Origin of the sequence: Streptomyces sp. NPDC059679 (genome assembly GCF_042734105.1) — a bacterium.
In the GTDB taxonomy this organism is placed as follows: Bacteria; Actinomycetota; Actinomycetes; order Streptomycetales; family Streptomycetaceae; genus Streptomyces.
Genome location: NZ_JBHWES010000002.1, coordinates 494,601 through 544,861 on the forward strand (window position 1 = coordinate 494,601; position 50,261 = coordinate 544,861).

The window sequence follows — 50,261 nt, forward strand, 5'->3', positions numbered from 1 at the left end:
GCGCCCTTGTTGGGGGGGGGCGTGTGTGCGCCGCAACTCCTGTAATTCAACACGGGTTGACTGTGGGGGGGGGGGGGGGGGGGGGGTTTTTTTGGGGGGGGGGGGGGGGGGGTCGGCTTGTCGCCGACCACCGCCCGCTGTCGTTACCTCAGTACCTCTGTACGTTTCGTCGTGCGGAATGTGTCGATGTCACTTTCACTCAGGGGTGTCGTTCAGTACGTGACCGGCACGCCCTGGGTGTCGCGCGCCGCCACGTGGCTGGGGCCGCTGTAGCCGGCCTCGGCGGGGCGGGACTTGCGGAGGAAGCCGGGTGCGGCCCAGTTCGCCCGGCCCAGCAGGGCCATCACGGAGGGCAGCAGGATCGCCCGGACGACCGTGGCGTCGAGCAGGACGGCCACCGCCAGGCCCACGCCCAGCTGCTTGAAGTCCTGCATGGCCAGGGTGCCGAAGACCGCGAACACGGCGACCATGATCAGGCCGGCGCTGGTGACCACCCCGGCGGTGGTGCGGATGCCGTGGGCGATGGCGTCCCGGGTGGTGGCGCCGCGGTCGTAGGCCTCGCGGATCCGGGAGACCACGAACACGTGGTAGTCCATCGAGAGTCCGAACAGCACCACGAACACGAACAGCGGCATCCAGGACTCCAGGGCGCCCGGCGCCTCGGTGCCGACCAGGGAGGCGCCCCAGCCGTGCTGGAAGACGGCGGTCATCACGCCGTACGCGGCGCCCACCGACAGCAGGTTGAGGACGATCGAGGTCAGCGCGATGACCGGGGACCGGAAGGACACCAGCATCAGCAGGAAGGTCACGCCCATCACGAAGGCGAAGACCGGGACGATGCTGCTCTTGAGCTGGTCGTTGTAGTCCTCGGAGAAGGCCAGGTCACCGCGGACGAGCGTGGTGGTGTCCGAGACCTTGCCGAGGGTGTCGGGGATCAGGGTGTCGCGCAGTTCCTTGAGGGCCTTCTTGGAGGTGGCGTCGGTGCCGTTGCCGATCAGCGGGACGCTGATCTCGGCGATGTTCTGCTTGGCGTGCACCGTGACGTCGATCTGCTTACCGGTCTGCCCGGAGGCGAGCGCCGCCTTCTTGAAGTCGGCGATGGCCTGGGTGACCTGCGGGGAGTCGATGTCGTTGGACTTGATCACCACTCCGGCCGGGGCCGGGGCGCCGGGGAACTCCTTTCCGATCTGTGTCGAGACGGACACCATCGGGTTGTCGGCGGGCAGCAGCTTGTCGGTGCCCAGCTTCTCGGTCTTCATGCCCAGGGCCGGCGCGGCCAGGGCGAGCAGCAGTGCGGCGCCCAGGACGGCGAAGACACCGGGCCGGGCGAGCACCCCGCGCAGCAGGGCGTTGGTGCGACGGCCGCCGACGGCCGCGGCGGCCGCGGCGCGGGCCTGGCGGCGGCGGGCGATGAAGGGGATACGGCCCTTCTCCACCCGGTCGCCGAGCATGGCCATCATGGCGGGCAGTACGGTCATGGAGCCGATGACCGCGATCAGGACGACCTCGATGGTGGCGAAGGCGAAGCCCTTGAACACGGTCAGCCCGGACAGGAACATGCCGGCCATGGCGACCACCACGGTGATGCCGGAGATCAGCACCGAGTGTCCGGAGGTGGCGGCGGCGATGTGCAGGGCGGATTCCTTGTCCCGCCCGGCGGCCCGCTCCTCCCGCTCCCGGCGCAGATAGAACAGGCAGTAATCAACCCCGACGGCCAGGCCCATGAGGAACATCACGGAGCTGGTCATGCCGTCGACCGGCACCACCTGGCTGGTCAGGGCCAGCAGGCCCATGGCGCCGACGCAGGCGGTGGCGGCGAGCAGCACCGGCAGTACGGCGGCCACGAAGGCGCCGAAGACGACCAGCAGGATGCCGAGGGCGACCGGGAGCGCGGTCATCTCGGCCCGTGCGAAGTCCTCGCCGAGGCTGTCGTTGATGCCCTTGAGGCCGGTGGCGGCGCCGTACTGGCCGAGCGTCACCGCTTCATGGGCCTTGTCGGTCTTCTCGACGGCGTCGATGACGGGCTGGATGCGGTCGGCCGCGGTGTCCGGGTCGCCCTTGACGTCGTACTGGATGAGGGCCGAGTGCTTGTCCTGCGAGACCACATGCGTGGTGTTCGGGTCGTGCAGGTTCTTGACCAGCCCGGTTTCCTTGAGCGCATTCACCGTGGCGGTGACGGCGCCCTGGAACTCGGCGTCGCCGGCGGTGAGTTTGTCGCTGTGGACCAGGACCAGCTCGGCGGCGGGCGGTGCCAGGTCGGCGTCCTGGAGGATACGCTCGGCCCGGCCGGAGTCCCCCGTCCCGTAGTCGGCGTTGGTCAAGGTCTTCTGTCCTGCGGCGCCGCCCACGACGGTGACCAGGACGACCAGGATCAGCCAGCCGAAGACGGCCGTCTTTCGATGGCGGGCGCTCCAGTCACCGAGCGCGGCGGCGAAATTTCGATGACGTGCCATTACCTCTCCTGCGGTCAGCGGCGTTTGCCCCGTAGCCGCGGAGGCCGTGGGGGATTAACCAAAACGCTAGGCGCTGCGCAGGGGCTATGGAGCCCGTGGAGCTTGCAGCAAGCTGCGCCTGCAGAGTACTGCCACCAGGATACGGACATATCGGGCACCAGGCACGCCATTCCGCTGCTACATTTCCCAGCAGCTTGATACCCGAACTCCCATGTTTCGAAGGGAATTCGGATTTCCATCGAAAGGGAAAGCTGGGAGAGGGGGATTCGTGGATATCGCCATCGCGGCAGAGAATCTTGGAAAGCGCTATGGAAATCACCAGGCGCTCGCCGGAGTTGATCTCGAAGTGCGGTCCGGAACCGTACTCGGACTGCTCGGGCACAACGGCGCGGGCAAGACCACCACCATCCGCATGCTGGCCACGCTGCTGGAACCGGACTCCGGCAGCGCCCGGGTCGCGGGCTTCGACGTCGTACGCGAACAGCGCGAGGTGCGCCGGAGGATCGGCCTGGCGGGCCAGTACGCCGCGGTCGACGAGCTGCTGACCGGCCGGGAGAACCTGGTCCTGCTGGGCACCCTGCTGCGTCTTGGCCGCAGACGGGCGCGGCAGCGGGCGGAGGAGTTGCTGACGGCGTTCGAGCTCACCGGGGCGGCCGACCGTCCGGTGCGCACCTACTCGGGCGGGATGCGGCGCCGGCTGGACCTGGCGGCCTGTCTGATCGCCTCGCCGACCGTGCTGTTCCTCGACGAGCCGACGACCGGGCTCGACCCGGCCAGCCGGATGGTGCTGTGGAAGATGGTGCGGGAGCAGGTCGCCCAGGGCGTGACCGTGCTGCTGACCACGCAGTATCTGGAGGAAGCGGACTTCCTGGCCGACCGGATCATGGTGTTCGCCGCCGGCCGCACCCTGGCCGAGGGCACTCCGGACGAGCTCAAGCAGAAGGTCGGCGAGGAGTGGCTGGAGGTGGCCGTGGCCACCGCCGAGGACCTGCCCGCGGCGCTGTCCGCGCTGGGTCCGGTGGCCGTCGCCAGCCCCACCGTGGACGAGACGAGCAACCGGATTTCCGTCCAACTGGCGGACAGGATGGGCTCCATCGCGGCCGCCGCGGCCGCGCTGGAGGGCTGCGGAGCCGAGGTCGTCGACTTCGCGCTGCGCCGTCCCTCGCTCGACGACGTGTTCTTCCATCTCACCGGGGAGAGCAAGCCGGGGCCGAACAAGTCTGGTGAGAACCCCACAACCACGGCGGAGGACGGGTCATGAGCAGCCTGACGGGACCGGCGGAGTTCGGTGCCGGGACGGCCAGGACGGCTGCGACGGGGAACAGATTCGCGGCTGTCGGAGATGTGCTGGCCCTGACCGGGCGCCATCTGCGGCATCTGCGCAGAACACCCGAGAAGCTGATCGCGGTGGCCCTGACGCCGGTGGCCATGGTGGTGATCCTGGGCTATCTGTTCGCCAGCGTCATCACGATCAAGGACAGCGGCGGGGTCGAGTACCACGACTACGTCATGGCCGGGGTCTTCGCCCAGATCGGGCTCACCTGCATCGGCATCACCGCGCTGGGGGTGGCCTCGGACATGGGCAAGGGGCTGATCGACCGGTTCCGTTCGCTGCCGATGGCCCGGTCATCGGTGCTGGTCAGCCACACCGCGGCGGATCTCGTCCCGGTGGCGATCAGCATGGTCGCGGTGGGCGGGATCGGTCTGCTGGTCGGCTGGCGCACCGATGCGGGACCGCTGCCCATCCTGGGCGGCTTCGCGCTGCTGCTCGCCTTCGCGTACGCGATGCTGTGGCTGGGCGCGCTGCTGGGGATGGTGCTGCGCAACATGGAGGCCATCAACGGCATCTCGGCCCTGGCCCTGGTCATCCTCTCGTTCATGTCCAACTCCTTCATGCCGCTGTCGGGCCTGCCCGGCTGGCTGCGCACGGTGGTGGAGTGGAACCCGGTCAGCACGGTGTCCGAGGCCTGCCGGGTGCTGTGGGGCAACGCCCCCGCCTCTTCGGGCGGGAGCCTGCCGATGGAGCATCCGGTGCTGGTCTCGGCCATCACGGTGGGTGCGCTGATCGCCGTACTGATCCCGGTGGCCCTGCGGACCTTCCGCACGGCCGCCGTGCGCTGACGATGGCTACGCGGCCTCGGGGAGGTGGGGTGCGTTCCCGCGTCGTCCGGTGCGGTGCATCGCAAGGCGGAGCGGCGCCCTCGTACTGGGCGTACTCGGGCGCTGCGACAACGCGGCGAGGTGCCGTGCTGGGCGGCGCGGGGGCGTGCCTCACTTCCCCGAGGCCGCGTGACGCCCGCCGGTCACTCCGGTTCCGAGGACCCGTCCGCGCTGCCCTGCAGCCAGCCCCGCTCGCCGGCGATCACCCCGGCCTGGAAGCGGCTGCGGGCGCCGAGCTGGGTCATCAGTTCCGCGGTGATCCGGCGGGCGGTCCGTACGGAGATGCCCATCTTGCGGGCCACCACCTCGTCGGTGTGGCCCTGGGCCAGCAGGCTCAGCACCGCACGGGCCTGGCTGGTGAGCCCGGTGTCCTCGTCGCGCCGGCGCGTGGCGCCGAACGGCGGGGCCTCCTCCCAGATGTGTTCGAACAGCGCACACAGGGCGGAGACCAGCCCGGTTCCGCGCAGCAGCAGCGCCCCGACGGCGGTGTCCTCGGGGTTGCTGGGCACGACGGCCGCCTGCCGGTCGAAGATGACCATACGGAGCGGCAGCGAGGGGACCACCCGGACCCGGCAGCCGAGGCCGGTCAGCCAGTCCAGATAGGACACGGTCTGGGGGTGGTTGATCACGCTCTCCAGGTAGACGCAGCGCATTCGCACGCCGCGCTCCAGGAGTGCCTGGTCGATCGGCCTGCTGGCCTGCCGGGACTCGGCCGACTGCCCCCCGCCGGTGGTGAATTCCATGATCTCGGAGGTGCAGTCATGGGCCAGCTCCTCGAGCCGGACCCGGACCATGTCGATGCCGCTCAGCTCCTCGACGTCCACCCGGCGCTTGTTCTGGACGGAGTCGACGTATTCGGCGACGATCTTGCTGATGGCGAGCTTGCCGGAGGTGATCTCCTGCTGCCGCTGGGTCAGTTCGACCTCCTGGCGCGCCAGCAGAGACACCAGGCTGATCTCGGGATTGATTAATAAGAGCCCGCCGGGCCGCTGGTCGGACTCGCGCACCAGGGAGAGCCCGGCCAGTTCGTCCAGGGCGCTCCTGACCTTCTCCTCACTCCAGCCGAGTTGTCCGGCCAGGCCTGATATGCCGAGTTCGGGCCGGCCCAACATCGCTCGGTAGACGCTCTCGGCCGCGGAACTGACACCGAGGATCTCCAGCACGTGTGTACTCCCTCGTCCCCCGCGCGCCCCCGCGCGTGATCGAAACCCACCCCTACGTCCCGATCACTGCATGTTACGGCACGAACGGGGTGCGACCGCACGGTAGTTGATTAATTCGCCTGTCCTTCGGCAGCCCGGCATCGAACCGTGAGAGGTGGCCATGTACATCGTCATGGGACGCATGCTGCGCGGCCGTACGATCGTGGACGCAGGGCAGCTACGAGCACTGGTGTACGCCGCCGCCGAACCGGAGGACGGTCTCGAGCACGTCTACGCCGAGACCGATCTGGAGGGCGCCGGTACCGTCCTCTTTCTGTGTGCCACTTCCGCAGAACGAGCTGAGGCCACCGCCGTCCGTATCGTGGACCGGCTGCTCGCCCAGGATGAACTCCGCGGCTGGGAATGGGAAGGCCGTCGAGGCGAAGTCTAGGGAGATCCCAAATAATCCCTGGCATTCTCCGGCCATCGCAGGACCCTGACAGCGTAAACACATGACACCGGGTCTACGGCGGTACAGACTCATAACACCGGACAGGAATTCAAAACATTCTGGAATTCCCGCTTCCGAAACTCAAGAGTAACCAATCCCCGGCGAAAAGGGAATACTCATGTCTGCCATCAATCACCCCTCCGCCCGTATGAATGCGTTCATCTCGCTCGCTTTCGGAGCCGTCATTCTCGCCACTTCCCCGGCCGGGACCGGCGTCGGCTGGGACAGAGCCGGCGCGTTCGGCCCGGAGGTCGGCTGGGACAAAGTCGCCGTCGGCTGGGACCTGGCCCCGGCCCATGACCCCGGCGTGGGCTGGGACAACGTGGCGGCCGGCGCCCCGGACGTCGGCTGGGACAGCGCGGGCGCCGACCGCACGGACGTCGGCTGGGACCTGGCCCCGGCCCACGGCCCCGGCGTCGGCTGGGACAGCAAGCCCCGCACCGACAACGTGGGCGACGTGGGCTGGGACTGAGCAGCGGTACGGATACGGCGATCAGGGGGAAGGTCTCGTGCCCATCATCACGACGCCGCAGGAGTTCAACGAAGAGGACCTCTTCGTGGACCTGCGGGAGATGTTCGGTTATCCGCTCTACCTGAAGTGCGAGGGGTTCAACTTCGCCGGCTCAATCAAGCTCAAGGCCGCCGCATCCATGATCGAAGCGGCGGAACGCGGCGGGCTTCTGGGCCCCGAATCGATCCTGGTCGAGTCCTCTTCGGGAAACCTCGGTATGGCGCTCAGCATGATCGCCGCCGCCAAGGGCTACCGGTTCATCTGCGTGGTGGACTCACGGACCAACCTGTCGACCCGACAGGTCATCGAATCCCTCGGCAGCGAGGTGCATGTCATCACCGAGCCGTCCGTCACCGGCGGTTTTCTCGGGGCGCGCCTCGATTTCGTACGCGGGCTTTGCACCACGGATCCGCGTTACGTCTGGCTGAACCAGCACGCCAACCAGAACAACTGGAAGGCGCACTACCGCACCACCGCGCCCGCCATTGAAAAGCAGTTCCCCAACCTGGAAGTGCTGTTCGTCGGGGCGGGCACCACGGGCACCCTGATGGGCTGCGCGCGCTACTTCAAGGAGCAGCCGAACTCCCCCGTCACGGTCGTCGGCATCGACAGCCTCGGCTCGGTCACCTTCGGCACACCGGCCGGCCCCCGCATGATCCCGGGCCTGGGCGCCGGAGTGCGGCCCGCCCTGTTCGACCAGCGGTACCTCGACGACATGGTGCTGGTCCCCGAGATCGAGACCATCCGCACCTGTCACACCCTGGCCCGCGGCGGCTTTCTGTTCGGCGGCTCCACCGGCACCGTCGTCAACGGCGCCGTGAAGTGGCTGGCCGAACACCGCCCCGGCCAGGACGTCACCGCCGTGGCCATCTCGCCCGATCTCGGCGACCGCTACCTGGACACCATCTACCGGCCCACCTGGGTTAGGGACGTCTACGGCCTGGACGCGCTGGAGCCGGCTCCCCGTCCGGGCGCCGTCACATCAGGAGTGCACTGACGATGAGAGAGACCGACCTTTTCGAGCTACCGCTCTCCGGTGCGCAACGGGAGATGTGGTACGCACAAGCGCTCGACCCCGGAAACCCCGTCTACACCATGGCCGACCATCTCGACCTGGACGGGCCGCTGGACCTGGCGCGGTTCGAGCGCGCCTGGTGGCAGCTGATTCACGAAACCGAGTGCGTACGGGCCCGGTTCGGCGAGCGCGACGGCGAGCCCGTACAGACGGTCCATCCGCTCGGGGAGCGGACGCTCGCGGTGCGGGACTACCGCGCCGCCACCGACCCCGACGCGGCCTCCCGCCACCGGATCGCTACGGATCTGCGGCTCCCCTCGTCCCTGGGCGCCGAGGCGTTCCACAGCGAGCTGCACCTGCTCGGGCCGCGGCGCACCCGGCTCTACGCACGGGCCAACCACATCCAGATGGACGGCTACAGCCGCTCGGTGTTCTACCAGCGGTTCGCCGCTCTGTACGAGGACGGCGAGGACGCACCCGGCGCGCTGCCGCCGCTGGCCGATCTGCTCGCCGACGAGGAGGCGTACCTCGCCTCGCCCGCCCACACCCGCGACGCCCGGTTCTGGTCCGGGCGGTTCGACACCGCCCCCGAGCCCACCCGGCTGTCCCGGCGGCGCGCGGGACACGCCCACCACACCCTGCGCCGCACCGCCCCGCTGCCCGAGGCCACCGTGGCGCGCTTGAGCGAACTGGCCTGGCAGGCGCGGGTGACGTGGCCCACCACGCTGATCGCGGCCACCGCCGCATGGGCCGCCCGGGCCAGTGGCGACGGGGAGGTGCTGCTGACCCTGCCGGTGCCCGCCAGGACGGGCGCGACCGCGCGTGCCGTGCCCGGGATGCGCGCCAACTTCCTGCCGCTCGCCCTGTCGGTGCGGCCCTCGATGACCCGCGCCGATCTGCTGCGGCACACCGCGGCCGAGCTGCGCGCCACCGTCCGCCACCAGCGGTACCGCGGCGACGAGCTGCGGCGCGAACTTGGCTTCACCGGCGACGCCGACACCACGTACGGGCCCACGGTCAATGTGCTGGAGTCCGGGGTGGACTTCACCTTCGGCGACGCCTGCACCGGCCGGCTGCACAACCTGTCCACCGGGCCGGTGCCCGATCTGCAGATCATCTATCTGGACGCGCCGGGCGACGGCTGGACGCTGCGCCTGGACGCCAACCCCAGCCTGTACACCGACGCCGAGCTGACCGCCCACCAGGACCGGCTGCTCACCGCCATCGAGGCTTTCGCGCACGGCGCCGACGACCTTCCGCTGGGCCGTGTCGATGTCACGCTGCCCGCCGAGCGGGAGCGGCTGCTCGTCGAGTGGAACGCCACCGAGCGCACCGACGGCTTCACGGACGTGGTGGAGCGGGTACGGGAGCTGGCCGGTCTCGCGCCGCACGCGGTGGCCGTCGACGACGGCACGACCCGGCTGAGCTACGCCGAGCTGGTCACCCGCGCCGACGCCCTCTCCCGCACCCTGACCACCTCCGGGCTCTCCACCGGCTCCCTGGTCGCGCTGGCCGCGGGGCCCAGCGCGGCCTTTGTGACCGCGGTCCTCGGCGTGCTGGGCGCGGGGGCCGCGTGGGTGCCGCTCGACGTACGCGCCCCCGTCGCCCGCGGGGCCGCGCTGCTGGCCGACAGCGGGGCGCAGGCGCTGCTGTTCGGCCGCGACCAGGAGGAGTTCGCCCATCAGGTGCTGGCCGCCTGCGGCAGCTGGCCCCAGGTGATCGAACTGGAAGGGTCCGGGGATGGCTCCGGGAATGCTGCGGCGGATCTTCTACCGGTTGCGGGCAAGGGCGACGACCTGGCTTACGTGATCTTCACCTCGGGCTCCACCGGCCGCCCCAAGGGCGCGATGGTCCACCGCCACGGCATGGTCAACCACCTCCTCGCCAAGGTCGAGGACCTGGATCTGACCGCCGCCGACTCGGTGGTCCACAACGCGCCCGTCACCTTCGACATCTCCATCTGGCAGATGCTGTCCGCGCTCGTCGTGGGCGGCCGCACCCGGGTGGTGTCCCGCGAGGTGGCCGGCGATCCGCAGACGCTGTTCGCGCTGGCCGACGCCGAGCGGATCACCGTGCTCGAAGTGGTGCCCTCGCTGCTGCGGGTGGCGCTGGACGAATGGGACGCCGGGGCGGCCCGGCCCGAACTGGCCGCGCTGCGGCACCTGGTGGTCACCGGGGAGACCCTGCCGGTCGACCTGTGCCGCCGCTGGCTCGCGCACTACCCCGGCGTACCGCTGGTCAACGCGTACGGGCCCACCGAGTGCTCGGACGACGTCACACACGCCTTCATCCGCTCCGAGGACGACCTGGGCCCGGTGCGGGCGCCGATCGGCTCCGCGGTGCGCAACACCAGCCTGTACGTCCTCGGCGACGGGCTGCGCCCAGTGCCCGCCGGGGTGCCCGGCGAGCTGTACGTCGGCGGGTTCGGGGTCGGCCGCGGCTATCTGGACGATTCGCGCCGCACCGCCTCCGTGTTCGTCGCCGACCCGTACTCGCCGGTGCTCGGCGCCCGGATGTACCGCACTGGCGACCGGGTGGTGCACCGCCCGGACGGGCAGCTGGAGTTCCTGGAGCGGGTCGACCACCAGGTCAAGATCCGCGGCCATCGCATCGAGCTCGGCGAGATCGAGGCCGTGCTGCGCGATGTGCCCGGCGTCATCGACGCCGTGGTGACCGTGGCCGTGGACCGCGAGGGCAACTCCCGGCTTGCGGCCTTCCTGTCCGGCACCGCCGACGTGGTCGCCGCGCGCGACCGGGTCGCGGGCGCGCTGCCCGACTACATGGTGCCCGTGGCCTTCGTCGTCCTGGACGCCCTGCCGCTGACGGTCAACGGCAAGGTGGACCGCAAGGCGCTGCCCGAGCCGGACTTCGCCGCCGCCGCGGCGGGTTCGGGCCGCGCCCCGCGGGGTCCGCGCGAGGAGGTGCTGTGCCAGCTGTTCGCGGATGTGCTGAACCTGGAGCGGGTGTCGATCGACGACGACTTCTTCGGGCTCGGCGGCCACTCGCTGCTCGCCACCAAGGTGATCAGCCGGCTGCGCGTACTGCTCGGCATCGAACTGCCCATCAAGGCCCTGTTCGACGCGCCCACCGTGGAACGGCTCGCCGCCGCGCTGGACGGCGCCGGCCAGGCGCGGCCCGCGCTCGTCGCGGCGGACCGCCCCGCCGAACTGCCGCTGTCCTTCGCACAGCAGCGGCTGTGGTTCCTCGGCCACCTGGACAACCGCAGCGCCACCTACCACCTCCCCCGGGCGCTGCGGCTGTCCGGCGAGCTCGACCCGGCGGCGCTGGCCGAGGCGCTGGCCGACGTGGTCGCCCGGCACGAGAGCCTGCGCACCGTCTTCCCCGAGGTGGACGGGCGCGCCACCCAGGTCGTGCTGGCCGCCGAGGTGGCCCGGCCTGGCCTGCCGGTGACCGAGGCCGCCGAGGACGAGCTGGAGTCGCTGCTCGCCGAGCGGGCGGCGCGCCCGTTCGACCTGGCGGCGGAACTGCCGCTGCGCGCCGAGCTGTTCAGGCTGGGTGAAGAGGAGCACGTACTGCTGGTCGTGCTGCACCACATCGCCGGAGACGGCTGGTCGGTGCTGCCGCTGGCCCACGACCTGCGCGAGGCGTACGCGGCGCGGCTGCGCGGCCGGGCGCCCGCGTTCCGGCCGCTGCCGGTCCAGTACGCCGACTACACGCTGTGGCAGCGCGAGCTGCTGGGCGACGAGAAGGACCCGGACAGCCTGGCCGCCAAGCAGCTGGAGTTCTGGCGCGAGGCGCTGGAGGGCCTGCCGGACGAACTGGAGCTGCCCACCGACTTCCCGCGCCCCGCGCTGCCCTCCTACCGGGGCGGCACGGTGGACTTCCGCCTGGAGCCCGAGCTGCACACGGCCGTGGTGGCGCTGGCGCGCTCCTCCGGGGCCAGCGTGTTCATGGTGCTGCAGGCCGCGCTCGCGGCGCTGCTGTCCAAGCTTGGCGCCGGGGAGGACATCCCGCTGGGCACGCCCGTCGCGGGCCGCGGCGAGGCCGCGCTCGAGGGGCTGGTCGGCTTCCTCGTCAACACGCTGGTGCTGCGCACCGATGTGTCCGGCGACCCGACCTTCCGCGAGCTGGTGGGGCGGGCGCGCTCCGCGGACCTGGCGGCCTTCGACCATCAGGACGTGCCGTTCGAGGCGCTGGTGGACGCGGTCAGCCCGGCCCGCTCGCTGTCACGGCAGCCGCTGTTCCAGGTGATGCTGGCCTTCCAGAACAACGCGCCCGCCGACTTCGGGCTGCCGGGCCTGATCACCACGATGGCCCCGGTGCCCACCGGCACCGCCCGCTTCGACCTGGCCTTCGAGCTCACCGAGGAACACGGTGTGTCCGGCGGCATCGGCGGTCAGCTGGAGTACAGCGCGGACCTGTTCACCGAGGCGAGCGCGGCGGTGATCGCCGAGCGGCTGGTGGAGCTGCTGCGCACGGCCACCGCCGAACCGGACCGGCCGCTGAGCCGGCTGGACGCCCTGTTGCCCGAGGAGGCCACGCACATCCTCGGCACATGGGCCGGCTACGGCGCCCAGGCCCCCGAAGCGGGCACGCTCCCCGAGCTGTTCGCCGCCCGGGTGGCGCTGGACCCGGACCGTACGGCGCTGCTGGCCACGGGCGTGGGCCCGGTCACGTACGGGGAGCTGGACGAGCGGGCCAACCGGCTCGCCCACCATCTGATCTCCCTCGGCGTCGGTCCGGAGGACACCGTCGCGCTCGTCCTGCCCCGCACCGTCGAGGCGGTGGCGGCGGTGCTCGCGGTGCTCAAGGCGGGTGCGGCGTATCTGCCCGTCGACCCCGCGTATCCGCAGGACCGCGTCGACTACGTTGTCGAAGACGCCCGGCCGGCCGCGGTGCTCACCACGGTGGAGCGGGCGGGGGCATTCCACGTGCCGTCAGGCACAGCTGCCCGCATCCTCGCGCTGGACTCGCCCGAGACCGCCGCCGCGCTTGCCGCGGCCCCCGCGCACGACCCGACGGACACCGACCGGCGGGCGCGGCTTACGCCCCAGCACCCCGCGTACGTCATCTACACCTCGGGCTCCACCGGCCGCCCCAAGGGCGTGGTCGTACCGCACGCCAATGTGGCGGTGCTGGCCGCGCAGGGCGAGCCGTTCGGGGTGCGGGAGGGCGTCCGGGTACTCCAGTTCGCCTCGTTCAGCTTCGACGCCGCGGCCTGGGAGGTCTGCACCTCGCTGCTGACCGGCGCGGTGCTGGTGCTGGCCGGCGAGGAGGACCGGGCGCCCGGCGAACCCCTCGCCGCGCTGATCGCCGAGGCCCGGATCGACGTGGTCTGCCTGCCGCCGACCGTGCTCTCGGCCTGGCCAGAGGATCTGCCCATGCCCGAGGGGATCACGGTCATCACGGCGGGCGAGGCCTGCCCGCCCGAGCTCGTGGAGCGGTGGTCGGCCGGGCGCCGGATGATCAACGCGTACGGGCCCACCGAGACCACCGTATGCGCCACCCTCAGTGAACCGCTCTCCGGCGCCGTCAAACCGCCCGTCGGCCGCCCGCTGCCCGGCACCCACGTACGGGTGCTGGACGCGGCGCTGCGGCCGGTGCCGGCCGGGGTCACCGGGGAGCTGTACGTGGCGGGCGCCGGGCTGGCCCGCGGCTATCTGGGGCGGGCGCGGCTGACCGCCGAGCGGTTCGTCGCCGACCCGTACGGGCAGCCGGGCTCGCGGATGTACCGCACCGGGGACCTGGTGCGCTGGCTGCCCGACGGGACGCTGGACTACGTCGGCCGCTCGGACGACCAGGTCAAGCTGCGGGGCTTCAGGATCGAGCCCGGGGAGATCGAGAGCGCCCTGCTCGCCGACCCCGCTATCGCCCAGGCCGCGGTGATCGTGCGCTCGGACCGCCCCGGGGAGAAGCGCCTGGTCGGTTACGTCGTACCGGCCGGGGACGAGGCACCCGACGCGGCCCGGCTGCGGGAGCGGCTGGCCGACCGGCTGCCCGACTACATGGTCCCCGCCGCCTTCGTCACCCTCGACGCCCTGCCGCTGACCGGCAACGGAAAGCTGGACCGCAAGGCGCTGCCCGCGCCCGACTTCACCGCCCGCGCCACCGGCCGGGCGCCGGTCACCGCGCAGGAGGAGACGCTGTGCCAGGTCTTCGCCGACGTACTGGGCCTGGAGCGGGTCGGCGCCGACGACAGCTTCTTCGACCTGGGCGGCGACTCGATCGTCTCGATCCAGCTGGTGGGCCGGGCCCGTAAGGCCGGGCTGCTGATCACCGCGCAGGACGTGTTCACCCACCGTACCCCGGCGGCGCTCGCCGCCGCGGCCAAGCCCGCCGCCGAACAGGTGGTCCTCGGCACGGACGACGGCGTCGGCGCCCTGGCGCCCACCCCGATCGTCCACTGGCTCCAGGAGCTGTCCCAGGCCGCGGAGTTCGCCGGATTCCACCAGGCGGTCGTGGTGCACACCCCGGCCGGCGCCACCCAGGCCACCCTGGCCGCGGCGCTGCAGGCCCTGCTCGACCACCACGACGCGCTGCGGATCCGCCTCGACTCCGCTGACGGGCGCTGGACGCTGCGGATCGCCGAACCCGGCGCGGTGCGCGCCAAGGAGCTGCTGAGCCGCGTCGGTGTCGCCTCGCTGCCCGAGGCGTCCTGGGCCGAGGCGGTGACCGGCTCGGCCACCGCGGCCCAGGCCCGGCTCGACCCGCGCGCGGGCGTCGTGGTCCAGGCGGTGTGGTTCGACGCGGGCCCCGGGCGCACCGGGCGGCTGCTGCTGACGATGCACCACCTGGTCGTCGACGGGGTGTCCTGGCGGATCCTGCTGCCCGACCTGGCCCAGGCGTACGAGGCGGTCACCCACCGCACCCCGGTGGCGCTCCAGCCCGTGGGCACCTCGCTGCGCCACTGGTCCGGGCTGCTGGCGGCCGAGGCGCGCACGGTGCGCCGCGGCGCCGAACTGCCGTACTGGCGGGAGGTGGTGGCCACCTGCGATCCGCTGCTCGGCACCCGGCCGCTCGACCGCGCCCGGGACACCACGGCCACGGCCCGCACTCTGCGGCTGTCCCTGGACACCGGCACCACGGCGGCGCTGCTGACCGAGGTCCCGGCCGCCTTCCACACCGAGGCCAACGACGTGCTGCTGGCCGGACTCGCGCTGGCCGTGGCCGACTGGCGGCGGCGCAGGGGCGAGGAGAGCTCGGCCGTACTGGTGGAGCTGGAGGGCCACGGTCGGGAGGAGTTCACGGAAGGGGTGGATCTGAGCCGGACCGTCGGCTGGTTCACCACCACCTCCCCCGTCCGGCTGGAGGTGGGCTCGCACCTCGTGCACAACTCCGACTGGGCCGAAGCCTGGTCGGGCGGGCCGGCGGCCGGTCTCGTCCTCAAGGCGGTCAAGGAGCAGCTGCGCGCCCTGCCCGACCACGGCCTGGGCCACGGTCTGCTGCGCCGGCTCGCCCCGGACACCGCGCCCGAGCTGGTCGCGGCCGACCCGCCGCAGCTGGGCTTCAACTACCTGGGGCGGCTGCCCGCCCCGGTGGCCGAGGACTGGTCCGTCGCCCCCGAGGCGGTGCTGGTCGCGGCCGGCGCGGACCCGGACCTGCCGCTGCCGCACGTACTCGGGCTCAACGCTCTCACTGAGGACGGCCCGGACGGGCCGCGGCTGGTGGCCGCCTGGACCTGGGCCGCCGGGCTCCTGGCGGAGGACGACGCGCGCGCCATCGCCGAGGGCTGGTTCCGCGCGCTGGAGGCCCTGGCCCTGCACGCCCAGAGCCCGGATTCGGGCGGGCACACCCCTTCCGATGTCGACCTGGTGGAGCTGAGCCAGGACGAGATCGACGAGTTCGAAGACGAGATGGATGAGTGGTCCCTGTGAGCGGAACCCTGAGTCAACCGGAAGGCGCGCTTCGAGCACCGGCGCGCACCGCCAAGCGGTCCAACTTCCAAGATGTCCTGCCGCTGACCCCGCTGCAGGAAGGGCTGCTCTTCCACGCGGTGTACGAGCAGCAGGCCGATCTTGACGTGTACGCCATCCAGCTGGCGCTGGACCTGGAGGGCCCGCTGGACGCGGGCCGCCTCAAGGCCGCGGCCGGCGCCCTGCTGCGGCGCCACCCCAACCTGCGGGCGGCCTTCCGCTACCGCAAGAACGGCGACCCGGTGCAGCTGATCCCGCGCACCGTCGAGGTGCCGTGGACTGTCGTCGACCTGAGCGGCCTCGCCCCCGGGGAGCGGGCCGCCGAGGCGCGGCGCCTCACCGACGAGGACCGGGTGCGCCGGTTCGACGTACACCGCCCGCCGCTGCTGCGGTTCATCCTGATGGATCTGGGCGGGGGCGCGCACCGCGTCGTGCTGACGGCCCACCAGATGGTGTTCGACGGCTGGTCCATGCCGCTGATCGTGCGCGAGCTGTTCACCCTGTACGGCGAGAACACGGCGGCTCTCGCGCCCGCCGCCCCGTACAAGTCGTATCTGGCGCATCTGGCCGGGCAGGACCGGGCCGGGGCCGAGGAAGCGTGGCGCGGGGCGCTGGCCGGGCTCGACGAGCCGACCCTGGTGGCCCCGGGTGCGGCAGGGCGCGCGGCGGCGCTGCCCGGACACCACGCGGTGGAGCTGCCCGCGGCGTTCACCGCCGAGCTCACCGCCTGGGCGCGCGGCCGGGGCCTGACCCTGAACACCGTGGTGCAGGGCGCCTGGGCGGCCACCCTCGGAGCCCTCACCGGGCTGCGCGACGTGGTGTTCGGCGGCACGGTCTCCGGCCGGCCGCCGGGGCTGCCCGGGGTCGAGACGATGGTCGGCCTGTTCATCAACACCCTGCCGGTCCGGGCCGACCTGGACCCGGCCCGCTCGTTCGCCGACATCCTCACCACGCTCCAGGACCGGCAGACCGCCCTGCTGCCGCACCAGCATCTGAGCCTCACCCGTATCCAGCAGACCGTCGGCGCCGGCGAACTCTTCGACACGGTATTGGTTTTCGAGAACTATCCGCTCGACCCCTCGCAGATGGCGGAACCCGCCCCCGGGCTGCGCATCACCGGGCTCGAGGCCAAGGACGCCACCCACTACCCGCTGAGCCTGATGGCGCTGCCCGGCGAGCGGCTGCGGCTGGACGTCGGCTACGCCCCCGACCTGTATACGGCCGAGGAGGCGGCCGCCGTGATGGACCGGCTCACGGGGCTGCTGCGCACCCTGCTCGACCACCCCGACCGGCCCTTCGGACAGCTCGACGCGCTGCTGCCCGGCGAGCGCGAGCGGGTGCTCGACCTGCCCGCCGACCCGGCGCCCGAGGACCCGTTCGCGGATGTGGTCGAACGGGTGCGGGCGCTGGCCCGCGAACAGGCCGAGGCGCCGGCGGTCACCGACGGACGGGAGACCCTGAACTACCGCGAGCTGGTGGGCCGGGGCAGCGCCCTGTCCCGGGAGCTGACCGGCCGGGGCATCGGCCCGGGCTCGCTCGTGGGCGTGCTCGCCGCGCCCGGGGCCCGCTTTGTCACGGCGGTGCTCGGCACGCTGGGCGCGGGCGCGGCATGGGTGCCGCTGGACGTCACGGCGCCGATGGCCCGTACGGCCGCGCTGGTCGCGGACGCGGGCGTGGCCCTGCTGCTGACGGATGCCCAACACACCGCGCTCGCCGCCGAGGTGGGCGGCGCGCTGCCCGTCCTGACGGTGAACGGCCACTGCGACGCCTTTGGCGACCTCGCACCCGTGGCCGGGGCGGGCGACGACCTGGCGTACGTCATCTTCACCTCGGGCTCCACCGGCCGCCCCAAGGGCGCGATGGTGCACCGCCGGGGCATGGTCAACCACCTCCTCGCCAAGGTCGAGGACCTGGATCTGACCGCCTGTGACACGGTCGTGCACAACGCGCCCGTCACCTTCGACATCTCGGTGTGGCAGATGCTGTCCCCGCTGGTCGTGGGCGGTCTGCTGCGCGTGGTGCCCAAGCGGACGGCGGCCGATCCGGCCGAGCTGTTCGGGATGGTCGGCCCGGAGCGGATCAGCGTCCTGGAGGTCGTGCCCTCGCTGCTGCGGGCCGCCCTGGACAGCTGGGACGCGGGCGCGGCGGTGCCCGATCTGACGCGGCTGCGCCGGCTGGTGGTCACCGGCGAGGCGCTGCCCGCCGAGCTGTGCCGCCGCTGGTTCGCATACTTCCCCGGCATTCCGCTGGTCAACGCGTACGGGCCGACCGAGTGCTCGGACGATGTCACCCACGCCGTGATCCATGACGCCGACGAGGTGCCCGGGGTACGGGCCCCGATCGGGTCGGCGGTCCGCAACACCGGGCTGTACGTCCTGGACGACGGGCTGCGCCCGGTGCCCGCCGGGGTGCCCGGCGAACTGTACGTCGGCGGGATCGGGGTCGGCCGCGGCTATCTGCACGACCCGCGCCGCACCGCCTCCGTGTTCATCGCCGACCCGTACTCGCCGCTGCCCGGCGCCCGGATGTACCGCACCGGGGACCGGGTCGTACGGCGGGCCGACGGGCGTCTTGAGTTCCTGGAGCGGCGCGACCACCAGGTCAAGATCCGCGGCCATCGCATCGAGCTCGGCGAGATCGAGGCCGTGCTGCGCACCGTGCCCCAGGTCACCGACGCGGTGGTGAACGTCGCGAAGGACACCCGGGGCGAGGGCCGGCTGGTCGGCTATCTGGCGGGCACGGCGGACCCGGCGGCGGCGCGGGCGTCGGTCGCCGAGCGGCTGCCGGAGTACATGGTGCCGTCCGCGTTCGTGCTGCTTGACGCCCTGCCGCTGACCGCCAACGGCAAGGTGGACCGCAAGGCGCTGCCCGCCCCCGAGATCACCACCTCGGCCGGGCGCGGCCCGCGCACCCCGCGCGAGGAGTTGCTGTGCCAGGCGTTCGCCGAGGTGCTGGGCCTGGACCGGGTCTCCATCGACGAGGACTTCTTCGAACTCGGCGGCCACTCGCTGCTCGCGACCCGGCTGATCAGCCGGGTGCGGTCGCTGCTGGACGTCGAGGTTCCGCTGCGTACGGTCTTCGAGGCGCCGACCCCCGCCGCGCTCGCCACCCGGCTGACCGGCGCCGACGCGGCCCGGCCGGCGCTGACCGCGGCAGCGCGCCCGAAGCGGCTGCCGCTGTCGTTCGCCCAGCGGCGCATGTGGTTCCTGGGACGTCTTGAGGGCCCGTCCGGCACCTACAACCTGCCGTGGACGCTGCGGCTGTCCGGGAAGGTGGACCGGCCCGCGCTGCGCGCCGCGCTCGGCGATGTGGTGATGCGCCACGAGGCGCTGCGCACGGTCTTCCCCGAGACGGCCGACGGCCCGTACCAGCGCATCCGCCGCCGGGCCCGGATCACCCTGCCGGTGCACCATGTCACCGAGCCCGAACTGGATGGATCCGTCGAAGAGTTCGCCTCGCGCGGCTTCGACCTGTCCCGCGAACTGCCCTTCCGGGCCGCGCTGTTCGCGCTCGGCAAGGACGATCACGTACTGGTGACGGTCATCCACCACATCGCGGGCGACGGCTGGTCCAACGCCCCGCTGGCCCGCGACCTGAGCCGCGCCTACGCGGCCCGGCTGCGCGGCGAGGAGCCGCGGTGGAGCCCGCTGCCGGTGCAGTACGCGGACTACGCGCTGTGGCAGCGCGAGCTGCTGGGCGACGAGACGGACCCGGACAGCCTGGCCGCCAAGCAGCTGGCGTACTGGCGCGAGACGCTGGACGGGCTGCCGGACGAGCTGGAGCTGCCCACCGACTTCCCGCGCCCCGCGCTGCCCTCCTACCGCGGCGGCACGGTGGAGTTCACCATCCCGGCCACCACCCACGCCCGCGCCGCCGCGCTGGCCAGGGAGTGCGGGGCGAGCCTGTTCATGGTGGTGCAGGCCGCGCTGGCCACCATGCTGTCCAAGCTGGGCGCCGGGGAGGACATCCCGGTCGGCACCCCGGTGGCCGGGCGCACCGACGACGCGCTGGACGACCTGGTCGGCTTCTTCGTCAACACCCTGGTACTGCGCGGCGACCTTTCGGGCGATCCGACCTTCCGTGAGCTGGTGGGCCGGGTGCGCTCGGCGTCGCTGGCCGCCTTCGCCCACCAGGACCTGCCGTTCGAGCGGCTGGTGGACGCCCTGTCCCCGGCCCGGTCGATGGCCCGGCACGCGCTGTTCCAGACGATGCTGGCGTTCCAGAACAACGCGGCGGCGAAGCTGGAACTGCCGGGTCTGGAAGGGAAGGTGGGGGTGGCGCGCACCGGCAACGCCCGGTTCGACCTGGCCTTCGACCTGGCCGAGGAGCACACCGAGACCGGGGCGCCGGGCGGGATCGCCGGGCGTCTGGAGTACAGCGCCGATCTGTTCACCGAGGAGACCGCCCGCACGCTGGCCGCCCGCCTGACCCATCTGCTGGACCGGCTCACCGCCACCCCCGACGGCCGCCTCGCCGAAACGGACGCGCTGCTGCCGGGCGAGCGGGAGCGGCTGCTGGTGGACTGGAACGGCGCGCCCGCGCACCCCGCCGAACCGCCGCTGTACGAGCGGTTCCAGGCCCGGGTGGCCGCCGCGCCCGACCATCCCGCGCTGCTCTTCGAGGGGCAGGCCACGAGCTATCGCGAGCTGAACGAGCGGGCCAACCGGCTGGCGCGGGCCCTGGTCGCACGCGGCGCGGGCCCCGACCGGCTGGTCGCCATCGCCCTGCCGCGCTCCCCCGAGATGGTCGTGGCGGCGCTCGCCGTGCTCAAGTCGGGCGCCGCGTACCTGCCCATCGACCCGGCGTACCCGGCTGACCGGATCGGCTACATGGTTGAGGACGCCCGGCCGGTGCTCGCCCTGACCGACCGTGAGGGGGCGCGGGCGGTGCCCGGACTGGCCGCCGCGCCGCATCTGCTGCTCGACGACCCGGAGGCGGTGGCGGAGATCGCCGCCCTCCCGGGGAACGATCTGCGGCCGCATGAGCGCCGCGCCGCGCCGAGCGCCGGCCACACCGCGTACATCATCTACACCTCGGGCTCCACCGGCCGCCCCAAGGGCGTCGTCGTGCCGCTCGGCGCCTTCGCCAACTTCCTGGCCGAGACCTCGCGTCTGCTGCACCTGGGCGCGGACGACCGGCTGGTGTCGGTGACCACCTTCGGCTTCGACATCGCCAACCTGGAGCTGTTCGTCCCGCTGCTGTCCGGCGCCGCCCTGGTGCTGGCGCCGCCCGCGGCCGTACGCGACCCGCAGGCGCTGGCCGCGCTGCTGGTCGAGACCCGCGCGACCGTGCTGCAGGCCACCCCGACGCTGTGGCACGCCCTGGTCAGCGGGCATCCGGGGGCGCTGCGCGAGGTGCACGCGCTGACCGGCGGCGAGGCGATCGGCCAGGACCTGGCCACCGCGCTGCGCGGCGCGGCGCGCAAGGTGACCAATCTGTACGGGCCGACGGAGACCACCATCTGGTCCACCGCCGCCGAGCTGGACGGCGCCGGCACCCCGCCCATCGGCCGCCCGCTGGCCGGCAACCGGGCGTACGTCCTGGACACGGCGCTGCGGCCGGTGCCGGCCGGGGTGACCGGCGAGCTGTACCTCGGCGGGGCGTCCCCGGCCCGCGGCTACCACGACCGGCCGGGGCTGACCGCGCAGCGGTTCGTCGCCGACCCGTACTCGCCGGTGCCCGGCGCCCGGATGTACCGCACCGGCGACCTGGTGCGGCGGCGGCCGGACGGCACGCTCGACTATCTGGGCCGGGCGGACCACCAGGTCAAGGTGCGCGGCTTCCGGATCGAACTGGGCGAGATCGAGACCACGCTGCTGAGCCATCCCCGGGTGGCACAGGCCGCGGTGGTGGTACGCGAGGACACACCCGGCGAGCCGAGGCTTGCGGCGTACGTCGTGCCGCGCGGCGAGCCCGGCCTGGACCTGGCGGAGCTGCGGGCCCATCTGGCGGGCGCGGTGCCCGACTACATGGTCCCGGCGTTCCTCACCGAGCTGGAGCGGATGCCGCTGACGCCCAACGCGAAGGTGGACCGCAAGGCCCTGCCGGCCCCGGGGCTGCCCCGCGCGGCCACCGGCCGCGGGCCGCGCACCCCGCTGGAACAGACGCTGTGCCAGGCCTTCGCCGACGTACTGGGCCTGGATCGGGTCGGCGCCGAGGACAGCTTCTTCGAGCTGGGCGGCGACTCCATCCGCTCCATCCGCCTGGTCGGCCGCGCCCGTGAGCTGGGCGTCGGGCTCACCCCCGCCGATGTGTTCCTGCACCGGACGGTGGCGGGCCTGGCCACGGCGGCCACCGCGGCGGGCTCGGCGCCCGATGTGCCCGACGCCTTCGCCCGGGTGCTGCCGATCCGCTCCCAGGGGACGCGTCCGCCGCTGTTCTGTGTGCACGGCGGGGTCGGGCTCTCCTGGCCGTTCCTGGAGCTGGCCGGTGCGCTCACCGAATTTCCCGTGTACGGATTCCAGGCGAGCGGAATTCTGTCGCCGGCTCAACAGCCCGCCTCCGTACGGGAAATGGCTGCAGAATACACCCGGAGTCTAGTGGAAATCCAACCCAATGGCCCTTACCATATTGTTGGATGGTCTTTCGGAGCGCTGGTCGCCCATGAAATGGCCGTCCAATTGCAGAAGCAGGGGCGCGAAGTGGCGCTGCTGGCCAATCTGGACGGCTTCCCGGCGACGGAGTCCGACCCGGAGCAGGACCTGAGCGATCAGGCCCTGCTCGCCCAGATCCTGCTGCGCTGCGGCCTCGATCCGCAGGACGGCGCCGAGGGCGGGGACGAGCTGGACGCCGCCGGGGTGCTGGCGCTGCTCGCCCGGGACGGCAATCCCCTCGCCGAGCTCGACGAGGCGCAGCTCGGCCATCTCATCGGGGTGATCCGCCACTTCAGCGCCCTGGGCTCGGCCCACCGGCCGGGCCGCTACCGCGGAGAGCTGCTGTTCTTCGCGGCCACCCGGGGGCTCGCCCCGTCCGCGCCGGCCGAAGACCTCTGGTCGGCGCATATCGAGGGCGCCGTCGTCCGCCACGAGGTCGACGCCGACCACGACGGAATGCTGGCCCCACAGCCCGCCTCCCATATCGCCAAAGTCATCTCCGAAGCGCTCGGCGGCTAGCCGAGAAGACTTCCCGAAGAGAATGGTGAATTTCTTCCGAGGGATGCCCATGCCAGAAATCGAGTAGCGAGAGAGGAAAGCATCCGGATATGACAAACCCCTTCGACGACGAGACCGGAACCTTTCTGGTCCTGGTCAACCACGAGGGCCAGCACTCCCTGTGGCCCGCGTTCGCCGAGGTCCCGGCCGGCTGGACGGCGGTACTCGCCGAGACCAGCCGTGAGGAGGCCCTGGCCTATGTCGAGCGCAATTGGACCGATCTGCGCCCGAAGAGCCTGATCGACGCGGCCTAGCCCGCTCGCACCCGGCCGACACCCGACCGACGCGGACCGGTCCCGACCGGGCCGGTCCGCCCGAGGGCACCACCCAACCCCCCACCTCATCGCACATCAATTTCCCGACGGAGGAATTCGCAATGAGCGCCATCACCATCGACGCCACCGCCGAGGCCAAGGTCCGTGACATCCTCGCCAACTCCCTCGACCTGGACGGCGAGGAGCTGACCCGCACCGGGCTCTTCGTGGACGAGTACGGGGCCGACTCGCTGTGCGCGATCGAGATGCTGTCCGCCCTCGAGGTGGCCTTCGGCGTCACCATCGAGCAGGACGAGCTGGAGAACATGGTCCACTTCGAGGCCGTCCTCGAGGTGCTCTCCCGGGCCGAATCGCGATGACCGCCCAGCGTGTGGTGCTGACCGGACTCGGCGTCCTGTCCAGCATCGGCAATGGCGTCACCGAGTTCACCAGGGGGCTGCGCGAAGGCCGGTGCGGCGCTGGGGAGATCACCCTCTTCGACGCCACCGGCTTCCGCCGGCAACTGGCCCACGAGGTCAAGGACTTCGAACCGGCCGAGTGGATCCGCCACACCCCGCTCGAAGAGCTCGGCCGGGCCAGCCAGTTCTCGGTGGCCGCCACCCGGCTGGCCGTCCAGGACGCCGGGCTCGACCTGGAAGAGCTGCGCGGCCGGCGCGGCCTGGTCACCATCGGCACCACCGACGGCGAGGCCAGGGAGCTCGACCAGCTCGTCGAATCCGAGCTGACCGTGGGTATGGCGGGCCTGGACCCGACCGCGGTACGGCGGCTGCCGGCCCACCGGCTGGCGCTCGCCGTCGTCCGTGAACTGCGGCTCCCGCAGGCGGTGCCCTCCGTACTCGGTACCGCCTGCGCGGCGGGCAACTACGCCATCGGCGACGGCTTCGACGCCGTACGGTTCGGCGAGGCCGACTACGCGCTGGTCGGCGGGTCGGACGCGCTGGCCCGCCGCACCTTCGCCGGCTTCTCCCGGCTCGGCCTGGTCGCCTCCGACCGGTGCCGGCCGTTCGACGCCGAGCGGGAGGGGCTGCTGACCGCGGAGGGCGCCGGCGTCCTGCTGCTGGAGACCCTGGAGTCGGCGCGGGCGCGCGGCGCCCGGATCTACGCCGAGCTGCTGGGCTACGGACTCAACTGCGACGCCCACCACCCGACCGCGCCCGACCAGGAGAGCGTCGCCCGCTGCATGGGCCTGGCGCTCGCCGACGCCGGGATCAAACCGGAAGAGGTCGATCTGGTGTCCGCGCACGGCACGGGCACCAAGACCAACGACATCACCGAGACGCGCGCGATCCGCGAGCTGTTCGGCGACCGGCCGCCGCGCACCGTGGCCCTGAAGTCCATGCTCGGCCACTCCATGGGCGCGGCCAGCGCCTTGGGCGCCGCGGCCTCGGCCGTCGCCCTGGCCCACGGCTTCATCCCGCCCACCGTCAACCACCGCTCCACCGATCCCGAATGCGGCATCGACTGCGTGCCCAACCACGCCGTTTCCGCGCCGCTGCGGATCGTGGTCAACAACGGCCTGGCCTTCGGCGGCAACAACGCCTCCGTCGTCCTCGGCCGCTATGAGGAGGACCAGCGATGACCCCCGTACCCACCGAGGAGGTCACCACCGGGACCCGGCCGCCCGCCCGTACCGACCGCGCCGTCATCACCGCCTGGTCGGCCGTCTCCCCGTACGGCATGGGCCGTGCGGCGTACGCGGAGGGGATCACCGGGCGCCGCCCCGCCGAGTCCGTACCGGACCCGGCGGCCTGGCAGACGCCGGACGCCGCCGCCTGCCTGGTGCCCGGCTTCGACATCCGCCAGATCCTCGGCCGGGCGGGCACCCGCACCATGGACCGGGCCATGGGGCTGGCGGTCACCGCCGTACGCGAGCTGTTCGAGGAGGCCGAGGCCGACGAGCGCCCGGTGACCCGCGGGACCGGGACCGCGCTCGTCCTCGGCACCACCCTGGGCAGCGCGGCCAGCCAGCGGAACTTCAGCCGGGCCTCGTATCTCGGGGAGAAGCCGTACGACGTACCGGCCCAGCTGATGCCCAACACCCTGATGAACAGCCCGGCCGGGGCCAGCGCCATCCGCTTCGGCCTCAAGGGCCCCAACACCACCGTGGCCGGCGGCCGTCCGACCGCGCTGCTCGCCCTCGCCTACGCCCGCCGGCTGCTGGCCGCGGGCCGGGCCGAGCGGGCGCTGGTGGGGGCGGTGGAGGAGTACTCCGGGGCCCGTTCCTGGCTGGAGCGCCACAGCCGTGGCGCGGACGAGGAGCAGACCGCGCCGCTAGGGGAGGGCTGCGCGGTGCTGCTGATCGAACCCGCCGACACCCTCCCCGAGGACCGCACGGCGCTCGCCGAACTCCTGGCGATCGACGTACGGGTGGACGTCGGCGGCGATCTGCCCGGCACCCTGCGGGAGAGCGTGCGCCACGCCCTGGCCGAGTCCGGGATCAGGCCGGACGAGGTGTGGGCGGCGTCCGGGGGCGGGCTGAGCGGCGACGCGGGGGACCACGAACGGGCCCTGCTGACCGAGCTGTTCGGCCAGCAGGCCGCGACCCGGGGGATGTGCCACGAGCTCATCGGCGACACCGCCTCGGCCCAGGCCGCGTTCCAACTCGCCGCGGTCCTGGTCACGGCCGGGGCCGACCCGGCCTCGGCGGGCCGGGCCGCGGTGATCACCTCGGTGGACCGCGAGGGCCTGGTGGCCTGCGGGGTGCTGCGGCTGCTGGGCGGTACCCGATGAGCGGGGCGCCCCCGCCGGTCGCGCTGGTCAGCGGCGGCTCCCGGGGGATCGGCCGGGCGGCCGCGCTGCGGCTGGCCCAGGACGGCTATGCGATCAGCTTCTGCTACCGCTCGGACGAGGAGGCGGCCCGGCAGCTCGGCAAGGAACTGGCCGAGCTGGGGGTCGGCTCCCTCGCCCAGCGCCTGGACATCAGCGACGGCGAGGCCGTACGCGCATGGGTCGGGCGCACCGAGCGCGAACTGGGCCCCGTCGCCGTCGCCGTGGCCAGCGCGGGCATCACCCGCGACAAGCCGATGCTGATGATGTCCGACCAGGACTGGCGGGCGGTCGTGTCCACCAACCTGGACGGAGCGGCCCATGTCTGCCGGGCCGTGCTGTTCCCGATGGTCAAGCGCAAGGCGGGCTCCATCATCACCCTCTCGTCGGTGTCCGGGGTCTACGGCAACCCGGGCCAGGGCAACTACTCGGCCTCCAAGGCCGGGATGGTCGCCATGACCCGGGCGCTGGCCAAGGAGGTTGGCCGCTACGGCATCCGCGCCAACGCCGTGGCCCCCGGAATGATCGACACCGATATGACCGGCGCCCTCAGCGGAAGCCAGCGCGACCGTGCCGTGGCGGCCATTCCGCTTGGCCGGTTCGGCACCGCGGAGGAGGTCGCGGAGGCCGTGTCCTTCCTGGCCTCCGACAAGTCCGCGTACATCACCGGATCCGTGCTGCAGATCGACGGCGGGATCGTCCTATGACGCCTCCTGTGACACCCCCTGTGACGCCCCCGCCCCCGTTCCACCGCACCGCCGCCGACTTCGGCGCTGCCGCCCCCCACAGCCCTGTCCCCACTCGACACTCCAAGGAGCCGGCCTCATGACCGTTCCCGCCACCACTGCCACCACCTCCACCACCTCCACCGCCTCCGCCAACCTCACCCCGCTCGTCGACACCACCGCCTTCCCGGAGGCCGTGGACGGCGAGGTCCGCGCCGCCCACCGGCTGTACGAGCACCTGATCGGCATGTGGGCTCCAGGCGTCATCGAGGCCGCCCAGGACCTCGGCGCCTTCGCCGCCCTCACCGTCGGCCCGGCCACCGCCGCGCAGCTCGCCGAGGTGCTGGACACCGATCTGCGGGCCACCCGGGTCCTGCTGGACGGCCTGTACGCGTACGACGTCGTCGAGCGCAGCAGAGGGGAGGACGGCCAGGCCGTCTACACCCTCCCGGCCGAACTGCACGGCGTGTTCGCGCCCGACGGGCTCTTCAGCCTCGCCGGGAAGATCGGCCACGACCGCAATGTGGCCTGGAACGCGTGGCGCCGGCTCGCCGAGAACGTACGCTCCGGCGCCCGCACCGCCGAGGGCGCGCAGCAGCTCAACCAGATATCGGAGGAGGACTACACCTCGCTGGTCCGCGGCATCAACTTCTGGGCGCCGCCGATCACCCGCTCGCTGGCCGGCGCGCTGCGCGAACTCGGCTGGACCACCGGCCGCTCCGCGACCCTCCTGGACGTCGGCTGCGGCACCGGGATCTACAGCCACCTGCTGCTGCGCGAGTTCCCCGAGCTGACCGCCCGCGGCCTGGACGCCGAGCGGATCATCCCGATCGCCACCCGGCAGGCCGGGCAGCTGGGGGTCGCCGAGCGGTTCCAGGGCGAGACCGTGGACTTCTGGAGCGAGGACTGGGGCAGCGGCACCGACCTGGCGCTGTTCGTCAACATCTTCCACCTCCAGACCCCCGAGTCGGCCCGCGAGTTGCTGCTGAAGGCGGTCAAGGGGCTCACCGAGGACGGGGTGATCGCGATCGCCGACCACATCGTCGACGAGGACGGCGGCGAGGGCTCGGTCCAGAACAAGTTCTTCCGGCTGTTCGCCGCGTCGATGCTGGCCACCGGCGGCGGCGACGCCTTCACCGTGCACGACTACGACCAGTGGCTGGCCGATGCGGGGCTGCGCCGGATCGGCCTGCTCGACACCCCGATGCACCGGGTGCTGCTCGCCCGCCGCTCCTGACCCCTGTTGTTCCTGCTGAGGCCACCTCCCCAGCTCCCCGGCGTGACCCCGCGCGCCGGGGAGCACCTCTCTCATCCCACGTAAGGGAGTACGCACCATGTCCGTACGCCTCTTCACCTCCGAATCGGTGGCCGAAGGCCACCCCGACAAGATCGCCGACCAGATCAGCGACACCATCGTGGACGCGCTGCTCGCACAGGACCCGCGCGCCCGGGTGGCGGTGGAGACGCTGCTCACCACGGGCCAGGTGCATATCGCGGGCGAGATCTCGACCACCGCCGGGGATGTCGACGTCTAGGCCCATGTCGCCCAGCCGGAGCTTGAGGCGCTGCGCACCGAAGCATCCGGCTGGCCAGCGACAACGTAAAGCTGCTGGTCAACCGTTCCTGAGCAGTGAGCGGGAGTGAGCCCACGCACTGGCACGCCCCGAACGGTCTTGGGCGCACTGGTCCCCGGCGTACTCGACCCCGGAGCGGCGACACGGATCCTGTCCGTGGTCCGATCCCGGGAGGCCAGTTCCCTGCGCGACCTGGCCTGTGGGCTCGGCCAGAGGCGACGGGGAGGCCCTGAACCATCACTCCGGTGGAGCAGGGGCCCCGCACACTGGCGCCGAACCCGGCGTCCCAGATCGCGACTTCACGCTACCCCGCCCCACACGGGGCACCACAACCCCAGTAGTCGACCATCACCCGAACGAGCTAAAACGATCTCAGCGCGCTCCTCAGCCAGCAGCTGTCAACCCCACCGGCCGGTTCGAGATCGGCCCCATGGGCGATGCCGGACTGACCGGCCGCAAGATCATCGTGGATACGTACACGGGCGTGGCCCGGCACGGCGGCGGTGCGTTCTCCGGCAAGGACCCGTCCAAGGTCGACCGCAGCGCCGCGTACGCCATGCGCTGGGTCGCCAAGAACGTGGTGGCCGCGGGGCTCGCGGACCGCTGCGAGGTGCAGGTCGCGTACGCCATCGGCAAGGCCGAGCCGGTCAGCCTGTTCGTCGAGACCTTCGGCACCGCCCGGGTGGCCGTGCGGCGGGTCGCCGACGCCATCAGCGAGGTGTTCGACCTCAAGCCCGCGGCCATCATCCGCGACCTGGACCTGCTGCGCCCCGGCTACGCCAGGACCGCCGCGTACGGCCACTTCGGCCGCCCGGAGTTCACCTGGGAGCGCACGGACCGGGCGGCCAAGCTGCGGGCGGCCGCCGGCCTGTGAGGCACCGCCCTGGGCCCGGGATGACTCAGGTCCGGGCGGGGTCAGGGGTGACGGTCAGGACGATCTTTCCGGTGGTTCGGCCGGTCTCGCCCAACTCGTGTGCTCGAGCCGCCTGTTCGAGGGGGAATACCGCGTCGACGATCACTCGTAGGCGGCCGTCTTCGATCAGGTCGCTGATCTCTCGCAACCCCTGCTGGTCGGGTTCGACGAGCATGAAGACCGCTCGCACCCCGGCCTCCTCGGCCTGCCGGGCGGGGAAGGTGTCGTCGAACGGCAGAATCGAGACGAGGGTGCCCCCTCGGCGCAGGGTGCGCAGGGAGCGTGCCCAGGTGGGTCCGCCGATGCTGTCGAGGACGACATCGACGTCGCGGACGGTGTCGGCGACGTCCTGGGTGCGGTAGTCGATGAGCTCGTCGGCGCCGAGTGTCCGCAGCAGGTCGTGCTTTGCCGCGCCGGCGGTGGCGATGACGTACGCGCCGCGGGCCTTGGCGATCTGCACGGCCAGGTGACCGACACCGCCCGCCGCGGCATGGACCAGGACACGCTGCCCGGGCCGCATATGAGCGGTGTCGACCAGGGCCTGCCACGCGGTGAGCGCGGCCAGCGGCAGGGCGCCGGCCTGGAGGTGGTCGAGGCCGCGTGGGCGCGGGGCGAAGTGGCGGGCCGGTGCGGTGACGTACTCGGCGTACGCGCCCGCCGGGTGCGGGAAGCGCGGCATCCCGAACACCTCGTCGCCGGGCCGGAAGAGCGTCACGCCCGCGCCGGCGGACTCGACGACTCCGGCCACGTCGAAGCCGAGGGTGAAGGGAGGCGTCGCTCCGTCCGCGAACACGCCGCGCTCGCGGGTCTTCCAGTCGGCGGGGTTCACGCCCGCCGTGTGCACCCGGACCAGGATCTCGCCCCGGCCCGGTTCCGGCCGCTTCGTTTCGATGACCTTCAGGACGTCGGGGCCCCCGGCCCTGTCCTGGGATACGGCACGCATGGTCGAAGGTGCGGCAATGGGCTTGGACATGGAGGTGTTCCTTCTCCGGGAGGTGCATGGGGTTCCGGTGCCGGTGGTTACCGGGCACGGCCCAAGGCTGCTCGGTCGGCACAGCCCCTGGTGGTGGCGAGATGGCCAGGTTCTGAAAGGATCCGGCCATGCACCGTGTTGGCATTCTGGCCTTGGACGGCGTCGTCCCCTTCGAGCTCGGCATCCCCGCCCGCATCTTCAACGCCGCCCGCGACGCCGACGGCAACCCGCTCTACTCCGTGGCCACATGCAGCCTGGACGGCGGCCCCGTGCGGGCCGAAGCCGACTACGACCTCGCCGTCTCCCACGACGCCTCCCTGCTGGCCACCGTCGACACCGTCGTCGTCCCGCCCTCCCACCAGCTGGGTGCGATACGGGAAGAAGGCCGCCTGCCCGGCCCGCTGCGCCACGCCCTGGCCGCCATCCGCCCCGGCACGAGGATCGTCGCGATCTGCACCGGCACCTACGTCCTGGCCGCCGCCGGCCTCCTCGACGGTCGTCCCGCCACCACGCACTGGCGCGAAGCCGAACGGCTCCAGCGGATGTTCACCACCACCCGCATCGACCCCGATGTCCTGTACGTCGACGACGGCGACGTCCTCACCTCCGCCGGAGTCGCCGCGGGCATCGACCTGTGTCTGCACATCGTCCGCCTCGATCATGGCAGCCACGTCGCCAACGAGGTCGCCCGCTCCTGCGTCGTACCGCCCTGGCGCGACGGCGGCCAGGCCCAGTACATCCAACGCCCCGTCCCCGATCCATCCACCGGCAGCACCGCGGCCACCAGGGCGTGGGCCATGCGGCACCTGGCCGAACCGCTCACCCTGTCCGACCTCGCCGCCCACGCCAACATGAGTGTGCGCACCTTCAGCCGCCGCTTCCGCGACGAAGCCGGCAGCACCCCCGGCCAGTGGCTCACCCGGCAACGCGTCGACCTCGCACGGCACTTCCTGGAGACCACCGACTGGCCGATCGACCTGGTCGCCCACCGGGCCGGATTCGGCACCGGCACCTCCCTGCGGCAACACCTCCACACCGCCATCGGTGTCAGTCCCCAGGCATACCGCCGCACCTTCCGCCCTCAGCAGACGGCCGCGCTCTGATGGCAGGGGCGTACCTGCCGGATGGCGGTGGCCGTACGGGAGCGGGCGGCCCGCCCAACGATCACCCGCGGAGGGATTCCGATGGCCGGGAGCGGCACGGTGGCGCCTCGGCCGCCGGATCTCCGGCGGCCCGGAGGGCGCGGTCCCCGATCACGCGCAGATGGGCCAGCAGCTCCGGGGGCTCATGCACCTGGAACTCACAGCCCAGCATGAGCAGCCGGGACGCCAGCCACTCCAACGTATCGGCGCGTCCGTGCAGCTCACAGCTGTTCTCGTCGATCGGCCGCAGCTCGCCGGGCGCGGCGCCCAGCCGCTCGGCCGCCTGAGCGGCCGGAAGACACAGCGTGGCCCGCACCTCGTAGGTGGGCGCGAGGGAATACATCCGGCGGGTGACGAAGGCGGCCGCGTCCTTCTCGGGCAGCTCGCGGGGCGGGACGCGTACGCCGGTGGGCTGAAGGCGGGACATCCGGTCGACGCGGAAGATCCGCCAGTCGTCGCGCTCGGTGTCGTACGCCAGCAGATACCAGCGGCGCCCCGCCAGCACCAGCCGGTGCGGCTCGACCAGCCGCCGGGTCCGGCTGCCGTCCCCCGACTCGTAGCCGAACCGCAGCCGTTCATGGCCGGCCACGGCCGCGGCGGCCACCGCGAGCTCATGCGGGTCGACGGGCGTGGTGCTCTCGGTGAACAGCGACTCCGTGGCGGCCCGGAAGGCCCCGACCCGGTGCCGCAGCCGGGACGGCAACACCTGCTCCAGCTTGGCCAGGGCGCGCAGGGACGCCTGCTCGATACCGCTTACCGGCTTGCCGACCGCCGTACTGAGCGCGACCGCGATGGCCACAGCTTCCTCGTCGTCGAGCAGCAGCGGCGGCATGGCCTTGCCCGCGGCGAGCCGGTACCCCCCGGCGGCCCCCATGCTCGCCTCGACCGGATATCCCAGCTCGCGCAGTCGGTCGACGTCCCGCCGGACCGTACGAGGGCTGACGCCCAGACGGTCGGCGAGCTCGCTGCCGGGCCATTCTCGCGGGGTCTGCAACAGGGACAGCAATGACAACAACCGGCCCGAAGGAGTACTCATGACGCCCATGATGCCGCGTGATCTAGGCCAGGATCCGACCTAGATGGGACCTACTGTCGCTCACGACCGCACACCAGCGTCTTGAGGATGGAAACCAGCCGCCATGAGCAATGAACCACGCCCCTTCCACATCGACATCCCCCAGTCCGATGTAGCCGACCTCCACGACCGCCTGGCCAACACCCGCTGGCCCAGCCAGCTCTCCGGCGAGGGCTGGAGGCGTGGCGTGCCCCTGGCCCACCTCAAGGAGCTGGCCGGCTACTGGCAGGGAGGCTACGACTGGCGCCGGCACGAGGCGCGGCTGAATGAGTTCCCCCAGTTCATGACCGAGATCGACGGACAGGACATCCACTTCCTGCACGTACGCTCACCCGAACCCGACGCCCTGCCGCTGATCCTCAACCACGGCTGGCCGAACTCCTTCATCGAGTTCACCGACCTCATCGGCCGCCTCACCGACCCCCGCGCACACGGCGGCGACCCGTCCCACGCCTTCCACGTCGTCGTCCCGTCCCCGCCCGGCTACGGCTTCTCCGCACCGCCGCGCGAAACCGGCTGGACCGTCGCCCGGGTGGCGGGGCTCTGGGTGCAGCTGATGCAGCGCCTCGGCTACGACCACTACGGCGTCCAGGGCGGTGACCTCGGCGCGTACATCGCCCCGGAAGTGGCCAAGGCGGCACCCGACCACGTCGTCGGCGTCTACATCATCGCCGGCCTCGGCTTCCCCACCGAAGCCGACCTCCCCGAGCTGACCGACGACGAACGCGCGGTCTTCGAACAGCTCCAGCAGGCCGACTGGATGAACGGCGTCCCCCACCACGCCCTGCTGCGCGCCGCCCCGCAGACCTTCGCGTACGGCTGGCACGACTCCCCCGTCGCCGCGCTGGCCTGGATGACCCAGAAGTTCAAGGAGTTCACCGTCGCCGACAAACTCCCCGAGGAGCTGATCGACCGCGACCTGATCCTCACCAACACAACCCTCTACTGGCTCACCGACACCTTCGGCTCCTCCTCCTGGCCCATGTACGACAGCACGGGCTTCGGCTGGCCGGAGGGCCAGAAGGCCGTGCCCACCGGCGTCTACAGCGGGGCTCCCGGCATCCGGCGGCTCGCCGAGCGCCACAACACCATCGTCCACTGGCCCACCGACAACCCGGGCGGCCACCACTTCGTGGCCATGGAGCGACCGGACGACGTGGCCGCCGATATGCGCGCCTTCTTCGCCAAGGTCCGCTGACCCGGAACTCCGCTGATCCGGAACATCTCTCATCCGGAATACCTCAAACGATGTACGCACGTCTCATCAGCGGTCACGAGGTTCGCGGCCGAAACGGAACCGAGACTGGCAGCAGCACGGCGAACCGATCACCAGCTCAGCCAGGACGGGCACATGACGAGGCAGCACCCGGGCGGGCAATCCGCCACTTCCCGACTCAACGCCCTGGTCAGGGCCCTCGCCGGCGGCCTGGTCATGGCCGGCGCGCTGGGCGTCGGCACGGCGGCGGGCTCGGCCGCCGCGGAGAGGGTCGGCCTCACCGGGACGGCGGCCCGGCTGGTCCCGGCCGTTCTGGTCAGCGCGCTGGCCATCGTCCCCGTAACTCTCGCGGTACGGCGGCGCGGCGCATCGCTCAAGGCCCTGGGCCTCGGCGGTGCCCGGGCCGGCCTGCGGGCGTTTCTCACCGGTGTGGGCGTGACGGCGGCGTCGGCGGTGCTCGTCCTCGGCGCCGGGACGGCCGGGGGCCTGCTGCGCTGGTCGCGCCCGGACCCGTTGCCCCTTGTCGGCTTCCTCATAACCAATGCGGTGATCGCGCTTCTACTCGAAGCCCTGCCCGAAGAGACCACGCTGCGCGGCTACGCCTGGACCGCCCTGCGCGAACGGTTCGGCGGCACCGCCTCGGCGCTCGGCACGACGGCCGTCTTCCTGCTCGTGCCGGGTGCGTCGACCGTGGCCTACGCGGCCACCGCGCGCCTGACCGGCGCCGAGCCCGCGCCCATCGGCATCGTGCCACCGGGACAGGACACGGCCTCCTATCTGATCCTGCTCCCCATCTTCGGGCTGACCCTCGTCGCGGCCCGGACGGCCGTCGGCCAGGCCCCGCTCTGGGCCGCCATCGGCACCCACCTGACCTTTCTCACCGTCAACCGCGTCGCGTTGGAGGGCGACCGGCGCGACGCGGGCTGGTCGGCGACCCAGACGACCCCCGACGCGGTACTGCTCGTACCCGCCTATCTGCTGGTGGCAGCGGTCGTGTTCATGCTGTGCCGCCGCATGGGCGCGTTTGGGCGGCCCAGGACTTACGGCACACGCAACGGGCACCCCGTACCAACCCGCGCGTCGAGGTCCGCCCGCAGGGCCGCGAGCTCGGCCATCCTCGTGTCGATCACCCGGATCTTCTCCTCGAACAACGCGGACAACGCCTCGGCGGAGTCCGGGGCATCGCGCAGTTCCTCGAAGCTCCGCCCGATCTCGGCCAGCGAGAAGCCGAGCGTTTGCGCGGTACGGACGTAATGCAGCCAGGTCACGGTCTCCGGTGAGAAGTCGCGATAGCCGTTGGGCAGACGCCGCCCGCTGACGAGGCCGATCTTCTCGTAGAAGCGAATGGTGTCCTTGCTCAGCCCCGCTTGCGCGGCCAGCTCCCCGATACGCATGGCTCTCCGCCCGGTTGTGGACTTGACCTTGGAGCGTACTCCACTGTTTAGCGTGAGGCCGCGGCTGCACATCGCCCCCGAGATCAGCAGGAGCCTCACCATGAACCGTCTCTTCGCCCCTTCCCGTCACACCTATCTCCGCGCAGTACGCGCAAGCGCCTGGTACGACCTCCTCGTCACGGCGGGCTTCGCGACGCCGTGGACCTATGCGCTGATCCACGACGCCCTGAACTCGCTGGGCGACGCCCTCGGGCTCGGCGTCCTGCCCGCCGTCGACCCCATGCAGACCCTCTACGCGAATCTGATGGGCTCGGTCGTGGTCGTCTGGGCGCTGCTCCGTATCGTCAAGCCCCTGCCGGTCCACGGGCTGTTCGACGGTGTCGCGCGCACGCTGTTCTCCATGTGGCTCGCGTACGCGCTGGCCCAGGGTGCCACGCGGGTCCTGTGGGCCTTCTTGGTGGTGGAGGTGGCGTGGGGTGTCGTTCAACTTCTGCCGTGGTGGCGAACCCAGCGCGCCAACCTCCTGGATGGTCCCGTAGGCCCCTCCGCCATGCATCCCCTCGGCGCCGAGGGTCGGTGAGCCCCGTGGCGATCAGCGGCTGCGCCCCTCTTGCGTCAGCCCCTCGTATGCCTCGCACAGATCCGGCGCCTCGAACAGTCTCCTTACCTCAACGGCCTCGACGGCCTCGAGCGCCCGCCCGATCCAACTCGTCGGCTGTCGTCTTCAGGCCGCACGCCTTTCGCCGCTCCGCGAAGCTGCGCCGCCTACCTGCCATGTCCGTACTCCGTCCGGGTGCCGTCTCGGCCGCATGCATGGTGTGCTCTTCGGGCCGGTGGCCCAAGTGGATCCCGTAATTCTTGGTCAAGGCCCGGAGCCCGCCGCAAGCGCGACGTCGATGCCGACGGCGAGAGCGGTCGCGGACATGACGGGGTGTGCTTCGCTTCGCTACGCGTTGGCTTCGCTGCGTTCGCTTGTGCCTGTCGGACGGCATGGTCCTAACGCCGCGTCGGGCATCGTCTCGCGCCTTCGGCGCACAGCGGCCAACAGCGGGAAGGAGCGGGGGCGCCGGGGGGCTTCGTCGCCGTCCAGCCCAAGGGGTCCGGTTCGGGCCCTCCACCCACCTGCTCTTAAAAAACTGCTTGCTCTGCATCAAGTACTGCATCAAGTGTTTTTCTGAGAGCAGGTGGGAGGAGAGGCGATCCCGTCCCCCGGTGCCCGCCCATCCGTCGTGCTCGCGCACCCAGTTGAGCGCACCGCTGGTCCCCTCGATCGGCCACCGCGCGGCAGCAGCTGCGGCGGAGCGCAGCGGAGCCTCTTTGAGCTCAACCACCCACCGGGCCGAGGAACCAGAACAACGGGTCGGCCGCCCCCTTCCCCCCTCCTGCTGGCGCTTTGGACCCGGAGGGTCCGAGACGAAACCCGCACCCGCCCGAACCGAATGCCGCGAGACGGCGCACAGGCACAAGCGAAGCGCAGCGAAGCCAACGCGCAGCGAAGCGGAGCACACCCCCACCCACGAGGCCGACGACGAGTCACCGCGCATATCCGGCCGCAGGCAGGTGCGGTAGACACATCTCCGTGGACCAGGGAATAGCGGCACTGCTCGGTGCATCGATCGGCGTGGCAGGCACCGTCCTCGCATCGGCGATCACTGGTTGGTCGACACGTCAGCAGGTACGCGCACAGGCCAGGGCCGAGCACGCTCACTGGCGCAGGCAGGTGCGCCGGGATGCGTCAGGGGTGCCAGTACAGCGTGGGGGCAGGGTGGTTGACGAAGCCGAGCTCGCGGTAAAGCGGCTCACCCTCGGCGGAGGCACGCAGATCCACCCGGGCGACCCCACGTTCCCGGAACCAGTCGAGCAGGCCCCGCATGATCGCGCGGCTGTGGCCGCGCCGCCGGTATGCCGGATCGGTGACCACGCCGATCACCTGCCCGATCCGGCCGTTCCGCAGGCGGGGGCCGGGCAGCCGCTGCTCGATGGTGCCGATGCCGCAGGCGGCAAGGCCCTGATCGCCGTCCACGACGAGGATCCGTACGGCGTCGGCTGTCAGCTGATCCTTGAGGGCCTCGGCAAGGGCGTCCCGCCAGTCGTCGTCTCCTGAGGAGGGGTTGAAGAATTCACCGCCGAGGTCTTCGAACAGCAACTGTCGCAGGCGTACGAGCTCCGCGATGTCATCCTCTGTCGCCTGCCGTACGTCGGTGTGGTGTCCGGCGTCGTGTCCCATACCGACCAGACTGCCGTCATGGCCTGATACACCTCAACACTTATGGCGAGGACGCCGCGAACCCGGCCGAGGGGTCGACCGGAGCGGGTGCCCCCGCATCGTCGCTGTCAGTCCCTCATGTCATCCTCGGATCGTGACCAATCCGCAGACAGCCGAGGACCGGCGCGACGACGAGGTACGCCCTACCCCAGGGCCGACCACCCCTGCCGAGTGGGACGAGCTGATCGCCGACTGGGACGAGATGCGTCACGGCTACTACCTCGGCGACGCGCAGGCCACGGTGCTGAAGTGCGCGAAGAATCTCGAGGCGAGCGTGGCGGCCGGCGGGGCCGGGCCGGAGACGGCGCTGTGGACGCTGGGGCTGGTGTTGATCGGGCCCTATGTGATCTACGCCCGCCCGGACGCGGCGGCCGAGGCCCGGGTGATGGAGGCGATGGGCGCGGTCGAGCGGGCTCTCGGGCAGGCGTCCTGTGAGCATGAGGAGCATCCTTGTGACGATGCGCCGTTCGATGAGGAGCTGGACAACTTCCGCTACGTCCTGGAGATGCTGGCCCATCCGGAGCGGGACGCCGACCACGAGGCGGCCCTGGCCGACGAGGAGAACTGGCCCGACGAGGAGGGGGCACAGTCCTGGTACGAGGGCCGGATGACGCGGGAGATATGGACCTGCCCGCGGAATCTGGCCGGGTTCGCCGGCGCCTTTCCCGGCTGAGGTCGGATGCCCCGCGGCCCTTCTCGTCCGCGGCCAAGGCGGCGAGCCCCGCGTCCAGCGCGGGCGGCCGCGTCGAGCGCCGGCGGGCCGATCAGCCACAGCGCCTGTCACCGCGTACGACCTCGCGTGCGCTCCCGGTGTCCCCTGACGTCGGGGCGTCCGATGTGGCCCGCCGGGCGCTGGGACTCGCCGAGCCAGATCTGCGGGACGTGACTTAGGACCGCCTCGACCACCGGCCCCTGGTTGGGGGCGGTGAGCACGATGCGGTGGCGTACGCGCGGCAGGCCGGGGTGGAGCGGTTCCTCGTCGCGGACCAGGCCCCACAGGATCGGGTCGTCCGGGTCGATGGGGCCGTTGGGGTAGAGCTCCAGGGAGTAAATCTTCCCGTTGCGCCCGAATTCGCTCCAGTAGAGGGCGACTCCGACCAGGCCGCGCCAGGGGATGACGTTCCGGAGGTCTCCCTTTTCGAGCCACAGGCCCGTGTGGTCGATGAGGATCCTGCTGCGGCGGTTCGCCCAGAAGGGGACGAAGAGGATGACCCCGAGAACGCCGAGGGCCACCGCGAACCCGAGTCCCACGAACCCGGTGACGGTGGCCTCCCCCTTCTGCTTTCCCATGGCGACCAGCACGATGCCGAAGATGCCGACAGCGCCGATGACCATGAGGACGATGGAGCAGGGGAGCCCGGTCATGGCGCTGCGGCGGCCGACGCGTATGACCGTGGCGTTCGACGCGGGGGAGGGCATGTTCGGCGACGACATGGCGCGTGAGCTTAGTTGGCCCCGGTGTGGTGCGGTCAGTCAGATGGGCAGGGCTCCCTTGAATCGGGAGTTGGGCAGGTCGGGGTGGGTGGTGGCGAGCCAGCCGTGGCCGTGGGTCTCGTCCGCGGACATGGGGCCGGGTTGGACGGAGAGGTTGTCGGCCGCCGTGCCCGCGTCGGGCACGCCCTTGGCGTATTTCTCGTCCTCAATCCCGTCTTTCGCGTCTTGGATGAAGCTCATCTCGAACGGAAGCGGCTTGCCCCGGAACTCCGGGTAGTCATAGGTGCCGTAGCTCCGCACCCTGCGGCCGTCGCGCGCGACGTACCAGACCGAGCCGGAATGGTAGGGGTCGATGACGTAGAAGTGGGCCTCCCCGCATCGCTCGCTGAGCTTGTCGGCCAGGAGGAATCCGTCGCATTCGTCCACGAATGAATTGCCCCACACCAAGCGCCAGTTCCGGATCGGCAGGTCCTTGAAATACCAGCTCTCGAACTCCGGGGTGATGAAGACCCGGTAGGCCCTCTGCTTCTGCCCCTGGGAATCCTGGAAATCCATGGCGTCGTCGGCTCGGGTGGTGGCGTCCACGCCCAGCACGGTGGTGACCGGCCGGAGGTCGTGCAGACCGAGGGCGGATACGGCGTCGTCGAGCCGGTCCGCCGGGAAGGCCAGCCAGCGGCCGGCGTCCAGGGGGAGACTCACCGGGAGTTCGTCGAGGAGCTTGATCCGTACGAGGCGTTCCACGGCACGCCGGTCGGCATCGTCGAGCACCTGCGCACCGCCCAGGTCGACCAGCGTCTCCAGGGCCTTGCCGCGCAGCCGCCCGGGGCCATGGCGCCGGATCTCCCGGAGGCGTGGCAGCGCCTGGTCACCCAGCCGCTTCAAGACGGACTCGGCGCTGAATCTCGGGCTTCCCCGTCGCGTGTCGCGGACATACGGCAGGAGGGGGTCGATGCTCTGCGCTCCGAGCGCGACCAGGCCGTCCTCCGCGGCCCTGCGAACGGTGCGGTCGTTGTCCGAGAGATCCCGCATGAGGGCGTCAATGGCTTCTGGCATGGGGCTTAGCCTAGGCCGGGAAAAGGATCACCTACGGGAGGGGTTTCGATGACGGGGGACGGCGCGGCAGCGTCCTGTTACATCCTGGAGCGGCAGTTCTCCACCCAGTTGGACTGGACGACGTTCTTCGTCTACAACCGGCGTGATCACATCCGGCTTCTGCTCACCGAGTTGTTCTTCGACGCCGAGGATTCGGACCGCGTGGAGAGCACCCGGATCGACCATGTGGACAACGGCGAGACGAGCGATCTGTGGGTGATCGAGGGCGGGCGCCTCATCTGCCACGTCGATCTGCGTCCCCTCATCGACGTCCCCGACGGCTTCGATCCCGAGAGCGACGAAGGGCGGATCGACTGGCGGACCTTCGACGCCGCCGTCCCCGCCGACCTGCGGGGGCCGCTGCTGGGCAGGGGTGAGGAGTTGCGGCTGCTGGACGCCGACCAGGACTTCGCGGCCACCACCAGCGACCTTCCGACGCTCTACCCGGGCCGCCGGCTCGTCTACGGCATGAACCTGTGGATGAACGGGGAGCTCTCCGACGAGCCCGCCGCGTACTTCACGGACCCGGACCCCAGTTGACGGCTCAGCCGGACCCCAGCTGAGGGCTCAGGCCGACCCCGGTTGAGGGCTCAGACCGCCGCGGCCACGCAGGCCGCGAGGAACACCACCTGAAGGAACGTCCGCGGGACCAGTGGTGTGACCGGCTTTCCGCCCAGCGTGAGCCCGGACCGGGCGGCGTGGACGTTGGCGGGGAACATCGCCAGCAGCAGGACGGTGAGGGCGACCGCTGCCCAGGAGCGGGTGGCGGGGAGCAGCAGCCCGCCCGCTCCGGCCAGTTCGAGTACGCCGGTCGCCGTCACGAGCAGGTCCGCCCGGGGCAGCGCGGGCGGGACCATGGCGATCATCTCGGCTCGGCGGCCCGTGAAGTGGGCAACGCCGGTGAGCGTGAACATCAGGGCCAGCGCGACACACAGCGCGGGCTGCCAGCCGTCCAGGGCGGAGACGCCGAGCAGTCCGGCGAGGCGGGTCAGGATCCAGCCGGCGACGAGCGCGATCAAGGGGGCCATCCGCGGGTTCATCCTTCCGGCATCAGATCTTGACATAGGAAAGATTGACCGATGACACCCATCTTGTCAATGACTAGATGCGGGTAGGGTCGACCCCATGACAGCCCACGACCCCGCGCCTCGCCCCGCCGCCAACCGCCAGGGCTACCACCACGGCGATCTGCGCCGCGCACTGCTGACCGCGGCCATCGAGGCCATCGAGGAGTCCGGCGCCGCCGCGGTGAGCCTGCGCGACCTCGCCCGGCGGGCCGGGGTCTCCCATGCCGCGCCCGCGCATCACTTCGGCGACAAGGCCGGGCTGCTGACCGCGGTGGCCGTCGAGGGGTTCGAGCTGTTCGCCGACGAGCTCAACGCCACCTGGGAGCGGACCGGCGACGTGGCCGAAGTCGGCGTCGCGTACGTGCGCTTCGGGCTGACCCACCGGGGGCACTTCGAGGTGATGTTCCAGCCCGGCCTGTGCCACGCGGACGCCGCCGACCTGGTCGCCGCCCGGGCCCGCGCGGCCGAGTCGCTGCACGGCGGCGCGGGGGTTCTGGCCGACCGCGTGGCGGACGGAGACCCGCAGATCGCCGCGTGGGCGGCCTGGTCGCTGGTCCACGGGTTCACGATGCTGCAGCTCGGCGGCGCGCTCCCGCTGCCGCCGGACGCCGAACCGGAGGGCGTGGCGCGGCAGGTCGTCAAGTTCCTCACCCTGCAGAACGCCGGTAGCGCCGGAGCGGCAGAGGTCCAGTAGGACCAGAGCGCCCCGCCGACGCAGCGCGTGACCGCGGCGGTCACATGCCGGAAACCTTGACGGCCGCTGTGCCGGGTGTCACGATTCGGGCGCCCCCCATGTTTGCGTAAACATCGCCCGTACGACATACCCCGACGGCTACTCAGACATGCAGGCTCCGCCATGCGCTGAGTCGGCCTCTCCCGAAAGAGCAAGCGATGCGCACATCCCCCGTCAGCCCCGCCAGTCCCGCCGGCCCCTCCAGAGCGCGCTTCACTCCCCGGCTGCGCGCCGCCTTCGTCGCGATCCTGGTCGCCGCGGCCACCGGCACCACCCTCGCCGGCAGCCCCGCCTCCGCCGCGCCCAGCGGAGACACCACCCAGTTCCGGGGCGTGAACTGGGCCGATCCCCGCGACAACTTCGCCGACGACCCGGTCGTGCTGTCCGGCCTGTCGACGTCCGACAGCTACGACCAGACGTACGCCAAGGCGAGCCGGATCATCTCGGGGTTCCGCGCGAACCTCGGCGCCAACACCGTTCGGCTGCCGATCAACCCGTACACGGTCAACGGCCCCTACTGGAAGTCGTACCGCGGGGTCATCGACGCGGCCTCGGACAAGGGCTTCAAGATCATCCTCTCCTACTGGGAGGGTACGGGCCCCCGCAAGGACGGCTACATCGACGACCCCGCCACCTTCTGGCCCATGTGGAACACCGTGGTCGACGCGTACAAGGACGACAAGCAGGTCTACTTCGAGCCGATGAACGAGCCCCACGGTTACACCGACACCGAGTGGGCCGACATCGCCGCGAAGTGGCTGTCCACCTACCCCTCGGTCCCGCGCAACCGGGTGTTCGTCAGCGGCGCCGGCTACAACGACCACGTCACCTCGGTCTGCGCCGACCCGCGCCTGGACGGCACGTACCTGTCGCTGCACCACTACGGGTTCTGGAAGAGCTACGCCACCTACGACGAGTGGGTGGCCGACCTCAAGGTGCGCATAGGTGACTGCGCCAACCGGACCGTCGCCGACGAGTTCGGCGCCCCGATGACCACCGGCCTCAACTACAACAAGCCGGCTCCGTCCGACAACTTCATCAACTACGTCCAGGCCGTCACGGACACCTTCCGCGAGCTCAAGATGGGCTCCGTCTACTGGCCCGGCCTGCGTACCGACGACACCTACACCCTGCAGACCCTGACCGGCGACCCCGCCCGGCCCTCGCTGACCACCACCAACCAGTCCGGCGCCGACCGGCTCGCCTGGGGCTGGGGACGCGGCAAGCCCGTCCGGCCCTGACGGCGCGCCTTCAGCAGCAAGCAGGCACGTCGGCGGCCACGTTGGCTGTCGTGCCGGGCAGCCCGGTGAGCCAGGCGCCTTGCACCCAAGCGCCCTGTACCGGACCGGCCACCGTCGACGACGAGGCGGCGGCGGGAACGATCGCTGCGCTCAGGACCAGGACGCTTCCCGCGACAGTCGCGGCGATCTTTGCTGTGATGCTCATGGGTGTCTCCCCCTTTATCAAGGGTTGTTCAGGGCTTCGCATCCAGGGTGCCGAGCGCGACCGCACCTGGCCTTGTCAGTCCGCGCAGGGATGTTGACGATTCGCGCACCCCCTTGTGGCTACGGCCCGCCTGAGGCGGGCCGTAGCCGAAGGAACGAGGCACCGCAAGGACGAGCGGCCGTCAGCCGACCAGGTGGTAGTTGCCCGCGACCACCAGGAAGAGCACCGCGGACAGCGCCACCGCGCTGTAGTGGATCCGGGCCGCCCAGCCCCACCAGCGGCGCCACCAGGCGATCACGGCGCACACCAGCACCGCGGCCGTGGTGGCCAGCGCCGCCTTCACCAGGACCGGGACCAGCTTGAGCATGGGCGAGTCGCCGAGGAAGACCGTCTGGTTGAGCGAGTTGGGGTCGGCGACCAGGAGGGCGAAGCAGGCGGTGGCCACGGTGAGCAGGACGCCGGTGGTCCAGGCGAGCAGGCGGGCCAGTTGGGCACCGGCCGGGGCGGCGGTGGCGGAGCCTCGGCGGCGGCCGATGAGGGCGCCGATGGTCCAGGCGGTGACGGACAGCAGCAGCACGCCGAGCGAGCCGATCAGGAGCTGCTGGTGCAGGACCGGGGACTCGTACCAGGGCAGCCGCTCGTACGCGACGGTCGGGTCGGAGGCGAGGAAGAGCTTGCCGTCCTTGAAGGCGAGCCGTTCCTGGCCGTCCTTCTCCTGGAAGAGGCCGTCGCCGATGCGCACCCAGTGCTGCTTGGTGACGCCCGGGTCGCGGCTGAGCGGGCCGGTGGTGGTGAGGGTGGAGTCCGGTCCCGCGGTGACCTGGACCGAGCTGGTCAGCGCGGCGGCGCGGGTGAGGTCGGAGTGGCTGGTGCGGGTGGAGCGGTAGAAGCCGGTGAACTTGCCGGTTTCGCCCATGCGGGCGGTGGCGGCGCGGCGCGGGGTGCCGAAGGTGTGGTCGGCGACCTGGTTGACGAGTTCCTGGCCGGCCCAGGAGGCGCTGCCGTCCTTGCCGTCGCCGTTGTACGCGACGTACACGCCGGTGTCCCGGTCGGGCAGCAGCGCGAGGTTGTCGTGGAAGCCGGGGATGTCACCGTCCTTGACGAGCATGCGGTGGCCGTCCCGATCACGCTGCTCAAGGATGTAGCCGATGCCGGGCAGCCGCGGGTCGTTGCCGAACTGGCGGTGCTGCATGGCCCGGGTCAGCCGCTCGCCGAGCACCCGGTGGCCGTCGAGGCTGCCGCCCGCGAGCTGGGCGAGCATCAGCCGCCCCATGTCGGTGGCGGTGGTGACGGCCGCGGCGCCGGTCGGGGTCCAGGCGCCGTACTGGCCCTCGGCGGGCACCTGCCGCTTGCCGTCGGGGCGGTAGCCGCCGGCCCGTTCGGCGGCGATGGCGGCGGGGTGCGGCTGGGCGAAGGAGGTGCGGGTCATACCGAGCGGCTGGAGGATGTGGCGGCCCACATACGCGTCGAAGCGCTCGCCCGAAGTCAGTTCGACCAGGTAGCCGGCCAGCGCCACGCCGTAGTTGTCGTAGCTGGACACCTTGCCCGGCGGGCGCACCCGCTTGGGCTGGTGTTCGGCCAGGCTGTCGCGGAGCCGTTCGGCGTCCTCGGGGTGGGCGGTGGCGCGGCCGATGATGCTGTTGTCGAACCCGGCGGTGTGCATCAGCAGGTCCCGTACGGTGACGGGCCGCCCCGGATAGCTGTCCTTGATGGTGAAGCCGGCCTTATGGCGGGTGAGATAGCGGTTGACGTCGGCCCGTGGGTCCAGCTTCTTCCGCTCGACCTGCTGGAGCACCGCCATGGCGGTGAACACCTTGGCGTCCGAGCCCATGAAGAACCCCGTACGGCGGGCGTCCACCCGGGTGTTGCGGTCGATGTCGGCCACCCCGTATCCCTTGGCCACCACCTGCCGTCCGCCGGAGACCACGACCACCGCGGCCCCGGGGATCCGGTACTCGTCCAGCTGCTTCTTGACGAGGTCGTCGACCAGGTCCTCGAGGCTGCGTGACTGCCGCGGGGAGCCGGACGGCGTGGCGGAGGCCGAGGCGGCCGTCGCCAGCACGGTCATGAGGACGGCGAGCAGCAGGGACACCGCCGCGGTAGCGCTGCGTCGAGTACTCATTTACCGGCTCCTTCGCTCACAGAGGGCTCGCGTCGTATGACCACAAGTCAACTCAAGGAGCGCGCGGAGGCCGATGGCCCTGTGTGGCGTCTTATGGGGGACCTGACTACACCCTCCGAAACGCCACCCGAGTCCAGTGCTCCCAAGGGCTCGCCACGGGCAGACTGAATGGCACACAGCGGCGGAAGGGCCGTCCCGAGGAGGGGGTTACGAAATGAGCATCATGATGGACGAGAGGACCGACGGACGACAGGTCGGCGGCAGCGGCCCCTGGCCCGTCCGTGGAGTGCGCGCCATGGGCCGCGGGCTGGCGCTGGCCGCCCTCGCCCCGTGGGAGGTGACGCTCTTCTGCCTGGTGGTGACCGCGATCTCGCTGCTGGGTGTCGGCCTCGGGGTGCTCCTGGTGCCCGCCCTGGCGGTGGCCCTGCGGGGGACCACGGCGATCACCCGGCGGCTGGCCGGTCAGTGGTCGGGGGTCGAGATCGAGGACCCGTACCGGCCGCAGCCGGCTCCCGAGCCGGGCTTCAAGGGCTTAATGCAGCGCAACCAGTGGGTTCTGACCGACCCGGCGACCTGGCGGGACCTGGCCTGGACCCTGGTCAACCCGGTGGTCGGCCTGGTGATCGCGCTGCTGCCGCTGGCGCTGGTCGGCTATGGCGTCTTCGGCCTGATCATGCCCCTGATCTGGGAGGACATCGCCGACGCGGGTGGTAACAACTGGTACGCGATGATCAAGGTGGCCAGTGACGGCTCCGCCCTGATGGCAGCCGCCCTCGGCGTCCCCATCGCGCTGGCCGGTCTGGCCGCGGGCCCGTACCTGCTCCGGGTGCACGCCCAGTTCGCCAAGTCGCTGCTCGCCCCCACCGAGATGTCCCGCCAGGTGCGCCACCTCACCGAGACCCGCAGCGACGCCGTCAACACCTCGGCCGCCGAGCTGCGCCGTATCGAGCGCGATCTGCACGACGGCGCCCAGGCCCGGCTGGTCGCGATGGGCATGAACCTGGGCGTGGCCGAGCGGCTGCTCGCCAAGGACCCGGAGGCGGCCCGCGCCATCCTCGCCGACACCCGCCAGGCCTCCGCCACCGCCCTCAACGAGCTGCGCGACCTGGTCCGCGGCATCCACCCGCCGGTGCTCGCCGACCGCGGCCTGGCCGACGCCGTCCGCGCCCTGGGCATGGACAGCCCTCTGGAGGTCGAGGTCAACGCCGAGCTGCCGGGCCGCCCCGAGGCCCCCGTCGAGTCCGCCATGTACTTCGCGATCTCCGAGGCCCTGACCAACGCCGCCAAGCACGGCGAGGCCCAGCGGGTCACGGTCGACCTCTGGTACGAGACGGGCCGGCTGCGCGGCCAGGTCACCGACGACGGGATCGGCGGCGCGGACCCCTCCCGTGGCACGGGACTGCGCGGAATGGAGCGCCGGCTTGCTACTTTCGACGGTGTCCTTGCCGTGACCAGCCCCCAGGGCGGTCCGACGACACTGACCATGGAGCTGCCGTGCGTGTTGTCCTCGCCGAAGACCTCTTCCTCCTGAGGGACGGGTTAGTCAGGCTTCTGGAGGCATACGACTTCGAAATCGTCGCCGCTGTGGACACCGGCCCCGACCTCCTGCAGGCCCTCGTCGAGAAACGTCCGGACGTGGCAGTCGTCGATGTACGACTCCCCCCGACGTTCACCGACGAGGGCCTGCAGGCCGCTTTGGAGGCCCGCCGCCAGATCCCCGGCCTCCCGGTGCTGGTCCTGTCCCAGTATGTGGAGCAGCTGTACGCCAAAGAGCTGCTGGCCGACGGCACCGGCGGCATCGGCTATCTGCTCAAGGACCGGGTGTTCGACCCGGACGAGTTCGTCGACGCGGTCCGCCGGGTGGCCGCCGGGGGCACCGCCATGGACCCCGACGTCATCGCCCGCCTCTTCGCCAGCACCACATCCTCCGCCGCCGACCCGCTGGCCCGGCTGACCGCCCGGGAGCGCGAAGTCCTCAGCATCATGGCCGAGGGCCGGTCCAACGCCGCGATCGCCGAGCGGCTGGTCATCACCGAACGGGCCGTCATCAAGCACACGTCCAATATCTTCGCCAAGCTGGACCTGCCGGTCTCGGACGACGACAACCGGCGGGTCCTCGCCGTTCTGGCGTATATGAAGTGACTCCGTGGTGAGTTCGAGACGACGACACGCCGTGACGCCGGCGTGTGGTCGCCTCGAACTCACCCCAAACGCAAGGCGCTCACCGACGGCCGCACGGCCACCCTGTCGTCCGTGCGCAGCGCGACCGCGGCGGCGTAGCCGGGCGGGGCGGGTACATCGGCCAGTGACCAGCCGGGCGGGGTGGCGGAGTCGGGCGGGGCGAGGTGGTCGGCCAGGCCGACGTGATGGGTGCGCAGGCCGCCGGGCAGGCCGGTGCCGATGCCCTTGAGGTACGCCTCCTTACGCACCCAGCAGCTGAGGAACGCCTCCTCGTGCAGCGCCTCGGGCAGCGCCTCGATCGCCGTCCGCTCATCGGCGTGGAGCTGCCGGATCAGCCCGGCCAGCACTTTGCCGCCCCGCCGCGCGTTCCTGGCCTCGATGTCGGCGCCGACGGGCGCGTCGGCGAAGGCGTACATCGCGGCGTCCTCGGCGTGCGACAGGGAGAACCGCAGCCCGGGCTCGCCCGCCACGGCGGGGCGGCCGTGCGGCTTGTCGCAGTCCGGCATGCCGCACAGCTCGCGGATCAGCTCGACCTCGGCGGGGTCGATGCCGAGATACGCGCCGAGCAGGATGCGCAGGCCCACATGGGAGGCGACATAGCGCTCCCGCAGGGTGTCGTCGCGGAACCTGGCGGCCCGCTCGCTCTCCCGGGCGTCCAGCATCCCGGCGCGCGCGGCGGCGGCAGCGGCGGACGGCGGGATCCGCAGCAGCCATACGGCCACCTCGGCGCCGGTGGGCCGGTCCTCGGGGCGGGGCAGGGCGCGGACCGGGCCCCATCCGTTCGTCCCGTCCGCCGTGTCGACGGCGGGATGCTGGACGTCCGGGTTGCGGTACGACACGATTCCGCTCTCCCCCCGCAGCGCTGAGCCTGACTCAACATCCTTGCCCCGGGGCGGCGTTGCCGCACGGGTGCCCCCCGGTGACTTAGGACACGTTCCCCTACCGACTGGTATGGTCACCCGTCCGCACCACTACGATCAAGCACAGACCGTGCACTTTCCGTAATGGGGGTTTGCGACATGGCGACCGGATTCTCGGCGAAGGCGGCCTCGGCGCTGGCCCTCCCGGTGGCTCCGCTGTACGGCGCCTTCCTCTCGTACTTCATCTACCACCCGCCCCGCAGGCCGTACCACAAGATCCCCGCCGACCTGGGGCTGACCAGCACCGACATCACCGTGCCGCTGGGCGGCGGAGGACGTCGGCTGCATGTGTGGCTGTGCGCGGGCGACCCGGACCGGGTGGTGGTGCTCGGGCACGGTCTGGGCCTGAGCAAGTCCGCGAGCCTCGCGCACGCCAAGATGCTCCACGAGGCGGGCTATACGGTCGCGATGTTCGACCACCGCAACCACGGCAAGAGCAGCGCGGACCGGGCCTGCTGGGGCATGAGCGACCGGCACACCGACGATGTGGTCGCGGTGGTCAAGCATGTGCGCGGCATGGCGGAATACGCCTCGGCGCGGATCGCGGTCTACGGCTTCTCCATCTCCGCCTTCCCCTCCTTCTACATGCTCAGGCGGGACGGGGAGCGCCCGGTCGACGCGGTCGTATTCGACAGCGGCCCGGCGCTGGAACTGCGGCCGCTGTTCCGTAACTTCCTCGCGGCCGACGGGCTGCCGATCCCCGCCCCGCTGCGGAAGGGGCCGTCCCGGAAGGCCCTGGAGAAGGTCGCCTCGACGGCGGCGGTGGCGATGCTGCGGGTGCAGTGGCCGCCCGCGGCCACGGGGGCGTACGAGAGCACGCCGATGCTCTTTCTGGCCGGCGAGAGCGACACGATGATTCCGGCGAACGGGGTGCGGGCGCTGGCGGAGCGGTATCCGCTGGCGGAGGTGCACACGCTGCCGGACACCGAGCATCTGCAGGGCGTCAAGACCCATCCGGAGGTCTACGCGGAGACGGTCCTGGGGTTCCTGGGGCGCACGATGAAGAGGTGAAGAGGCGATGCCCGCTCGGGCATGTCTCAGGCCGGATCGACGCCGATTCGGGCACGGGAAATTGGCCTCCCCCGCCCCCGTTACGCGGGGGAGACCAAGTTCACCGGTGATGCCAACGGTGCGGAATCACCGCCTCCATGGTCTGTCACGTGGGCTTCGCGCCCCAGACCCATGGCACGAAGATGCCATACGAATTGCCGGGCCCCCGTATCCGGCGCAACCGGTGAGACGGGGGCCCGGTGGGCTCTGAAACGGTCAGGGGTTCGGGGACGGGTGGCTCGCTGTCAGCCCTCAGTCCTTGATTTCGCAGATGACGGCGCCGGAGGTGATGGAGGCGCCGACCTCGGCGGCGAGGCCCTTGATGGTGCCGGCCCGGTGGGCGTTCAGCGGCTGTTCCATCTTCATCGCTTCCAGGACCACGACCAGGTCACCCTCGGCGACCTGGTCGCCCTCGGCCACGGCGACCTTGACGATGGTGCCCTGCATCGGCGAGGCCAGCGCATCACCCGAGGCGGACGATCCCGACTTCTTGACCGCCTTGCGCTTGGGCTTCTTCGACCCGCCCCCGTCCCCGGCGGCGGGTGCGGCAGCCGCGCCCAGGAACGCGGGGAGGGAGACCTCCAGGCGTTTCCCGCCGACCTCGACGACCACGGTTTCGCGTGCGGCGGCTTCTTCCTTCTCCTCCGTGCCCGTGGGGGTGTAGGGGGTGATGGTGTTGGTGAATTCGGTTTCGATCCAGCGGGTGTGGATGGTGAAGGGGTCGCTGGTGAAGGCGGGGTCGGTGACCACGGCGCGGTGGAAGGGGATGGCGGTGGCCATGCCCTCGACCTGGAACTCCGCAAGCGCGCGGGCGGCGCGCTGCAATGCCTGGGTGCGGGTGGCGCCGGTGATGACCAGCTTGGCCAGCAGGGAGTCCCAGGCCGGGCCGATCACGCTGCCGGACTCCACGCCCGCGTCCAGCCGCACGCCGGGGCCTGACGGTGGGGTGAAGGTGGTGACGGTGCCGGGGGCGGGGAGGAAGCCTCGGCCGGGGTCCTCGCCGTTGATGCGGAACTCGAAGGAGTGGCCGCGTACCGGCGGGTCGTCGTAGCCGATCGGCTCGCCGTCGGCGATGCGGAA

The 50,261-nt window shown here is 71.5% G+C and carries 36 protein-coding genes and 3 pseudogenes; 26 read left to right on the top strand and 13 right to left on the bottom strand.

Going from position 1 to position 50,261, the window contains the following annotated elements:
* Positions 1–212: 212 nt before the first annotated feature.
* The gene (locus ACFV2X_RS04745) at positions 213–2,453 is read right to left on the bottom strand and encodes an MMPL family transporter (protein WP_385611378.1); all 2,241 of its coding nucleotides are present in this window, start codon (positions 2,451–2,453) and stop codon (positions 213–215) included.
* 268 nt (positions 2,454–2,721) lie between these two features.
* Between ACFV2X_RS04745 and ACFV2X_RS04750 the strand changes: the two genes are divergently transcribed.
* Both ACFV2X_RS04750 and ACFV2X_RS04755 read left to right on the top strand, forming a co-directional pair.
* The gene (locus ACFV2X_RS04750) at positions 2,722–3,714 is read left to right on the top strand and encodes an ATP-binding cassette domain-containing protein (protein ID WP_385611381.1); all 993 of its coding nucleotides are present in this window, start codon (positions 2,722–2,724) and stop codon (positions 3,712–3,714) included.
* A complete protein-coding gene (locus tag ACFV2X_RS04755; protein WP_385611384.1) occupies positions 3,711–4,574 on the top strand; it encodes an ABC transporter permease in 864 nt (287 codons plus the stop codon). Before ACFV2X_RS04750 ends, ACFV2X_RS04755 begins: the two co-directional genes overlap by 4 nt.
* 182 nt (positions 4,575–4,756) lie before the next feature.
* Here ACFV2X_RS04755 and ACFV2X_RS04760 read toward each other — a convergent pair whose 3' ends face one another.
* Entirely contained in the window at positions 4,757–5,776 is a 1,020-nt protein-coding gene (locus ACFV2X_RS04760) for a LuxR C-terminal-related transcriptional regulator (protein WP_385611386.1), read from the bottom strand.
* Positions 5,777–5,936: 160 nt separating this feature from the next.
* Between ACFV2X_RS04760 and ACFV2X_RS04765 the strand changes: the two genes are divergently transcribed.
* The 13 genes and pseudogenes from ACFV2X_RS04765 to ACFV2X_RS04825 form a co-directional block, all read left to right on the top strand.
* Positions 5,937–6,206, top strand: a complete 270-nt coding sequence (locus tag ACFV2X_RS04765) for a hypothetical protein (protein WP_089512914.1) — start codon at positions 5,937–5,939, stop codon at positions 6,204–6,206.
* A 178-nt stretch (positions 6,207–6,384) separates the two neighbouring features.
* Positions 6,385–6,738: a hypothetical protein gene (locus tag ACFV2X_RS04770; protein WP_385611389.1), complete on the top strand. Its 354-nt coding sequence runs from the start codon at positions 6,385–6,387 to the stop codon at positions 6,736–6,738.
* A 37-nt stretch (positions 6,739–6,775) separates the two neighbouring features.
* Complete coding sequence (sbnA, locus tag ACFV2X_RS04775) at positions 6,776–7,774, top strand: 2,3-diaminopropionate biosynthesis protein SbnA (RefSeq protein WP_385611392.1); 999 nt, start codon at positions 6,776–6,778, stop codon at positions 7,772–7,774.
* A gap of 2 nt (positions 7,775–7,776) precedes the next feature.
* Positions 7,777–15,627 carry an amino acid adenylation domain-containing protein gene (locus ACFV2X_RS04780; protein WP_385611394.1) on the top strand — a complete coding sequence of 2,617 codons (7,851 nt, stop codon included), beginning with the start codon at positions 7,777–7,779 and terminating at the stop codon, positions 15,625–15,627.
* Positions 15,624–22,778, top strand: a complete 7,155-nt coding sequence (locus tag ACFV2X_RS04785) for an amino acid adenylation domain-containing protein (RefSeq protein WP_385611397.1) — start codon at positions 15,624–15,626, stop codon at positions 22,776–22,778. The genes ACFV2X_RS04780 and ACFV2X_RS04785 overlap by 4 nt, the downstream gene beginning before the upstream one ends.
* 89 nt (positions 22,779–22,867) lie before the next feature.
* Positions 22,868–23,071, top strand: coding sequence for an MbtH family protein (locus tag ACFV2X_RS04790; protein WP_385611400.1), 204 nt, complete (start codon positions 22,868–22,870; stop codon positions 23,069–23,071).
* Between the two features lie 122 nt (positions 23,072–23,193).
* Positions 23,194–23,451 (top strand): acyl carrier protein, encoded by a 258-nt coding sequence (locus tag ACFV2X_RS04795; RefSeq protein WP_089512909.1) that lies wholly within the window; start codon positions 23,194–23,196, stop codon positions 23,449–23,451.
* Positions 23,448–24,671, top strand: coding sequence for a beta-ketoacyl-[acyl-carrier-protein] synthase family protein (locus ACFV2X_RS04800; protein ID WP_385611403.1), 1,224 nt, complete (start codon positions 23,448–23,450; stop codon positions 24,669–24,671). Before ACFV2X_RS04795 ends, ACFV2X_RS04800 begins: the two co-directional genes overlap by 4 nt.
* Positions 24,668–25,822 (top strand): beta-ketoacyl synthase N-terminal-like domain-containing protein, encoded by a 1,155-nt coding sequence (locus ACFV2X_RS04805; protein WP_385611405.1) that lies wholly within the window; start codon positions 24,668–24,670, stop codon positions 25,820–25,822. The genes ACFV2X_RS04800 and ACFV2X_RS04805 overlap by 4 nt, the downstream gene beginning before the upstream one ends.
* Positions 25,819–26,565, top strand: a complete 747-nt coding sequence (gene fabG, locus ACFV2X_RS04810; RefSeq protein ID WP_385611408.1) for a 3-oxoacyl-ACP reductase FabG — start codon at positions 25,819–25,821, stop codon at positions 26,563–26,565. Before ACFV2X_RS04805 ends, fabG begins: the two co-directional genes overlap by 4 nt.
* A 118-nt stretch (positions 26,566–26,683) precedes the next feature.
* Positions 26,684–27,820, top strand: a complete 1,137-nt coding sequence (locus ACFV2X_RS04815) for a class I SAM-dependent methyltransferase (protein WP_385611410.1) — start codon at positions 26,684–26,686, stop codon at positions 27,818–27,820.
* A gap of 97 nt (positions 27,821–27,917) precedes the next feature.
* A pseudogene (locus ACFV2X_RS04820) lies at positions 27,918–28,095 on the top strand (S-adenosylmethionine synthetase N-terminal domain-containing protein); the annotation flags it as partial.
* Positions 28,096–28,551: 456 nt separating this feature from the next.
* Positions 28,552–29,031: pseudogene (locus tag ACFV2X_RS04825) on the top strand (methionine adenosyltransferase domain-containing protein); the annotation flags it as partial.
* 25 nt (positions 29,032–29,056) lie between these two features.
* Here ACFV2X_RS04825 and ACFV2X_RS04830 read toward each other — a convergent pair.
* Entirely contained in the window at positions 29,057–30,043 is a 987-nt protein-coding gene (locus ACFV2X_RS04830; RefSeq protein WP_385611413.1) for an NADP-dependent oxidoreductase, read from the bottom strand.
* 128 nt (positions 30,044–30,171) lie between these two features.
* Between ACFV2X_RS04830 and ACFV2X_RS04835 the strand changes: the two genes are divergently transcribed.
* Positions 30,172–31,146 carry a GlxA family transcriptional regulator gene (locus tag ACFV2X_RS04835; protein ID WP_385611415.1) on the top strand — a complete coding sequence of 325 codons (975 nt, stop codon included), beginning with the start codon at positions 30,172–30,174 and terminating at the stop codon, positions 31,144–31,146.
* 61 nt (positions 31,147–31,207) lie between these two features.
* On the opposite strand, the gene ACFV2X_RS04840 is transcribed toward ACFV2X_RS04835, so the two are convergent.
* Positions 31,208–32,221, bottom strand: coding sequence for a helix-turn-helix transcriptional regulator (locus ACFV2X_RS04840; protein ID WP_385611417.1), 1,014 nt, complete (start codon positions 32,219–32,221; stop codon positions 31,208–31,210).
* Positions 32,222–32,324: 103 nt separating this feature from the next.
* Between ACFV2X_RS04840 and ACFV2X_RS04845 the strand changes: the two genes are divergently transcribed.
* A complete protein-coding gene (locus ACFV2X_RS04845) occupies positions 32,325–33,458 on the top strand; it encodes an epoxide hydrolase family protein (RefSeq protein ID WP_385611420.1) in 1,134 nt (377 codons plus the stop codon).
* A 234-nt stretch (positions 33,459–33,692) separates the two neighbouring features.
* Positions 33,693–34,340 (top strand): annotated as a pseudogene (locus ACFV2X_RS04850) (type II CAAX prenyl endopeptidase Rce1 family protein); the annotation flags it as partial.
* A gap of 176 nt (positions 34,341–34,516) precedes the next feature.
* Here ACFV2X_RS04850 and ACFV2X_RS04855 read toward each other — a convergent pair.
* Positions 34,517–34,870, bottom strand: a complete 354-nt coding sequence (locus tag ACFV2X_RS04855) for a MerR family transcriptional regulator (protein ID WP_385611508.1) — start codon at positions 34,868–34,870, stop codon at positions 34,517–34,519.
* A 100-nt stretch (positions 34,871–34,970) separates the two neighbouring features.
* Here ACFV2X_RS04855 and ACFV2X_RS04860 point away from each other — a divergent pair, with 100 nt between their 5' ends.
* A complete protein-coding gene (locus tag ACFV2X_RS04860) occupies positions 34,971–35,450 on the top strand; it encodes a hypothetical protein (protein ID WP_385611422.1) in 480 nt (159 codons plus the stop codon).
* A gap of 1,155 nt (positions 35,451–36,605) precedes the next feature.
* Here the strand turns inward: ACFV2X_RS04860 and ACFV2X_RS04865 are convergent.
* Positions 36,606–37,097 carry a GNAT family N-acetyltransferase gene (locus ACFV2X_RS04865; protein ID WP_385611425.1) on the bottom strand — a complete coding sequence of 164 codons (492 nt, stop codon included), beginning with the start codon at positions 37,095–37,097 and terminating at the stop codon, positions 36,606–36,608.
* Between the two features lie 133 nt (positions 37,098–37,230).
* Here ACFV2X_RS04865 and ACFV2X_RS04870 point away from each other — a divergent pair, with 133 nt between their 5' ends.
* Positions 37,231–37,809 (top strand): hypothetical protein, encoded by a 579-nt coding sequence (locus ACFV2X_RS04870; protein WP_385611426.1) that lies wholly within the window; start codon positions 37,231–37,233, stop codon positions 37,807–37,809.
* Positions 37,810–37,916: 107 nt separating this feature from the next.
* Here the strand turns inward: ACFV2X_RS04870 and ACFV2X_RS04875 are convergent, their stop codons facing one another.
* Both ACFV2X_RS04875 and ACFV2X_RS04880 read right to left on the bottom strand, forming a co-directional pair.
* Positions 37,917–38,570 carry a hypothetical protein gene (locus ACFV2X_RS04875; RefSeq protein ID WP_385611428.1) on the bottom strand — a complete coding sequence of 218 codons (654 nt, stop codon included), beginning with the start codon at positions 38,568–38,570 and terminating at the stop codon, positions 37,917–37,919.
* 39 nt (positions 38,571–38,609) lie between these two features.
* A complete protein-coding gene (locus ACFV2X_RS04880) occupies positions 38,610–39,623 on the bottom strand; it encodes a HEAT repeat domain-containing protein (RefSeq protein ID WP_385611431.1) in 1,014 nt (337 codons plus the stop codon).
* Between the two features lie 48 nt (positions 39,624–39,671).
* Here ACFV2X_RS04880 and ACFV2X_RS04885 point away from each other — a divergent pair, with 48 nt between their 5' ends.
* Positions 39,672–40,202: a hypothetical protein gene (locus ACFV2X_RS04885; RefSeq protein ID WP_385611433.1), complete on the top strand. Its 531-nt coding sequence runs from the start codon at positions 39,672–39,674 to the stop codon at positions 40,200–40,202.
* Positions 40,203–40,252: 50 nt separating this feature from the next.
* Here the strand turns inward: ACFV2X_RS04885 and ACFV2X_RS04890 are convergent, their stop codons facing one another.
* The gene (locus ACFV2X_RS04890; RefSeq protein ID WP_385611435.1) at positions 40,253–40,690 is read right to left on the bottom strand and encodes a hypothetical protein; all 438 of its coding nucleotides are present in this window, start codon (positions 40,688–40,690) and stop codon (positions 40,253–40,255) included.
* Positions 40,691–40,787: 97 nt separating this feature from the next.
* On the opposite strand from ACFV2X_RS04890, the gene ACFV2X_RS04895 reads away from it, so the two are divergent.
* Together ACFV2X_RS04895 and ACFV2X_RS04900 are read left to right on the top strand one after the other, a co-directional pair.
* The gene (locus tag ACFV2X_RS04895; protein WP_385611437.1) at positions 40,788–41,423 is read left to right on the top strand and encodes a TetR/AcrR family transcriptional regulator; all 636 of its coding nucleotides are present in this window, start codon (positions 40,788–40,790) and stop codon (positions 41,421–41,423) included.
* A gap of 197 nt (positions 41,424–41,620) precedes the next feature.
* On the top strand, positions 41,621–42,703 hold the full coding sequence (locus ACFV2X_RS04900; protein WP_385611439.1) for a glycoside hydrolase family 5 protein: 1,083 nt from the start codon (positions 41,621–41,623) through the stop codon (positions 42,701–42,703).
* Positions 42,704–42,713: 10 nt separating this feature from the next.
* Here ACFV2X_RS04900 and ACFV2X_RS04905 read toward each other — a convergent pair whose 3' ends face one another.
* Together ACFV2X_RS04905 and ACFV2X_RS04910 are read right to left on the bottom strand one after the other, a co-directional pair.
* On the bottom strand, positions 42,714–42,908 hold the full coding sequence (locus ACFV2X_RS04905) for a hypothetical protein (protein ID WP_385611441.1): 195 nt from the start codon (positions 42,906–42,908) through the stop codon (positions 42,714–42,716).
* 181 nt (positions 42,909–43,089) lie between these two features.
* On the bottom strand, positions 43,090–45,030 hold the full coding sequence (locus tag ACFV2X_RS04910; RefSeq protein ID WP_385611444.1) for a serine hydrolase domain-containing protein: 1,941 nt from the start codon (positions 45,028–45,030) through the stop codon (positions 43,090–43,092).
* A gap of 214 nt (positions 45,031–45,244) precedes the next feature.
* Between ACFV2X_RS04910 and ACFV2X_RS04915 the strand changes: the two genes are divergently transcribed.
* On the top strand, positions 45,245–46,561 hold the full coding sequence (locus ACFV2X_RS04915) for a sensor histidine kinase (protein WP_385611446.1): 1,317 nt from the start codon (positions 45,245–45,247) through the stop codon (positions 46,559–46,561).
* The gene (locus ACFV2X_RS04920; RefSeq protein ID WP_089512892.1) at positions 46,525–47,172 is read left to right on the top strand and encodes a response regulator transcription factor; all 648 of its coding nucleotides are present in this window, start codon (positions 46,525–46,527) and stop codon (positions 47,170–47,172) included. Before ACFV2X_RS04915 ends, ACFV2X_RS04920 begins: the two co-directional genes overlap by 37 nt.
* A 59-nt stretch (positions 47,173–47,231) precedes the next feature.
* Here ACFV2X_RS04920 and ACFV2X_RS04925 read toward each other — a convergent pair whose 3' ends face one another.
* The gene (locus tag ACFV2X_RS04925) at positions 47,232–48,050 is read right to left on the bottom strand and encodes a 4'-phosphopantetheinyl transferase family protein (RefSeq protein WP_385611449.1); all 819 of its coding nucleotides are present in this window, start codon (positions 48,048–48,050) and stop codon (positions 47,232–47,234) included.
* A gap of 180 nt (positions 48,051–48,230) precedes the next feature.
* On the opposite strand from ACFV2X_RS04925, the gene ACFV2X_RS04930 reads away from it, so the two are divergent.
* On the top strand, positions 48,231–49,142 hold the full coding sequence (locus tag ACFV2X_RS04930; RefSeq protein WP_385611451.1) for an alpha/beta hydrolase: 912 nt from the start codon (positions 48,231–48,233) through the stop codon (positions 49,140–49,142).
* A 291-nt stretch (positions 49,143–49,433) separates the two neighbouring features.
* Here ACFV2X_RS04930 and ACFV2X_RS04935 read toward each other — a convergent pair.
* Positions 49,434–50,261: biotin/lipoyl-containing protein (locus ACFV2X_RS04935; RefSeq protein WP_385611454.1), on the bottom strand; the 828-nt coding region annotated here is incomplete at its 5' end.

Coding starts and splice junctions, on each gene's coding strand:
- ACFV2X_RS04845 (WP_385611420.1), top strand. CDS start 32,325: ATGAGCAATGAACCACGCCCCTTCCACATCGACATCCCCCAGTCCGAT.
- fabG (WP_385611408.1), top strand. CDS start 25,819: ATGAGCGGGGCGCCCCCGCCGGTCGCGCTGGTCAGCGGCGGCTCCCGG.
- ACFV2X_RS04765 (WP_089512914.1), top strand. CDS start 5,937: ATGTACATCGTCATGGGACGCATGCTGCGCGGCCGTACGATCGTGGAC.
- ACFV2X_RS04915 (WP_385611446.1), top strand. CDS start 45,245: ATGAGCATCATGATGGACGAGAGGACCGACGGACGACAGGTCGGCGGC.
- ACFV2X_RS04865 (WP_385611425.1), bottom strand. CDS start 37,097: ATGGGACACGACGCCGGACACCACACCGACGTACGGCAGGCGACAGAG.
- ACFV2X_RS04840 (WP_385611417.1), bottom strand. CDS start 32,221: ATGAGTACTCCTTCGGGCCGGTTGTTGTCATTGCTGTCCCTGTTGCAG.
- ACFV2X_RS04910 (WP_385611444.1), bottom strand. CDS start 45,030: ATGAGTACTCGACGCAGCGCTACCGCGGCGGTGTCCCTGCTGCTCGCC.
- ACFV2X_RS04745 (WP_385611378.1), bottom strand. CDS start 2,453: ATGGCACGTCATCGAAATTTCGCCGCCGCGCTCGGTGACTGGAGCGCC.
- ACFV2X_RS04795 (WP_089512909.1), top strand. CDS start 23,194: ATGAGCGCCATCACCATCGACGCCACCGCCGAGGCCAAGGTCCGTGAC.
- ACFV2X_RS04800 (WP_385611403.1), top strand. CDS start 23,448: ATGACCGCCCAGCGTGTGGTGCTGACCGGACTCGGCGTCCTGTCCAGC.
- ACFV2X_RS04815 (WP_385611410.1), top strand. CDS start 26,684: ATGACCGTTCCCGCCACCACTGCCACCACCTCCACCACCTCCACCGCC.
- ACFV2X_RS04875 (WP_385611428.1), bottom strand. CDS start 38,570: ATGTCGTCGCCGAACATGCCCTCCCCCGCGTCGAACGCCACGGTCATA.
- ACFV2X_RS04770 (WP_385611389.1), top strand. CDS start 6,385: ATGTCTGCCATCAATCACCCCTCCGCCCGTATGAATGCGTTCATCTCG.
- ACFV2X_RS04905 (WP_385611441.1), bottom strand. CDS start 42,908: ATGAGCATCACAGCAAAGATCGCCGCGACTGTCGCGGGAAGCGTCCTG.
- ACFV2X_RS04880 (WP_385611431.1), bottom strand. CDS start 39,623: ATGCCAGAAGCCATTGACGCCCTCATGCGGGATCTCTCGGACAACGAC.
- ACFV2X_RS04900 (WP_385611439.1), top strand. CDS start 41,621: ATGCGCACATCCCCCGTCAGCCCCGCCAGTCCCGCCGGCCCCTCCAGA.
- ACFV2X_RS04780 (WP_385611394.1), top strand. CDS start 7,777: ATGAGAGAGACCGACCTTTTCGAGCTACCGCTCTCCGGTGCGCAACGG.
- ACFV2X_RS04805 (WP_385611405.1), top strand. CDS start 24,668: ATGACCCCCGTACCCACCGAGGAGGTCACCACCGGGACCCGGCCGCCC.
- ACFV2X_RS04855 (WP_385611508.1), bottom strand. CDS start 34,870: ATGCGTATCGGGGAGCTGGCCGCGCAAGCGGGGCTGAGCAAGGACACC.
- ACFV2X_RS04930 (WP_385611451.1), top strand. CDS start 48,231: ATGGCGACCGGATTCTCGGCGAAGGCGGCCTCGGCGCTGGCCCTCCCG.
- ACFV2X_RS04835 (WP_385611415.1), top strand. CDS start 30,172: ATGCACCGTGTTGGCATTCTGGCCTTGGACGGCGTCGTCCCCTTCGAG.
- ACFV2X_RS04885 (WP_385611433.1), top strand. CDS start 39,672: ATGACGGGGGACGGCGCGGCAGCGTCCTGTTACATCCTGGAGCGGCAG.
- ACFV2X_RS04790 (WP_385611400.1), top strand. CDS start 22,868: ATGACAAACCCCTTCGACGACGAGACCGGAACCTTTCTGGTCCTGGTC.
- ACFV2X_RS04890 (WP_385611435.1), bottom strand. CDS start 40,690: ATGGCCCCCTTGATCGCGCTCGTCGCCGGCTGGATCCTGACCCGCCTC.
- ACFV2X_RS04830 (WP_385611413.1), bottom strand. CDS start 30,043: ATGTCCAAGCCCATTGCCGCACCTTCGACCATGCGTGCCGTATCCCAG.
- ACFV2X_RS04755 (WP_385611384.1), top strand. CDS start 3,711: ATGAGCAGCCTGACGGGACCGGCGGAGTTCGGTGCCGGGACGGCCAGG.
- ACFV2X_RS04895 (WP_385611437.1), top strand. CDS start 40,788: ATGACAGCCCACGACCCCGCGCCTCGCCCCGCCGCCAACCGCCAGGGC.
- ACFV2X_RS04860 (WP_385611422.1), top strand. CDS start 34,971: ATGAACCGTCTCTTCGCCCCTTCCCGTCACACCTATCTCCGCGCAGTA.